The organism is Streptomyces sp. NBC_01190 (genome assembly GCF_045039895.1).
GTDB lineage: Bacteria > Actinomycetota > Actinomycetes > Streptomycetales > Streptomycetaceae > Actinacidiphila.
In genome coordinates this window covers 8071548-8129218 of the sequence record NZ_CP108580.1, presented here as the reverse complement: position 1 = coordinate 8129218, position 57671 = coordinate 8071548, and the positions used below count along the sequence as shown (strand labels likewise).

Genomic DNA, 57671 nt, shown 5'->3' with positions numbered 1-57671 from the left:
CCATGGGCACCGTTCCCGCACCAGGCGACCCGCGGATGTCCTACCACGCGGAGATGCTGCCGGTCATGACCCCGGGACTGCGCCGGGGCCTGCTCGACGCCCGGCGGATGCTACGCGCAGGCCGGTCCCGCACCATCGGCCGGCCCCTCACCGCCGTGATCGACGGCGACCGCGGCGCGGGCAAATCCACCTTGCTGGCACTGATCGGCCGCGGTCACCAGGGCATGATCGAGAAGATGTCCGGTCCCGACCCCGACCGGATCCCCGTGATCTACATCAACGTCCCCGCCAACCGTGACAACACCCTGCACTGGTCCCTGCCCTTCGCCGAATTCCTCGGCCTGGACCACACCCGCCCCACGGGCCGGGGCCGGGAGGACTACCGCAGCACCGACATGACCATCGCCATCACTCATGTGATGCGGCACAGCAGCACGCGGCTGGTCCTCATCGACGGTGTCGAACGCATCCGGGAGACCGAACTGCGCACCGCCTTCGACTACTTCCAGGCACTGCAGGACCAGACACAGGCCACGTTCATCTACTGCGGCACCGGCGCCTGCGACATCGTCCAGGACGCCCGCAACGACTCCCGGCGCGCCGCCCTGCCCCTCAACGCCGCAGGCAGGCGACCGGGCTACGACAGCGAACTGCCCGTCCTGTGGGTCAACCGCATCCCCTACAGCCCAAAGGACCCCGCCGAATGGGAAAGCGTCGTCAGCGCCTTCGACGACGACCTGCGCCTGTTCAAGCACACCAAAGGCAGCCTGGTCACCCTCAGCGAGTACCTCCACCAGCGCACCGGCGGCTACATCGACAGCCTCAACCACCTCATCTGCCAAGCAGCCCAGGAAGCCATCGACAACGCCACCGAAACCATCACCCGCGACCTCCTCGACGACATCAACATCGGCCGCGACAACGCGCCGCCCCAATAGCCGGACTGGCCGCCTCATCCGGCGCGGTCTCCCCGACAACTACGGAGATGCATGAAGCACACCACTCTCAAGATCGACGCGGCGACCCGAGGCCGCCTCAAATCACCGGCCCAGGCACGCGGGCTGTCCGTGCATGCGTACCTCGCCAGCCTTGTGGACGCAGCGGAACACGCTGAACTGCTGGACACCGCTGCGACGACCTTCCGGTGCACCATCAGCGAGCCTGGCGTCGCCCAGGCATTCGATCGGGACTTCGGCGACCGGTAGCCACCACCCCTCCCGGACGGCGCGCCCCGGAACCTGCTGAGCGGCACCGCTTGTTCCCACGCCGTCGGGAAGAAGACTCCGAGGCAGGAACACGGTGTCCAACGGCCGTACTGGGGCAGCCCGCAGGACGACTTCAGTCCGTGAGGTCGATCAGCACAGCGCCGGCCGCGCGATCGTCGGGCGGCTCCGTGACATCGTTGCGGATCATGGCCAGCACCCGTTCGGGCAGGCGAACCTGATCGGGAGCGGGGACTTCACAGGTCACGGCGCCGGGGGCTGAAGGGGCGGCTTCCGGCGGGACCACCAACTCGGCGCAGGCAGGTTGCCGTTGACGACAATCACCGCCACCAGGGAGGGGGCTTCGGGGTTGTCCAGGCCATGGAGCGCTGGGGTGAGGGTGAACAGGTAGTTCTCGGGTGTGCCAATGGGGGATTTTTTGGGGCTAATGTCCAGGATGCACAAAATGGACAGCCGGGCGCCGTCGCCTGCTGCGTACTGCGTGGGTTGGCCCATGTACTTGGGCGCCCGCTCCTGCGTGACCTCGGTGGTGCGTTCCACTTTCAGTTCGGCGGTGATGGCGTCGTGACGGACGTCGAGGAAGCCCAGGGCCAGGGGGATCCGCGTTCCAAGCGGCCACCGAGCTCAGGTTCGGCCTGCAGAGCGGCGTAGAGGTCGTCGTGGAACTTGCGCTCGGTGATCCTGGCGCCGCGTTTGTACTGCTTGTTCCAGGTCATGGTCAGCCCAGTGCGGCAGATCGCGGTGAACAGGCGGCAGAAGGCCTGAAGGTGTTGTTCGTCGTAGCGGGCCGCGTGCAGCTTCTCGTACAGGGCCAGCAACCGTTCGTCGAAGACGGGGAAGCTGGTCAGGTAGTCGCGGGAAGCATCGAAGGGGCGCAGTCGGATCTCCCGGTGTCCCGCGACGTCCAGGATCTGGCTGGCCGGTTTGCCGTCTCGGGTTCCGCGCCAGCGCAGGGCGAGGCGGAAGGGCGGCGCAGGCATGCCTGCGGGCAGGGAGAACCGCAGGATCAGCGTGCCGGTGCCGGACAGTGTGGTGTCCTGTTGGGGGTCCGGCGGTCGCGGCCAGGAGTAGACGGGGGCTTCGACCTCGCCAGCGGTGAACTGGCTGAGGAGTTCGGCATCCAGTCGGTCCGCCCACTGCGGCCACGGTCCTGCCTGGACCTGCAGGCCCAGTTCGTAGACGGTCGCGGTCCGCAGAACCTGCGGGCCTGTGATCATCTGCCCGTCGACTGAGGCCAGGACGACCGCCGCCACCCGCAGACCGCTGGCATCACCGGCACCGCCGCGGTGGCGTGCCACGATCCGGTCTGTATGAGGCTCGGCAAGGTAGATCAGATGACGGACGACGCCTGCATCGAAGTCCTCAGCACGCGCCAGATCGGGCATGTCGGCCAGGCAGCGCCCCGCATCCACCACGGGGCGCTGTCTCAGTACGGTCAGCGCCGCATCGAGCACCGGCCGGGGCGAACTCGGCCCGGCGCCGGGCCAGATGCCGCAGTGGGGTCAGCACAGCAGTGACGTCACACGTCCCGGCAAGACTCAGGGCCACATCGACAACTTCACCGCTGAACATCTCCGGCGACCGCTGCGCCAACGCGTTCAGACGCTCCAGCGCCGCGCCGTACATTGTTTCGTCGCGATCCCGCCCCGGCTCGCCGTCCAACACGGCGATGTCATCGAGCGCACCGACCATCGCCGGGTCGGACGACGCGACGAGCCCGCGGCGATGCTCTGTGCGCTGCGCCCAGGCCTCACGCTGCGCTCGAGTCTGCGCCTGCCGCTCCTCGGCAGCACGCGCAGCCTCCGCGTCACGCTCCTCAACGAGCGTAGCCAGATTCGGGACCTCCCCCGTGGGCCGACGGTACTCGCATCCGATGCAATGGTCCCGGTAGAAATCTGTCGCGATCGACTCGAGGCCCGACGATGCATTCCCGTGGGCGACCAGACAGCCCACCTGCCGCATGTTGACCGGCAAGCCGGTCTGCGCCTCGACCAGGCCCCGCCCCCCGCACTGAGTGAAGGTCATGTTCAGGCAGTGGTGACGCGCCAACTCGATGGTGTCGCGGTTGCGGAGTCCGGACGCCACCGCGTCCTGGAAGAGTCGCTCAGTAGAACTGGACACCGCCTTATCATCCCAGAACAGTCTGACACTCCGCCCAAACCGCTCAAACCCAGCTCGACAGCCGTGACCGCCGCAGTCGTGGAGAGCACCGGTGACTTCATGGTGGGAGGCCGCACGCTCAGCGTGCGGCCTCCCACCTGGCCGGGCGCACCCCAAATGCGCGTCGGCCCGGGTTCCGTGCACAGCGTTGTCCGAGGTGCCGGGTCCTGTCCCACGATGGCGCACGCCGGGTGAGGGAAGCAACTCCCAGCCCGGACAAGAGCAGGACAACGGCGCTTGACTGCTGCTGCCCTTGCTCTGACAGACATCTGAGCAGGGAATACGTCTACGGGCCAAGGCTCGGACAAGGGTGGGACAATTCCCGGAACTTCGCCTTCCGGTTGGAGCAGACGGGCTTCGTTCCGGCAGTATCCGGAGGTGTGCAGCGGCGGGCTGGCCCCAAACCTCCCGCCCGTGATGGGCACGCATGTCCGAGGTCGTCCAAGGGAGTTCACGCATGAGTAAACCTGTGTTGTGCGTCGGGAACGGTACACCGGCACCGCGTCCGCGGTCTGGTGCTGTGGCGGTCGTCGCCGTGCTGATTGTGGTGCTGGGCATGATGGGCTCGGCTTCGGCTTGGCAGGGAGCGGTTGACTCGGTCCTGGCCGAGACGGCGGCTGCTTTGGCGGTGGCCGCAGTGATGCCGCCGGCACACGACCGCACCTGAGAGTCGGCCCGGGCCATGACGGGGCGACGTGAACAGCAACTTGTGGTCCGGGTCCCGGAGATGGTGGAGGTGGCGCGGTGGCTACGGCGATCGCGCCGCCTGTCCAGGCTCACCTACCGGCAGCTTGCCCAGGCCACAGGCCGCAGCAGGGGCTCGCTCCAGCGGGCGGCCAGCGGCTCGCGCTCGTCCTGGCCGGTGGTGGAGGCGTTCGCCCGCGCCTGCGGAGCGGACGTGGGCGAGGCCAGGCACCTGTGGCTGCAAGCCAAGGCGGCTCTGGAGGGGGCCGACCAGGACCCCGAGGTGGTCACCGTCCACCAGGTCGACACCTTCGAGGACTTGCGCAGCGCTATGACACGCCTGCGGGCCGTGGCGGGCGGGCCGACCCTGCGGGAGTTGGAAGCCCGGGCAGCGGGGAAGCTGGCACGTACCACCTTGTCCAGTGCCCTTCGCGGGGATTCGCCCCCACGCCGGGCACTGGTGGTGACGTTCGCCGAGGTCGTGGGCGTGGGAGCCGATCAGGCCGCTGCATGGGGTGCGGCCTGGGACCGGGCCGACGCTCTCTCCCGCAGCGCACGCGAGATCACGGCCCCGGCGCAGTCATTTTCAGTGACACCGGCTCCCGCCCTGCTGTTGGCACTGGCTGGCGCTTCGCTGCCCCCATGGCGCGCCGTGGCCGAACTCGTGGACGTCACCTTGAGCCACGGCGGCAACGCAACGGGCGAGGCCGCCCGCGTCACCGTCGACTTCCAGCACGATCCGGTCCGCGGACAGGACACCGTCACCATCTCCGGCCCCGCGCTGGGCGGGGGACACACAACGCTCCGCGATCTCCTGACGCTCTGGACGGACGAGCGCAAGGGCGTGCCCGGCCGAAACCTGCTCGTGTCCTGCGCGCGACTGGGCTCCCGTTTCACACTGCGCACCGCTGCGGCATCCGATGCGGCGTGGACCGTCGTCACCTGCGACCTCACCGCCCTCGCCACTGGCTCCTCCTGGTCAGTTCCGCTCACCACGGAGTCCAAGGCAGCGGCCGGCGAATACGGCACCCGCATCACCGTCGGAGCCCTGCGGCCGCGTCCATGGGCCCCGGACAAGCAGCGCGAACTGTGGCACCGTCTTGGGGACTTCTACAGCCAGCTGCTGCGCGAGGGCCAGGTAAGCCTGACGGTGTCCCGCAAACAGGTGGTTCCCCGCAAGCCCTGCGTGTGGGGCGAGAACCGCTCCGTGGAGCGGCAGGGCAGCGAGATCAGTGCGATACAGAAGGTCGACACGGTGCTGGCCACGCTGTACCAGTGCCGGGACTGCCATGCCACCGGCCCCTTCGGCTCGCCTTGCTGCCTGCAGTGCCAAGGAACGCGGCTCGACCGGATCGTCCACCGGGTGCGGGGGTGGCTCGGCGTTCAGCGCTACCTGCACCGGACCGACTTCGGTATCGACTTCTACTCCCACGGCCGGAAGATCCTCAGCAGGGACAAGCGCCTGTTCTCCTGGCGGGACGACTCCGGCCAGGAGATAGCCGAGTACCCGGTGGATCCGCCGCTGAAAGGCCGGCTGGTCGGTGAGATCCACTGCGACCACGTTCCCGTCACCGCCAGCGGCACGGCCTTCCACTACGACGGGCCTGAGTGGCGTGCGGTCGTCGACGTCATTCGCGGCCAGGGACCGCTGTCTGCCATGCGGGCCAAGCGGTTGGGGTACGCGCCCAACACCAGCCCCCTGGCCATGCTCTATGCCGGCTTCCGCAGGAACGACCCCGGCCTGCGGAGCCTGATTCCCGGAGACGGCTTCAAGGCCCTGCACGAGGCTGCCGCAGCCTGGGCGGACCGCTTCCACCAGGGAGACCCGGCTTACCAAAGCGACGACAAGTGGTACGCCGCCGCCCGCATGCACGACACGCTGAGCCCTGCCGGCGTCCCCGCCGACGACCGCATCGATCTCGCGCGCCTGACACCCGAGGAGTTGGAGGATCTCGTCCACCGTCTCTACATGGACCATCACGGTCATGGCACCGACGCACCAAAGGTGCTGATCGGGCCCGGACGAGGAACCGTGGTCTTCCGTGACAGACCCCATGCGACAGAGCGCTGGGCCCTCCAGGCCCGCTGCTACCGGCACCGTATGGCCCTTGAGGCCGTCCAAGCCCTCGCAGGGCACATGCTCGATGTCCAGGCTGACCGCGGCATCCTGGTCACCACCAGTTGGTTCGGAGCAGACAGCCATGCCTTCGCCCAGCGCTCCGGACGGATCAGCCTCGTGGACGGCCGGGCCCTGAGAACGCTGCTGCGCGACCACCTCGGCATCCACACGCGTCTGGGGCTCAGCCATCTCCCGCCCGGCTGGGAGGTCGACGACATCACCTGACCCGTCTGCCCCCGGGGGGTCTCGCGCCCGCCCGGGGGTACAGGAAGGTCTGCCACAGTGCCGGTGCCCGCGTCCGTTTCAGCGGGCTGCGGGACGCATGTACATCGGCAGGACGGAACGCATCGAGGTCAGTGCGAGTCATGGCGGCGAAGTTGGTCGGGTAGGTGGCGACGGCGCCGTGCGGGACGAGGTCACGGGGTGGCGCGGGCAGGCGGTCGTCCTTCATCCCGAGGTAGGCCAGGGCGAAGCCGTCGATGCGCCCACTGGCGGCCCATTCGTGCAGGCGGGCCCGGGCGGAGTCCTGCGCCTTGCGGTGCACGGTATCGAAGGAGCGGCGCAGGCGGCCGAGCATGAAGTGCGGTGCCTTCACCGTCAGTTCGCCCATGCCCGCGTCGCACGAGATGATGAAGGGCACGTCGTAGACATGCTGGGTGTGCTGCGGTGACCGGCCGGGCTCGAGGACCGACAGGCCGAGATTGTCGTACACGCCGCCGTCGGTGAGCAGCACGGTGTGCCGCTGGTGGTGCCCGTTGCGGTGCTGGAAGGTGAAGGTGCGCTCGAGCGCCGGCAGGAGGGCCGGGGTGGGCGGCCGAGGCGGCGACGGCAGTTGCGATGTGGATGGGTTCGGCGATGGTGCCGTAGCGCGAGCAGCCGCTGCGGACGCTGCCGAAGCGGACCGCGTTGGTGGTGGCCAGGTCGGTGGCGGTGAGGACGACGTCGAGGCCGGGGTGGGTGACGTCGTCCATGGTCCGGGCGCCGAAGACTTGGTGGGCCAGGACGGTAGCCAGAGCGTCGGTGCGGTTGACGGGGCGGGCGACGCTGATGGCGCCTCTGTCGGAGAACAGCCCGCGGGCGGCCGCGCGAGTGGCTGCGGTGAGGTTGCGCAGCACCGCGGAGGGCGTGAACGCCTGGCGCGCGATGGCCCGTTGCAGGCCGGAGCGCAGCAGGTCGGTGGTGCGGGCGTCAAAGTCGGCGAAGTCCGCGGGGCCGTAGGCCCACAGGGCGGCCAGGAGAGCGCCGCCGGTGGCCTTTCCGCGAAAAGGGCACACGCCAGACGCCCCTTGCCGACCCCGCGTGTGGTGTGGATCTCCCCTGGCCGTCACCGTCCTACGGTGATCACACTGCCCCGTCCGGCCGTGTCCGATGGATCGCGGTCCCCGCGACGATGGTGCCGCCGCGGGGATCCGTACGGACGCTGATCGCCCCGGGCGGGGTAGTCAGCGCCAGCCTATGACGAGGTGGTGGGGCAGGACCTCGCAGACCAGCCACACCACTACGCCGCCGTACACCGCGTAGAAGATCGCCCCCAGGCGGGTGCCGGGATCGGGCAGCCACCACGCGTCACGCGGTTTGCCCAGGGCGCTGTCGTCCGTAGTCTTGGCAGAGCTGTTCGGCTCTTCTTCGTCGTTCAGCTTCATCCTCCAGGGATCTGCTGCGGGCCCGGGGCGCTGCTTGACCGGCGGGTCGCCCCGGCGCCTGCACGTGGGAGCGGGCCACAGGCCCGCCCTGGCCCGGAGGAGTTCCGGGCCTTGGATCCATGGTGCGTTCGCCCCAAGTCCCCGTGCGGTACCCTCAGATACGGATTGATCCGTATGAGCTGAGTCATAGATCAATGAAGCGAGATAGATGAATCAGCCGCCATGAGGATCAATCCGTAGCGTTCTTTCGGGGGGCTGATGTGAAGCTCGTGCCCAAGCGGGATGCCTCGGTGGCCACCCGTCTGACGAACCTGCAGGTCATGCGGGAGGGCGAGTTCCGCGCCGTGACGCGTTCCGCCCAGGCGGTCTGGTCGCAGGGACTGCAGCCGGCACCTGTGAGGATCAGACGGCCGTACGTCGCCCGGGCGACCCGGATGGACGTGGAGGACGAGCGCACTCCCCTGCCGCTGCAGGACCGGCCACCCGCAGCAAGAATGCTCACGCCCAAGGGCGTCGCCCTGAAGCTCCACCTGGTCCTGCTCTTCGCAGCGCAGTGCGCAGCCAAGGCCGGCAAACCGTGGAACAGCCCCTTCCCCGTGGAACCCGCTTCGTCCGGACGGCCCGAACAGTCATGGATGGGGCTGGTCGGCACCGTGGCGCGGTACAACGGGGCAGGGATCCAGGGAGCGTCGGCCAAGACCAACAAGCGACGTCAGATCACCGAGGCACTGAACAAGTTGGAAGGGCTCAACCTGGTCCGGCCGCTGAAGGGGAAAGGGCGCTCGCGTCAGGGCTTCGTGATCCTGTCCGAACTCGGCCAGAGCGACGAGGCCGTCGACGTGGCGTACACCGTGCCGGCCGCGAACGAGGCGGTCTTCGAGATCCCGGTCGAGTTCTTCACACAAGGGTGGGTGCACGTACTCACCAACAGCGAGATAGCCGCGCTGCTGATGTGGTTCGACCGGACCAAAGTGGCCGGTCAGTCGGTCAACAACCTCAACATCACTCACGTGGCCAGCAAAGAGCGGCAAGGTATCTACGGGCTGGGCAGGGAGACCTACGAGACCCACCAGCAACTGGACGCTTTCGAGCTGCTCGATGTCATCCGCCCCGATCGGCGGCACCTCGACGGGAAGTGGCAAAACTACAGCGCCGATGAGAGCTCCGCACTGTGCCACCGGGTTGCTTTCGTAGACAACGGATTCGACCGGCCCGCCGACGAAGTGGTCCTGGAGGTCCTGGAGCGCCGCTACGCCACCGGCGACTGGTGGCGCCGCCCCAACGCCGCGCGGGGGCTGACCCCGTGATGCACCCCCTCGCCGACACCGGTGAGAGCATCGGCTTGTGCTGGCCTTCACGCTGGATACCAACTGCCTGATAGCACTGGAAGAAGACCGCCTGGACACCGCACCCGGGGTGCGGGCGCTACTGGCCCGCCACCACGCGGGCGAGCTCGTCGTCCGGATCGTCGCGACCACTGCCGCCGAACGGCAACTCGACGGCACCTACCTGCCGAATTTCGGGGCCTTCCTCAGCCGCCTGGCAGCAGTCGGCCTGGACCACCTGCCCATCCTGAAACCGCCAGCAGCCTTCGACCTCACCTACTCCGACTGGTGCGTGTTTGCCGGGGATGACGACGAAGAAGAGGGCCGCCGTATCCACCAAGCGCTGTTCGTATCCCCTTACGATTACGGGGAAGCAGTGCCTTCCGACCTTCAAGGCGAAGACCGCTCCAGAGCCGAACACAAGTGGCGCAACCGCCGCCTGGACGGCCTCGGCCTACAGACGCATATCCACGCCCGAGCCGACGTATTCGTGACCTCAGACAAGGCGTTCTTCAAAGACCGCACGCGCCAGGCGTTGTCCGCCCTCGGAGCCGGGACGATCCTCACCCCCGCCCAAGCTGGTCGCTACCAAGATCAGAACAGGTAGACCTAAACGCCCAAAACGCAAGAAGACCCCCATTCGCGGCGCACCAAGCCCCCCGACCCAGCCCTATAGACTCACCAACTCCCCCAAGAAGCGCCGACTTAGAGGTCCCCTCATCAAGATTGAGGCGGATTCTCAGCATCTGGGGCACCACAGGTCAGAGGACAGTGACCCACCAGATCTCCGACGAGCCGACCCACGCATCGCTGTTCACCGTGCCTACTCGAAATCACTCCCAGGATTCTCAGGATCTGGGGCATGCCAGGTCAGAGACTAGATTGATCATTCATCTGCCCCATTCTGAGTGAGCCGACATACCCGGGACCACACCAACTTCGACTGCGGCATGCACTACCTCGACTTCGACGCCGTGCGAGGCCTGCAGGTCTACCGCTGGCGCATCAACGAGGTCCTGCACGCCAGCGACCTGCACGTCACCCTGGGCGAAACCGGGCGGCTGGAGCAGTCGGCCCCCGCCGGCGTCGAGGCGCTGGCCCGCGCCGTCCAAACCGTACCCGCTGTCCACGCGGCCGACACCGACGAACTGCACCACGCGCTGCAGCAGTTCCGCGGCCGACACGCCACCGTCCTGGAACGGCGCCACGCGGTAATAGCCCTGGCCGGAATCCTGGAGCGCCGCCGCAGCCTGCTCAAGACCGAACTGCTCAGCAAAGACGAAGGCGCCCTGTTCACCATCGCCAACGGCTTCGCCATCCGCCACCAGAAAGCCGACCAGCGCCGCGACTACGACGCCGGCCTCTACCTCGAATGGATCTTCTACTGGTACCTCGCCACCATCCACCTCACCAACCGTCTCACCGCCCGGCAGCCAGCCGGACCCGCTGCCGGAGCAAGCAGCCGGCAGCCACCCCGAATACCGCCGCCCGACGCCGCACCGGCGCAGAACTGACCAGCCGCCGCAACGCCCGTTGCGCCCCGCCTCATCGGTCAGGCAACGGGCAGCACGTATGAGCCCCGGCAGAGCTGCGCCGGGCAGACCACGCCCACACGCAGGAGACACGCGACGAAAGCCGGCAAGGAGAGCGGACAAATGCCGCCACCAGGTGTGCTGCGGATCGCTCCGGTGACCTGCGAGACGACCTGGTCGTACCTGGGCCGGCTCGCCGGGCGCTACGGCATGGAACCCTCCGCGCTGCTGCCCTGGTGGGTTTGGACCGGGTCCCGGCCGCGGGACGAGGCCGGTCCGCGCGACGACGCCGAAGTGCTGCTGAGCCCGGCGGGCCGGCAGCTACTCGCCCAGCTGGGCGGAGTCGGCGAGCACGATCTGGCCCGGGCACTGACCGCGTTCAACGACGAGCCGCAATCAGGCACTCCGGACCAGACCGCCGGTTCCGGCAGACCGGCAGGCCGGTGGAAGGTCGCCTCGGCCGGCGAGCACGGGCCGGTGGCGTACGGATGTCGGCTGTGCACGGCGGCCCGCACCGGCAGGGAAGCCGTGGTGGTGCGGTACGTCGCACCGTGGCAGCGGGCCTGTGCCCGCCACCAGCGGTGGATGCTCACCGCCGGGGACGGCCACCGCCACCACCACCTCGACCTGCGGGCTGCCCCGGAGATTGCCGCGGCGCAGCGGGCCTGGCCGAAGGTCGCCCGGACCGCAGCCGCGGCCGGGGCCGATCCGGGCCGGGTGTTCGCCATGGCCCACGCGGTGCTGTGTGCGTGGTGGGAGCAGGCCCTGCAGTGGGAGCGGGAGCGGATCTGGCCGGCCCGCCTTCATGCGGTCGCCGGCGGGGACGCAGGGCCGCGGTTTTGGTGGTGGCGGATCATCGCCCGCGACACGGTCGTCTTCCCCGAGACAGTGGCGCTCGCGCACGTGCTGCTCGATCCCGGCATGCAGGAGCGGATCTGGGAGGACCACGGGGCGGGCGGGCCGGTGCGCCCGTTCCGGCCGGACGGGGCGTTCTTCCGCGAACTCGCAAGCCGGCTGGGGCGGCCCTGGGTTGCCGACACTGGCCAGGCCCCGCAGCGGGGGCTGGTGCTGGGCGGGCCGCTGCACGCCGGGCCGCTGCTGGACTGCATGGGTGCATTCACCCGCATCCGCCGCGGGCAGCAGGATCCCCGCGGGTACGGCCTGGACCCGTGGTGGCTGCGCGCCGACCACCGCCCCGCCTCAACCCGGGTCCAACTGCGCGCCCTGGCCGAACAGGCGGCAGCCGAACGCGGCCACGGCGGCACTGGCGGTGCCGGGACGGCCGCGGCTACCGCGCCCATGATCCGGCGGCTGTTCCGCGACCGGCACGGCCGCGCCGCCGCCGCATACACCGCCGCGCCCCCACCGCCGGGGTGAGTGCGGACGCGCCCGGGCGCCTCGGGGTGAGCGGTGTACGCCAGGGCAGGGGTCTGCACTGACACCGGCAGCCGCCCTACGCGATCATCGGCAGCCTTGGCGAACCGGTCGGTGTGCGGCGGAAGTTGGCCGGATTCGGCGGTCCGCGCGCACGGGCACGCTTGACTGGAGCACATGATCGACACGCACCACCCGCCGGCCTCTGGCAGCTCCGCCTTACCCGCACTGCTACAGCAAAAAGTGGGAGCTCAGGGCGGTGTGCAGGCCGCAGTGGAGGCCAGTCTTCGGGCCACGGGTCCGGCAGACGGAGGATGCGACCAGCCGCCACCGGCAGCAGGCCGCGAGCCGGCTCGCACACCCGGTCACCCCGCTGGGATGTCAGACGAGATACCGGAAGATGAAGAGGCGGCCGCGGAGTTATCGGTCGGGATCGACGACCGGCTGGAGGCCCGGTTCATCGACCATGCGGGAAACGAGCAGCGGACGTTGTGGCCGGACGCCGCGCGCGGTGTCTGCCTGGAGGACTGCGGCCCGGTGCGCCGGTTTCCGGTGCGGCACGGCAAGCGGATGGCGCCGGGGTGGTGGTGGTCGGCGACCGACGGCCGGCTGGTGCACTACGCGTCCGGAGTGATGCGGACCCAGGTAATGCTGCTGGACCATGATCCTCGCATGGTGGCCATTGCGTGCCGCCCGGTGGAACTCACCTGGCGTGAGCCTGACGGGGGCCGGGTGCGGCACGCACCGCATCTGATGGCCCGTCTCACGGACGGCAGGGGTCTACTGGCGGACTGCGCCGGGCACGGGGACATCTCGCCGCGCCTGGCCGCCCGGGCGGCGGTGATGGAGGCCGCGGCCGCGGCAGTGGGCTGGCAGTACCAGGTCCTGCGGCCCCCGGATCCGGTTCTGGCGGCCAATCTGCGCTGGCTGGCCGGGTACCGGCACCCCCACTACAGGGGCGGAGAATTGGCCAGGCGCGCGGCCGAGGCCTTCCGGCGGCCGCTACCGCTGATCGAGGGGGTGCGTGAACTCGGCGATCCGGTCCAGGTCTTCCCGGTGGTCTTCCACGCGCTGTGGCACGGGGAGTTGTCGGCTCCCCTGGAAGAGCCCCTGCACGAGCGGGTGACCGTGACGGCAGGCAGCCCCGGCCGGGAGCAGGGATGAGCGCCGTGGTGCTGGAGCCCGGAACACACGTGCGGTTCGCGAAGCGGACGTGGACGGTCGTCATGCTGGAAGGGCCGTGCGTAAAGCTGATCGACGCGGACAACTCCGTGGCCACGGTCCTGGCGAACTTCCTCTTCGCCGACCCCGACTTCGAAGTGGTGGGCGCCCCGCAGCGCAGTGTGCCGCCGTTCGGGCTCCTGGAGGAACTCCCGGAACAGGTGCGGGCGCGGGCGTATGCCTGGGAGCGGCATGTGCGTGAGGTCGAGACCGGGTGCCCCGTCCCGGGACAGGACCAGGTGCCGCGCCCCGAGTTCGATCCCGCGCGGCGCAGCATGGCGGAGCGGGAGGAGGCCAAGGCCGCCGAACTGACGGCGGCCGGGCAGCCGGCCAGTGCGGTGACGGTGCGGCGGATGCGGGCCCGCTACCGGGAGGACGGACTGTGGGGGCTGGTGGACGGCCGGGCCGCCCGCCCGCGCTCACCGGTGGGGCGGGCCGACGAGCGGGTGGTCGCCGCGATCGAGCAGGCGCTCCAGGCGCAGAAGGAGCGGTCGACCGGGACGCTGAGCCGGCTGCGGCGCACCGTCGGCTGGATCCTGGAGGACGCCCACGGGGTGGGGGCGGTGCAGGTGCCTCCGGCCTCGACGTTCAACCGGCTGGTGCACGCCCTCGCGGACCGTCAGGGGCTGCTGGGCACAGCGGCGCAGCGGCGAATGCATTCCTCACGGCCGGCTCCGCCGTTCACCCCGACAGTGGCGCTGCGGCCCGGTGAGCTGGTGATGCTGGACAGCACCCCGTTGGACGTGATGGTGGTCCTGGCCGACGGGGTCACGGGTAAGGCCGAGCTGACGATTGGCCTGGACGTGGCGACGCGCAGTATCTGCGCGACGGTGCTGCGGCCAATGGGCACCGGGTCGGTGGACGCGGCGATCCTGCTGGCGCAGATGGCGACACCCATGCGGATGCGCCCTGGATGGGAAGCCGCGCTGGCGATGTCGCGCTCGGTCATCCCCTACCAACGCCTGGTGTCATTGGACGCGCGGCTGGAGGGGGCGGCAGCCCGTCCGGTGATCATGCCGGAGACGGTGGTCGTCGACCAGGGTTCGGTGTTCATCTCCGCCTCGTTCACTGCGGCGTGCGACAGCCTGGGGTGTCGGTGCAGCCGGCGCCGCCGGCCAACGGCCCGGCCAAAGGGAATGTCGAGAGGATGTTCCGCACCATCGGCGCCCGGTTCTCGCAGTACGTGGCCGGCTACACCGGCTCGAACGTCACCGAGCGCGGCAAGGCCGTCGAGGACGAGGCGTGCTGGACCCTTCCCCAGTTGCAGGACCTGCTGGACGAGTGGCTGGTCACCGACTGGCAGCACCGCCAACACGCGTCACTGCGCCATCCGCTGGCGCCCAAGCTCCCGGTGTCACCGAACGAGATGTGGGCCGCGCTGGTCGGCGTGACCGGCTATGTCCCGGTGCTGCTGAGCGCGGAGAACTACATCGAGCTCATGCCGGTCAAGCGGCTGGGCATCAACGACTACGGCATCCGCTTCGACTACCGCACCTACGACCACAAGGTCCTCAACCCGCACCGCGGGTTCAAGTCGACAGCCTGGGACGGGATGTGGGAGATCCACCACAACCCCTACGACCCCCATCAGATCTGGGTACGGCTGCCCGACGGCTGGCAGGAGATCCCGTGGATCCACAAGGAGCGGGTCAGCCTGCCCTTCACCGACTTCACCTGGCGGCACATCCGCGCAACCGTCGAGCGCCGCAGCGACCGCGACGAGCACGAGCAGCAGCTCGCCCAGGCCCTGGACCGCCTCCTACGGCGGGCCGGCAACGGGGAAGGCACCCGCCGCGATCGGACCGTCGCAGCACGCGCCGGCGCCGCAGCATCGCTGGCCGGGCCCACTCCGCACCAGCCCGATCCACCCGGCCTACTCACGGCCCCGACCCTGTCCTACAGCCTGGTCGGCACCTTCACCCCACCTGGCCTCGACGAGCCCGACGGCGAGGAGGTGCCTGCGGGCGAGGAGTTCGAGGACGGTTGGGACGAGGACGACGACCCTTTCGGCTCACCGGATGATGCCGGCGGCGCTCCCGCCGGGCACGAACCACCACCCGGGCCGGCCGCGATCCCCCGCCCGTCCCGGATCTACGACGCCCGCCAGGAGGCAGCCCAGTGGTAACAGCAGTCGCCGAAGCCGGTCCCGTCCCGGACCAGGAGCAGCAGATGGCGGCGTATGCGCCGCCGACCACGCGGGAGGGCTGGCAGCAGTTCGTCGGCACTCCCCCGCTGCAGCCCCCGCACACCGGGGACGAAGACTGGTCGCTTGAGGAACGTCTGGACTACCACTCCCGGTTCGTCGTCCTGACCACCCCGGCGATGCAGCGCATCTCGCTGTCGGTGCGGCGGCTGATGCTCCTCAACCGCCGCCAGCAGGGCACCGCCCGCCGCGGGCTGATCGTGTCCGGGCCGCCCACCACCGGCAAGACCACCACCCTGCTGGAAATGGGCCGCACCTTCGAGCTCGCCGAACAGCGCCGCCACCCCGGCCGCACCGACCGGCTGCCCGTGGTGTTCCTGGCCGTGCCTCCCGCCTCCACCCCCAAGATGCTGGTATCGGAGTTCGCCCGGTTCCTCGGCATCCCCATCGCGGTCCGGATGAACCAGGCGCAGATCACCGACGCCGTCTGCCACCTGCTGTGCCAGCTGGGCACCGCGCTGGTCCTCGTCGACGACGTCCACCTGCTCGACACCCGCACCCGCGCCGGCGCGGAGACCTCCGACCAGATGAAGCACCTCGGCGAGAGGATTCCCGCAACTTTTGTCTACGCCGGCGTCGACGTCGAAGCCTCCCCCCTACTCAACGGGCCGCGCGGCGCCCAGCTCGCCGGCCGCTTCACCCTGGTCCGCAACACCGCCCTGTCCCGCGGCACCACCGAACAGCGCGCGACCTGGCTGGACCTGGTCACCGCCATGGAAAACGCCCTGCGCCTGCGCCACCACACCCACGGCACCCTGGCCCGGCACGCCGACTACCTCCACCAGCGCACCGGCGGAGTCATGGGAAGCCTGTCCCACCTCATCCGTGAAGCCGCCCTCACCGCTCTCCTCGACGACAGCGAGAAGATCACCAAACGACTCCTGGCCGGCATCCAGCTCGACATCCGCGCAGAACAGCAATCCCGCCCACCGCAGAAGCGCGCCGCGCGCCCCCGCGGCCTCGTGTCCTGAAGGCGGTGGAAGCGACAGTGAACAGGACCATGGCGACGCCGGGGAACCGTACGGCCAGGGATGAGGATGCGCGGCCGCCCGGTCAGGGACAGCCTGTCTCCTCGCCTCGCGGCCTGCCGTTGGGTGCGGTGCGGGTAGCGCCGTTGAACGGCGAGACGACGCTGTCGTTCATGACCCGGGTCGCGTCCCGCTACCGGCTCACGGCCAAAGAGCTCATCGGCGCGCTGGTGGACGTGGGGCGCCGCCCGAATCTGTTTACGGTGCGGCCGGACGGCGAAGTGGTCTTCAACGCCGAGGCCCGGGCGGTGGTCGCCGCGTTCTGCCGCATGCCCGAAGACCACCTGCGCCGCGCCCTGCCCGCCTGGGACGGAGACGTCTCTTCCGGCAGGCTCGGGAGCGGGCCGGCGGCCTGGGTCCGCACCGCTGGCACGATCGCGCCGACCGGCCCCGGATGCCGGGCCTGCACCGCGACCGCCACGCAAGGCTGGGAAAAAGCACGCCGCTACCTCCTGGCGCACAGGCGGGTCTGCACCACACACCAGTGCTGGATGCTGGAGACTCCCGTCGTTGACGGGGCGACAGCGGTGCCCGGACAGCTGGACCTGCGGAATGTGCCGCAGGTCGTGTCGTCCCAGCGCCGTCATCGACGGCTGGTTAGGCGCTACCCGCACGCTGCCGACGCGTTCGCCACGGCGCAAGCGGTCCTGGCCTCATGGTGGAACCAGCCGTGGCCGGACGAGACCACCTGGTCCGGGCGGCTGCGGCAGATGGCCCGCGGCAACGCTGCCGCGTGGCGTGATGCGGCGCGGGACGCGGTGACCTATCCCGAAGCCGTCACCCTGACCGCGTTCCTGGCCGACCCTGGCATGCAGGAGCAGCTGCTCGCCGACGCCGGACGGCACCAGCCGCACACCCTGGCCGATGTCCCCGGCTTCCTCGACGAGCTGGCCCGGCGCCTTGAGCGGCCGTGGATCGCCAATCGCCTCAGTGCCCTCACGACAGGACCGCTGAACGCCTGGGTGCGCGCCTGCGTACGCACCAAGGCCGGGCACAAGCCGAAAACACGCAGCATGTGGCACATCGCCCCGCCCCACCGACCCACACCGATCTCCCGGCTCCTGGCCGACAGCCGGCACGGGAACGAGCCGCCCCTGAACCCACAGCCGCTGTCGCTATCGGCGCCGGATACCCAGGCCGCCGCCGAGGGCTTCGCACGCGGCCTGCGCCACGCCCGTACCTACGCTGCCGAGCACGGCCACCTGTGCATTCCCTACCGGCACGAAAAGGACGGGTTCCTCCTTGGCCTGTGGTTGTCCAATCAGCGCGCCGCAGGCCCCCAGCTCTCCCCCGAGCGTAGCCAGGCCCTGTCCGATCTCGACCCGTGGTGGAATCCTCCGTGGAGCACGCTGTGGCAGCGCATCTACCTGCGCGCACAACGGCTGCTGGACTCGGGAACCGACATCAGCCCCGAGCAGGGCTTCCCCGGCACCAGCGAGAATCTCGGCACCTGGCTGTACCAGCAGTGCCAGATCTACGACAGCCTCCACCCCCAGCAGCGCAGACTGCTGGCTCAGATCGGCATCAGCACCGAAACCGCCCGCCACGCACTGCCGCGGCGCCGCAACCTCGCCGAGGCCCGTGACAAGGGCCTGAGCAGCGCACGCGCCTACTGGAAGCAGCACGGGCACCTGTGCGCCAGCGCTGCCGATAAGCACGCCGGCTTCCCGATCGGCAAACGGCTGACCAACCTCCGCGTACGCGCCCGACGCGGCACTCTCGATCCCGCTATCGCACAACAGCTGGACGCGATGGATCCATGGTGGGCACCACCCTGGCCCTCCGACTGGCAGCGAGCCTGCTACACGGTGCGCGATCTTGTCCGCTCCGGCCACCCCCTCGATCCCGAAAACGCCTTCACTTCCTTCGACGACGAGCTCGGCCAATGGCTGTACACCCAATGTGTGTCCCACTCCCGACTGGCACTGGAACAGCGCCGACAACTCGCGGCCGTCGGACTGACCGAGCAGACCGCCGCAACCGCCCGCCCCCACCCCGCCGCTCCCAGACCGTCCCCGGAGACCGGGCTCCACTACGCCCGCTCCTACGCGGCTCTGCACGGCGACCTGAACGCATCTCCCTCCGACCGGCACGAAGGCTTCCCCATCGGAGGCTGGCTGGCCCGCCAGCGGCACCAGGCCGACCTCCACCGCGACCGCTTCGGCACTCCCTGGCCGCACGAGGAACGCCTCGCCCGCATCGACCCCTACTGGAACCCGCCCTGGGGCATGACCTGGCAACGCCGCTACCAGGCCGCCCGCGCACAGCTCACCCCCGGCCACGACCTCGCCCCCGGACGGGGCTTCCCCGGCACACCGGACTGGACCGGGCAGTGGCTGTACGAACAAAGCACCCACTACGACGAACTCCACCCCCGCCAGCAGCAACTGCTCACCGGCCTCGGCCTCACCGCCGACGGCGCCCGGGCCGCCCGACCCCGCCGCACCGCCCAGGCAGCGGCCTTCGACACAGCACTGGCCCACGCCACCGCCTACGCGGACCAACACGGACACCTCGCGGTCACCGGCGACGCCAGGCACGACGGCTACCGGCTGGGCCAATGGCTCGCCCACCAACGCAAACGCGCCGCCCGCGGACAACTACCCGATGACCGCGCGCAAGCCCTCGCCGCCCTCGACCCCTGGTGGAACCCACCCTGGACCATGCGCTGGCAACAGGCCCTGCACACCGCCCGCACCCACACGGCCGGCCGGTCACTGGGCACCACCGCCGACCTCGACGACCTGCCCACAGCCACCTCGAAATGGCTGTTCACCCAGTGCTCCAGCTACGACAGCCTCCACCCCGGACAGCACCAACTCCTGACCGGTACCGGCCTCACCGCCGAACACGCCCGAGCCCTGGCCCCGCCACCGAAACCATCCCAGCCCCTGCGCCCGGCCCGGCCCCGCCTGAAAAACCCGCCCTCGTCCCTCGCCGCCGGCCTGCCCTACACCCGCGCCTTCGCCGCCCAGCACGGAAACCTCACCTCAGCCGGCTACCGCACCGAACACGAAGGCTTCCCCCTCGGCTGGTGGCTGTACCAACAACGCCGCGCCGCCGCCGACCACCGCAAACGCACCGGGAAACCCTGGCTCCACGACGCGCAGCTCACCGAACTCGACCCCTGGTGGGACTCACCCTGGCGGGCCAACTGGAACCACAGCTACCACCAAGCCCACACCCACCACACCACCGGACACCCTCTGCCCAACCAGACAACCCGATGGATCCGCACCCAGCAACGCACCTGGAACCAACTCCACCCCCACCAGCAACACCTCCTCACCGCCCTCGGCATCCACGGACCCACACCACTGCAGGGCTACAACAGCCGCCCAGCGGAACCGGCCGGCCAGTGAGAAAACCCTGATGACCTGCAATCAGAAAATGGGGGTCACGCACTTCCCGGTGACGGAAGAATCCTCATGTGACTGACGACGCACAGCTTGACGCCGGCACCCGAAAGCTGCTCCAAGCGGTATACGCCCTGTTGAAACAGCGAGGCGACTGGCCCACTTTCACCGCGGTGGACCTGTGGGTCGACAGGCATCTGGGTATCGAGGACGCCCAGGCCGCGCTTCTCGCTGTTCCCGACGTGTACCTGTTCCGTCCATGGCAGGCGCACGGTTTCTCCAGCAACGACCCGGTCAGGCTGACCCTCCGCGGCGTCACCGCATGCGATGGCGGACCGGAGGATCTGCAGCTCCTTGAGCGGTTCGTGGCCTGGACAGTGGATCTCGAAATCGGCGATACCAGCCCGGCGGAGACCCCTCTCACCGCCAGCAGCAAGGCCTTCGCCGATTACGAGGGCCTGCCCATCGACAATCCCGACGACATCGACGGATCCCCTGGGACAGGCACGTCCACGGCCTCTGCCGGGGCAGCGGTCCCGGCCTCCCCGGCATCTTCGGACGCCGGCGAGAAAGCGATTCCAGCGGAGGTCGAAGCCGCACAGGGACAGGTAGCGCGCCTCAGGGTCCTTGTCGATCTACTCCCCGGCTTCTGGTCGAGCAGCGGCTGGGCTTCTCAGAATCCCTGGCTGTGGAACCTGACCCTAGATCGGCCGCGCCTGCGGCCGTACAGGCACGTGCACGGTGTGGACGGACTCCTTGAGTACACCGAGAAGTTCGAGCGCGAGCGCACAGCAACGGCATCCGCACGGATGCACAGGCTCACCGACGCTCCCATGCCCTCGGCGCCTGACGACGTGACCGCAGGACTCGCTGAAGAACAGACAGCACCGGTCCAGGACCACAGCCTGGACGTGCTGCTCAGTCTGCTGCGCGAAGAGATCGTGGACTCCTGCCAGGCACCGCTGCGCGCTGACTTGTACGACGAGGCCGTCTTCGCCGCTTTCCGACGCCTGGAGGACGAGGTCCGGCAACGGTCGGGCAACTCGGCAATCGGGGACGTGCTGATCAAGGCCGCCTTCAAGGAGAAGACGGACCCGATCCGGATCTCCGACCGTGACGGCGACATGGACCGCATGGTCGAGTTGTTCGCGGGCGCGATCGGGCTCTTCAAGGGAGACCGTTCCCACAAGGACCGGCCGAGTGTGCCCTGCGTTTCGCGTCGGGAGTGTCTTCGGATCCTCGCCCACGCCAGTTCTCTGCTGGATCTGCTCGACCGGGATCTCAACCGTGCGCCGGCGGTGCGGGGATACCGCTACGGCCAGGGAGACCTGACGCTGTGGGTCGAGCGGGCCGGACCCCACGTCCAGGTTTGGCTGGACGAGAGGGTGCCGCTGGCCACGCGCAGCTTCCAGCCGGGCACTCTGGTCGTCGACGTCTCCGCCGTCTCCCCCGGCGAGCACCGTGTCCACCTTGTCGATGGGACACGTCACGGGCCGGCGCACTCTGTATGGCTGGTCCGCGATCCACGGCGCTCGACCTGGTACCGCATTACGGAAGTAGGCGTCCCGCTCTACGCAGACGACCTCGGGCAGCAACTGCTCGACGTCTCCGGGGTCCGGGTGGAAGTCCTGGAAGGGGGAATCGCCAGTGAGCGCGTTGCGGCCACCCGCGAGAACTACCAGGTAGGCCATTACGTCGAGTGGCGCGCATCGCACTCCAGAGGGCCGGCCAGACCCGCTTGGGCGCGCGACCGCGACGGTGGTCCGCTCCGTCCCCTGCTGGGCAGTGCCTCCCAGCTGCTGGTCGGCCAGCCAAGCGCTGCAGTGCACGAGGAACGTCTGATGCGGATCAGCATTGAGCCAGGAGTGCTGCGTCTGCGCCGTGATGACGCCGTCCCCTTGCGCGTTCTGGGCCACTACACCGACGGCACGGCAACATGGACCAGAACGCTGAACAGCCCAAAAGTGGAGAGCACGGACGAGAAAACCGCGTTCTTCAAGAACAATGTCGTCCGGGCCAAGCACCCAGGCATCACCACACTGCGCTGCCAGCACGACGGATGCTACGCACAGGCCCGCGTCGACGTCGCCGCCCACCCCCGCTGGACCGCCACCGAACTACTCACGGGTCTCCCACCCGTCAGCGGTATCGCCTGCACCCCCAAAGGCCTCGTTGTCAGCACGCGCGGCCGCCACATCTGGCGCGTGGACACGAGCGACGGCGCGTACCGGATGGTCACGGTGGTACCCCCGGTCTCCGCACACGACCAGGGGACAGACACCATCACCGCACGAGACGACGGAGAACTCGCCGTCCGCCTCCTCGGGGACCGCCGCATCCTGGTGCTGCACCACAGCGACGACTACCAGAGCAGCGAGATCATAGATCCAGAGGCAGAAGGCGTACCCATGGCCTTCACATGGGCCAGCGAAGCACTGCTCATCGCCATGCACGACGGCGCACTGCACCGAGTCGACATGGACGGCACAGCAACAGAAATCACCCGCGTCCAGGGAACGCCCATCGGGATTGCCACCAACGCAGATTCCGTTCACGTCCTCTGCGCACAGTCACCAGGGCCCGCCACAGGAGACGACTACAACAGGGTATGGAGAATCCCGCTCACCGACACCAGCGCAACCACAGACCTCCTCCACGACCACAAGCTCGCCGGAATCAACGGCATCACCATCAGCGGATCATCCATCTTGCTCAGCGACTTCAACGGCGGACGGCTGTTCAGCCTGCGCAACAACAGAGTCCGCGAAGTCGCCGCCGGCCTCACCAACCCCGGCCAGCTCGCCACTACCGCCACCGGCGAAACCTACCTCGCCGACTTCGGAGCCGGAGCCATCCACCGGCTCCTGCCCTAACCACAGCAGACCCCGCCGACCGTGACAGCCACCCCCACGAGCAGACGAGTCCACCCTTTCAGCCACCCGATGATCATGAACGTCCATCCAATAAACCTGACCAGAACACAAAACACGCAGATCAGATGCCACTGCACCCACGCGTCGACACCGGGGCCTTGGCCCACCCCCCAGCAAAGACAACCCAACCAACTACATGATCAGCCCAGCCCACAGCCCCGTAGAACGACCGTGATCATTGGGCGCGTACAGCCGGGCAGGTAGGCGCCGGACAGGTCTGCGCCTACCAGGTTTGCGTCTGCCAGGCCAACTTGGGGCAGGTCTGCGCCGGACAGGTCTGCGCCGGACAGGTCTGCGCCAGACAGACCAGCGCCGCTTTGCCCCGCCATACCGTTGCCGCTCCTGGTCTTGAATTCAACGGGTCGGACGGGGACGCCCTGGACTTGGGCGCCACGGAGTTCGGTGACGTGCAGGTCCAGTCGTGTGGCCGGGTTGAGTGGGGCGGTGAGGATGCGCAGGGCAGCATCGACATCGTTGGCAGGATGGTCTGATGGCGTCTTGCCTTTTCCGCGTCGGGGGGCGTGGTCGCGGATGTAGGCGGAGATGACCTGGACGACGGTGGGAGCGTCGCGGGGGGAGTCTTGGGCGATGCGCTGCAGCGCGTACAGGCCGCCGATCCTCACCTCTTCGGCGTCGTCGCCGAGGTTGGTGACAGCGGCGTTGTAGCGGTCGGTGACCTGCCCGTCGCGGGTCAGGTGCTGCTCGCCGCTGGCCTGCCGGACGGTCACCAGCGCGGCTCCTGCCGCTGCCAGGGTGGAGATGCTTACCAGGAGTGCCACCGAGCGCTCCAGTCGCGTCCACCAATGCCCGGGGCTCGGGCTCGCCGGGGTCGGGGCGGTGGCGCCAGCGGGGGCGGGTGGTGTACTCGTCGTGGTCGCCGCGGGAGGTGGCGGGTTCGGCGGCGTCCGGCGGCGGCTGAGCCGGGCCGCGATACGTCGTAATCGTGTGATGCGCGCCCTGGGGGCGGGAGTCGGGCTGCTCATGGCGGCACTCCAGCAGATCCCCGCGGCCGGAAAGCCCTTGTCGCCTGAGCCGTGACGATCCTGAGATGCATCCGCGGCAGCGGGCGGTCCACAGTCCACACTGGGATACCTCCACGACCACCCGATCGGGAACCCCGGTTCGAACCCCACCCCTCATGGCCGGAACGACAACAGCGACTCAACCGTCAACACCCCAGCCCACATCCCACCCGCTGAACCAACTACCCACCCCTCCAATCTCAGCCATTCGGTGATGCTCTCGTGCGGCGGTGCGGTGCGGTCGGGGAAGATTCCGACGACATCGGTGCGGCGGCGGATCTACCTGTTCAGCCGTTCTTGGGGGTTGTTGGACCAGATCCGCCGCCAGATCTCCCGGGGGGCGCGGTGGCCGAACTCCTCACCGACCGCGTACGGATTCAGGACACCTTCCACGCTGACATCAGCGGTGGGCGGTGCCCTGATCCGGGCACTCCGCGAGCAGGGTGCCCGGACGCGCCGGGGTGTTGCTCAGCCCAACCAGCTCGAGAGCCCTCGGGTGATCGCCCCCACACCCTCCTGGACACCGTCGGTGATCATGCCGATGCCCTTGGCCGTTCCCTCCGCTCCCTCCGCCACTCCCGAGATCAGCTTGCCATTGCCGAAGGTCACCAGGCCGAGCGTGGCCGACTCGCAGGTCTTCGCGAACGCGTCGCCGTGCCAGTGGTTGGCTATCCCGCTGAGCGCGACGGCACCCAGATCGGCGATCATCGAGGCTGTGGCCAGATAGCCGGCGAACACCTCAAGTTCGGCCGTGATCCCCCACCCCGGCGGACCGACAATCAGCAGGAGACTGCCGGTGACGGCAAAAACACTGGCCGCCATACCGGTGGCGACACTTACTCCCTCCAGCCTCTCGGCGTATTCCTCCGCGGTCGACCCGTCGCCCTCGCCGTCGCTGACATCGTCGTTGCCGGGCACATCGACGGGGCTCGTTTGGTTGTCGAGTGCGTCTCTTGCCGCCTGGGCGGCCTTCCTCGCGGCGGTCTCCACCTCCTCCCGGCGCTTTTGGGCGGCGATGATGTGCGCCTGGCTCGCAGCGGCGGCAGCGGCGGCGGCGTCCTGACCCGCCTGGATGGACGAGGCACGAGCCGAGGCGGCCGATGCCTGCGCCGACGCCGCGCAGGACACGGCGCTGCGGGCCGCCGCGGAGGCCTTGTTCGCCGAGTAGTTCGCCGTGCGGGCCGCGGTGAGGGCGGCGGCGGAGGCGGCCTTCGCCCGGTCGGCCGAAGTCTGGGCGTCCTGGGCCGACTGCTCGGCGGAGTCGGCCAATTGGTCGGCCAGATGTGCGGACGCGGCCGCCTTCTCGGCGGCTTCTTCGGCCTGGTTCGTGTAGCCGTCGGCATCCGCGGCCGCGTTCCGGGCGATCGCCGCGGCCCGCTGTGCGAGGGCGGCCTCCTGCTGCGCCTTGTGGGCGATCTTCGCCGCCGCGGCGATGACGGCCTGCATGGCGGCGATGTGGGCGGCCGAGTCGTAGTCGAGTTGGGCGCACCGGTGCAGCACCGTGGACAGGAAGTGCCGGCGTATCCAGGCTGGGCCCTCCATGGCCGCCTGGGCGTAGGCCTTCGTGTACGGGCCTCCCGTGGTGAGCAGGGTGGCCGTGGCAATCGCGTCGTCCTGCATCTGGGCGTTGCCGAAGTGCTCGTCGAAGAAGTCGAACAGGGCCTCGGCCGTGCCGCTGTCCAGGGCGTTGTCGGCGGCCTGCCGCACCCTGTCGCCAGGGGACGCGGCCAGGACCCGGGCGATCGCCAGGCTGTTGTCCTGGGCAGCGGCGTCGATGATCCCCGTGGCGAGGAACGCTGCTGCCGCGCCCGTCTCGGTGCTCTCGAGCGCGGCGGCGGCGGCGTCACTGATCGTCGCGGTTGCGGCCTGTGCCACCGCCAGAACGGCCTCCCGGTCGTCCTGTTCCTCGGCGAGCTGTCGACCGGCGTCGAGCCAGGCGTGGACGTCCTCGTCCACGCCGCTCAACGCGAACCGCGCGGCACCTCGCGACCATGAGCCGCCGGAGCTCAGGACGGCGACGGCCGCCTTGCGTCCGAGGGAGGTGGCCTGGCCCGGATCACCGGAGCTCAGCGCGGCCTCGGCCTGGGCGACGAGATCGCGGGTGGTCTGGGCGGTCCGCTGCTGCTGAGTCCGCCGCTCGCGGAGTTCCGCGCTCCGCTGCGCTTCGGTCTCGGCGAGCCGACGGCATTCGTCCATCGCCTGGGTCTGTTCGCGCTCGAGCGCGTCCCATTCGGCCCCGGTTGCCGCCTCCGCGACGGTGAGGGCCTGGTCGATGGCGTCGGTGGCGGTGGTCGCGGCCTCGGTCGCCGCGTTGGCATAGGTCGTGGACCTGTTGGCGTAGTCCAGGGCCTGACCGGCGAACTGGGCGGCCCAGTCGGCGGCGTCCGCCGCCGCGTCGGCGTGGTCGGCGGCACTGTTCGCCGCGTCCCGTGCGGTGCGGGCGGCGGACGCCGCGGCGCCGGCGAGTGACTGGGACTTGTCGGCGGCGTCGGCGGCGATGGTGGCGTTGGTGCCGGCGATCTGGGCCTGCCGCTGCGCCTCGGCGGCCTCGGACTGCGCGACCCCGGCGGCCGCGGAGGCTGCCTGGGCAGAGGCGGCCGCGGAGGCCGCCGCCCGGCTCGCGGCAGTCGCCGCGGCCCTCCCCGCTCCGGCCGCCTGGTCCGCGGTGCTCGCGGCTTTCGCCGCGGCGGCCGCCGTGGTGCGTGCGTTGGCGGCCGCGTTGCGGGCCTTCGTGGCGGCGGATTTGGCGGCAGCGGCCTGGGCCGCGTCCTTGGAAGCGGCGACCGCGCAGTTGTAGGCGCTCGCCGCCGCCGATCCGGCGACAGCCGCCGCGTGACTCGCGGCCAACGCGACCTGGGATGCCCGGCGTGAGGCGGTGATGGCGGCGTGGGAGGCGCGGATGGCCACCCGGGAGGCGTCGGCCGCACCCTGTGCGGCCTGCGCGGCCTTGCGGGCCGCGGAGCCGGCCTTGGCGACATCGCGCTGTGCGGCAGCGACCTCGGACGCGGCGGTTTCGGCGGCGCCCTTGGCCTGGTCTGCCGCCTCCGTCGCACGGGCCGAGGCCTCCACCGCCAACTTCGACTGGGCGTCAGCGACGCGGCCCTCCTGCTCGGCCGTGGTGACCAGTTCGGCGATGGTCGCGGCCTCCTGGTCCCGGGCCCTGGCGATGTACTGTCCCGTCTCCAGGAACCAGGAGATGTCCTCGGCGGTTCCGTCCAGGGCTCGGGACGCGTACGCGCGGACCTCAGGTCCGGCCCCTGCCGAGAGGGTGGCCGTCTCCAGGGACATGTCCTGAAGACGAGCGGAGTACTGCCCGCTGAGGAGGAAGCCCTCCAAGGCGTCCTGGGTGCCGGCGTCGAGAGCCGCGCTTCCCGTGGCGGCGACGCGCTTGCCGCCGGCGCCGATCAGGGACGACGTCGTGAGGGACAGGTCCTCCAGATAGGCGGCCTGGTAGCCGTTGTCGAGGTATGCGGCGACAGCCTCGTCGTCGCCTTCGAGTGCCGCGGCGGCGGCGATCCCCATGTGCTTGCCGGCCGCCGGCATGGCCGTGAGGATCGTGGCACGGTCGTCAGCCGCCGATGCCTCGGTCAAGCCGCTGTCAAGGAAGTCCTTGACCTCCGCGTCCGAGCCCGCGAGGGCGGTCCCGGCAGCCGCGCGGACGGCGGCGCCACCCAGCATCCATGCCTTCACGGCGCGGCCGCGGTCGGTGTCGGGCAAGGAGAGAATGCCCGGATCCGTGGCCGCGTCGCCCCCGTTCGTCGGCGCGTCGTCGGCGTGCGCGGCGGCGGGATCGAGGGGCGGGCTGGAAGTCAGGACGCCGTCCGTGGTGGCGGCCACGGCATTGAGCAGACGACGTCCGCTCCCATCCGTACTGTTCACGTGTTCCTCCGAATCGTTCGGCGGCCCGGAACTGGCGGGCTGCCGGGTGGGCGGTGCGTTCAGGACGGCGGTGCGTTCAGGCGGGCGGAGCGTTCAGGCGGGCGGAGCGGAAGCCGACGGCGACGCGGTGCTGGCGCGGCCGCACGATGTCCGGCCCGGACGGGTGGGCATCCGGCGTGCCGTGCCGTGTTGTGTCGTGCGCGCAGCGCCTCCGTTGGCTGACAACACGCCTTCGGAACCCGGGGGTTGTGAGCGGCATCGGGACGACGCTTCCCGGGCGATCGGGCGATCGGGCGATCGGGACGGGATCCCGCGGTGTGCGAACCGTGCTCCAGGCAGCACTACCTGGTAACGGTGATCTCGGTGAGAACCCACTCGCGCCCCTGGTCGTCGGCGCTCTCGCCGACGGAGGTCCACAGACCCTTGTCGATGTCCCACGTGCGCTCTTCGCCGTCGGTGGTCAGGGACACCTGGGTGTCGTAGTCGTTTCCCCTGACCGAGTAGACCGAGGGCATCTCCACGCTCAGCCATCCGCCGTCGCCGAGGACACGGAAGCAGACGGTGTTCGTCACGTCCGGAAGGGCCTTGACCTCCACGAGTTCGCCTCCGCTGGCACAGTCGGCCAGGACGATGTGTCCGTCCCCGCGCTTGAGGGTGATGCCTTGATCAGCGAGGATCTCGTCGGCACCGGGATAGCCGAAGTCCTCGACCGCGTAGCCGGGGGCAGCGTCGGCGACGGTCACCCCGGCGTCGGCCGAGTGGTGGGGTGCGGCGGTCACGCCGCCGGACAGCGTGAACCACGCGAGGGCGGCGCCGACCGCAGGCCCCAGCGTGCGGGCCATGAATCGTTTCCCGCGGGGTTTCGCCGCGATTGTGGTGCGTGCCATCATCACTTTCCCCGATTTCCTGTGTGACGTGTGGGTGACGTGCTTGCGTTCGATGGTGGCGAGCAAGGGCGGACGAGAGGCGGCGGAGCCGGATCCGCCCGAGCGCGGCCCGGTTTCGGAGGGAGTCGGCGCCGTGGTGCGGAGCACCCCCAACAGGTGGCGCGCTCCCTGCAACTGCCCGGGCATGAAGCCCCATCACGGGAGCCGCGCAACGGCAACAGCGGTCTCGGTCAGCTGATGGACTTGATGGTGTCCCAGCCGCCGTTGCCGACCTGTGTGCTCGGGCCGTCGACCGGGCCGTGGATCGAGGTGTCGCCCGCGTAGAACTTCAGGGTGGCGTCACCCGCCGTGGCCCACATGTCGGCGACGCCGTCGAGGTTGGCGTCGGCGGCACCGGCGATCAAGGGCCGGCTGGTGGTGGTGTACCCGTGCCCGTACTCGGTCCGGTCGCCGAAAGTTCCGTTCGCCTGTCCAAGATAGATATAAAGGACCCCGTCACGGGTGTCCCTGGCGAGCAGGTCGACCCGCCCGTCCTCGTCGGCGTCGCCGGGTGCCGTCAGGGTCATAACGTCCCAGCCCGAGCCGCCGATCAAAGCGGGCGCGGCGACCGACGGGGTGGGTCCGCTGGTGCCCGCGTAGAGATACAGCTTGTCGTTGTACGAGATGACGAGGTCGGGTTGTCCGTCCCGAGTGACATCGCCGATCCCCACGACCTTGGCGGTGGTGGGCAGACCGCTGCCGATCTTGATCGGCGCGGCGACTCTGCCGTCGCCGAGGTTGGGGTAGACGCGCAACTCGCTGCCGACGCGGGCGACAACGTCCTCCATGCCGTCCCCGGTCCAGTCACCGCGGTGTGTCACGGAGCTGCCCGTCCATCCACCGGTACCGATGATCGTCGGCGATCCGGCGACCGCACCGGTTCCCGTGCCGGGGTACAGACGCAGTTTGCCGAGGTTGTCGACCGCGAGGAGGTCGGGCTTGTTGTCGCCGTTCATGTCGCCCGGGACGGCGAACGAGGTGCTGGAGATCCAGGCATCAAGGTCGTCCACACGGGTGGCGATCGCTGCCGTGCGGGTCTCCGTGGCCGGCATGCCGAGGCATCCGCCCTGCCACGACCTGCTGGTGACGGCAACGAGCTCCTGGGCGCCGACCGCTCCGCGCAGGACGGGGCCACCCGCGTCCCCCTGGCAGACGACCCCGTCGCCGGCGGCGGTGAGCGCGACGTTCGGGGTACTGTCGCGGGTCGCGGTGAAGGGAGCCGTGTGGAGCTGGTCGGGGACCCACGTCGTCTTCGTGCGGCCGAACCCCGCCGCTTGGACACTTTCGCCGGTCACCAGTGGGGTGGATGCCAGGGTGACCGGCTTCACGCCTGCCACACCGGTGGCCAACTTCACCATGACCAGGTCCCGGCCGGGATAGGGAACAACCCGCACCACGGTCCGAGTTGCTCCGACCGAAGTCTGGGTCAGGTCGGTACGGCCGATGACGACCGTGGTCGGGGTCTCGGGCGGTCCGCTCGGCACGCTGCCCGTCGAGTCGGTGAAACAGCTCGCGGCGGACAAGACCCACTGGGGAGCGACGAGAGTGCCGGTGCAGGCGCGCTCGGAGTCACCAATGACGATCTTGGCTGTGTAGCTGTACGAGGCCGTGGCCTTGGGTCCTTCCAGAGCCTGTGAGGGCGAGCCGACGAGGACGCCGGCCACCGCGACGGCGACGGCGACGCCGCCCACCCAGGCGTTGCGCGGGTACGCATGTGGCATGAGGTTCTCTCCAGGAGAGGGGTCGGGTGCTCGCCCGGACCGTCCGGCGAGCGCCACCGACAGTGCCGCCGGCGGACGATCGAAGCCCTGCCGACGCCGTCGGGACCCGGACAACGTTTCGTCCTGACGGCCTGTCACGACGTGTCGGTGCGGTGGTAACGACCCTCATTCCAGCGCGGGTCGGGGTTGTTCCGCTGCCCTGTCGTGCCCGGCGGAACAACCATCGGAGGGCCTACGGTCGGGGTGGTCGCGGGCCGCGGGTGGCCGAAGTGGTGCGCTTGTTGTTCCTCCGGCCGGCTGCGTAATTTCGAGTGCCCGCCGCCTGAATACAGGTGGCAGAGGGGGGCGCGGTGATGGGACGTCCGGAGAGTCCGCTGGACGCGGGTGCGGGTCCGGTGCAGGAGTTCGCGGCGGGCCTGCGGGAGTTGCGGGCGCGGGCCGGCAGCCCGACGTATCGGGAGATGGCCCGGATGACAGGGTGTGGGACGAGCACGCTGTCGCAGGCGGCGGGCGGCGAGCGGATGGCGTCGCTGTCCACGGTGCTGGCCTTTGTCCAGGCGTGCGCCGGAAATGCCGCGGAGTGGGAGCGGCGTTACCGGAACGCGGTCGAGCAGGACGGCGCCGTGCGGCGGGGCAGGGAGGCCGGTACGGAGTCGCCGTACCGGGGGCTGGCGCGGTTCGAACCCGCTCACCGGGAGCTGTTCTTCGGCCGGGACGACCTCGTCGGGCAGGCGGTGGATCTGGTGGGGCGGCATCGGTTCAGCGCGCTGGTCGGGGCCTCGGGCAGCGGTAAGTCCTCACTGCTGCGGGCCGGGCTGATCCCGGCTCTGCGGGAACACGGCGAAGGGGCGCCACATCTGGCGGGTGTGCGCATCGTCACCCCTGGTGCGCGGCCCGCGGACGCTCACGCCGCGCGGCTGTCGGCCACCTCCCGGAGGGGGGACATCCTGGTGGTGGTCGACCAGTTCGAGGAGGTGTTCACCCTGTGCCGCGACAGCGACGAACGCGAGCGCTTCCTCGGCATGCTGCTCAATGCGCTCGACGCCGGCAGCGGGTTGCGCGTGGTCATCGGGGTGCGGGCGGACTTCTACGGCCACTGTGCCCAGCACCCGGGTCTGGCGGCGGCACTGCGTGATGCCGGGCTGCTGGTCGGGCCGATGAACGCGGCCGAGCTGCGCGAGGCGGTCGTCAAACCTGCCGCGGCGGCCGGACTGATAGTGGAAAGGGACCTGACCGCGCGCATCATCGCCGAAGTCGGACGCGAGCCGGGCAGCTTGCCGCTGATGTCCCACGCGCTGCTGGAGACCTGGCGCCGGCGCCACGGCCGGGCCCTGACCGAGGCGATGTACGAGGCCGCGGGCGGGCTCCACGGCGCGATCGCGGCGACCGCGGAGGCGTTCTACGCGAGCCTGTCGCCGTCCCAGACGGCAGCGGCCCGCCGGATCCTGCTGCGGCTGATCAACCCGGGTGAGGGAGCCCAGGACACCCGCCGGTCCGCGGATCGCGCCGAACTGGATTCCTGTGACGGCTCCGACACCGCGACGGTGGTCGAGGCCCTGGCCACGGCACGTCTGCTGACCCTGGACGGGGACACCGTCGATCTCGCCCACGAAGCCCTGATCTCCGGCTGGCCGCGGTACCGCTTATGGATCGAGGAGGACCGTGAACACCTGAAGATCCACCGCCGTCTGACCGAAGCCGCCCGCACCTGGGAGGAACACCGCCGCGACCCCGGTGCCCTCTACCGCGGCACCCGCCTGTCCGCCGCGTGCGACGCCTTTGCCGGTGCGGACCGTGAAGGCCTCACCGGCCTGGAATCGGCCTTCCTCGACACCAGCCGCGCCGCCCGCGACCACGAGATCCACGTGGCGGCCCGCGCGGCGCGGCGACTGCGTGCCCTCATCGCCGCCTTGTCGGTGATGTTGGTGCTCGCGGTCACCGCGGGCCTGATCGCCGCAGCACAGAGCCGAGCGAGCGAGCGATCACGTCGCAGAGCCGTCGCAGCACAACAAGTCGCCTTGTCAAGGCAGTTGGCGGCCGCATCAAGCTCGCTGATCGGGAAGAACGACGACGCGGTCATGCTGCTGGCCGCCCAGGCGTACAGGACCAGCCCCACCGAGGAGGCCCGGACCGCTCTGACCGCAGCCGACGCGCTCCCCATGCGCCGCACGTTCGCCGGAAGCGTCAGCCCGGTGACCTCCATGGCCTTCAGCCACGACGGGCGTACCCTCATATGGGGCAAGGACGACCGTACGCTGCTGCGAGCGGACACGACCGACGACCGTTCACCGAGCCTCCTGGCCGCACCTCCCGACGCGGTCACGTCGATGGCGCTCGGCCCGGACGAGCGCACTCTGGTCACCACGGACGAGAGCCGTGTGGTCCACGAACTGGACCTGGCCACTGGCGAATCCCTGGCCCCCGCCCGTTTTGACTCCAGGATCACGAGTCAGTGGCTCGCCCCGGACGGGCGAACCATCGTCGAGACCCGGCCGCGGGGCCCGGCCGCCTCGCCGGGCCGGATCCCCACCGTGACCGTCCGCGACATCGTCAGCGGAAAGGCCCACACAACGGACCTCACCGGCGCCGGGCAGCCCTCCGGCACCGGCGATGTGACGGTTTTAGGCCTCAGCCCCGACCACCGTGTCCTGGCCACCATGGAGAACCCCGAGGTGATCACCCTGCGCGACGCAGCCAGCGGCCACCTCCGTCTCCGTCTGGATTCCCGGGGTTTCGCGTTCACTCCCTCCACGCCGGTCGTCTTCAGCCCGGACGGACGCCTTCTCGCCGCGAGCGGCGATGATGGGAACGTCCGGCTGTGGAACACCGTCACCGGCGACGTCTCCCGTGTTCTCGACGCCACCTCCGCCCTCACCGCTGCTGCCACCAGCACGGACAACGCCGACAGAGTGGGCGACCCGACCCAGGTCACCGCTCTGGCGTTCAGCCCGGACGGCAATACTCTGGCCGGCGGTGTCGGCGACGGCACCATCTGGCTATGGGACACCCTCACGAACTACAGCGGGATCGCCCTCACCGGCTACAGCAGCTCCGTGACCGAGTTGGCCTTCACCCCCGACAGCAGGACCCTGGCCTCGGGAGCCGCCGACGGCACGGTACGGCTGTGGGCCTCCGGCGGCGAGACCCCCCAGAGCAGCTTCGCTCCGGTCACCGCCCGGTACGGCAGCACCACGGCGCTCGTGTTCAGCCAGAACGGCCGCACCCTGGCCGTCGGCGCCGGCGACGGCGGCCTGGTCCTGCGGGATGTCGCCACCGGTCAGTGGCGGACCGTCCTGCGGGAAGACCCCGACAGGATGCCGGCGATCAAAGCGGCGTTCGGAGCCAGCAGATACCTCCTGGCCTTCGGCGATCTCCACGGGACGGTCCGCCTGCAGGACTCCACGGGGCTCCCTCGTGTCATAGCGGCCGACCAGGACGTATGGGACCTCAGCGCGGATGGCCGCACACTCCTCACCAGCGACCTCACCACGCTGCGGCTGTGGGACACGGCCACCGGACACTTACGCGCCGCGCTGCGATTCACCACGCGCAGCGATTTCGCCGACGACGCGGCGCTGAGCCCCGACGGACGGACCCTGGCCGTCCACACTCTCAGCGGGAAAATCCGGATCATCCAAGCCGCAGGCAACCACCTTCGGACCGTGTCCGTCTTCACCGTGCCCGTCGCGCGGGCCTACGGCGTCATGGAACTCAGCCCCGACGGCCGCACTCTGGCCACGATCGCGGACGACCACCGTGTCCTGTTGTGGGACACCTCCACCGGCCGGCTCCGAACCGTACTGCCCGGCGCCGGAGCCACCACCGTGGTGTTCAGCCCCGACAGCCGAACCGTGGCCGTCGGTCAGGAGAACGGGGCCCGGATATGGGAGACGAACACCGGCAAAGCCCGACAGACTATTCACTACGCTGGACTGACCCCTGCCCCCCAGGCCCTGGCGTTCAGCCCCGACGGGCGCACACTCGCACTCCTGGACCCGACCGGCAGAACCGTCGCCTGGAAAATCATCCCGCCCGACCTCACCTCGTTACCGAACCGCTTGTGCGCTGCCGTCGGACGCAACCTCACCCGCGAAGCACACGACATCTACATTCCCGGGACACCAGCACAGCCCGTATGCCCTGTACCGGGGCGCACGCACCGCCAGTGAACGGTATTCCGTCCGCGGTGCCGCCCGGCACACCCTTCGCCGGTCCCGCCCCGGAAACCGGCCCTAACCTCGATCTTTCGTGATGGTCTGTCGGCGAAGTCGGTGGGCCGTTTCGCGTTCTGTGCCTGATGGTCGGCAGCCTGAGCGCCCGGCTGTCGCGTCGGGTGGGCGCCGGGTTCCATGGAGTGACCCCCGGATTTCCGACACCTGGACGCTGGATGTTTGGTCATCCAGGGGAAGTGATTCAAGGTGGCAAAGCGGAAGAACTACCCCGAAGAGTTCAAGCGGGACGCGGTGGACCTGGTGCGTTCCTCGAAGGATCGGACCCTCACCGACATCGCGCGCAGTTTGGGTGTCCATCTGGAAACCCTGCGCAACTGGGTCCGCGACGACAAGGCCCGGGGCCGGCCCGCGGACCACAGGGGTGACGCCGGCATGTCCCCTGACGGGAAGGACGAGCTCAAGCGCCTGCGGTGGGAGAACGCCCGGCTGGAGGAGGACAACGAGATCCTCCGGAAAGCTGCCTTAGATTCAACCGGTCGGAGCAACAGTGCTGGTGAGGGCGGTATACGTGGCGAGACTGGGTCGGCCGGGGATGTCGGACGGGATGAAGGCGGACTTGTGGCGGCGGTGGAGGGCCGGGGAGTCGATCAGTGTCATCTCCAGGCAGATCGGCAAGCCGCCCGGCTCGGTGTTCACTGTCCTGAAGCACCACGGTGGGATCGCTCCCGGATCCTGCAAGGCGCGCGCTGGAAGCCTGACCGTGGGTGAGCGGGACGAGATCTCGCGCGGACTGTGCGCCGGCGAGTCCTACCGGGCCATCGCCGGCCTCCTGGGGCGCGCGGTGTCGACGATCAGCCGTGAAGTGAACAAGAACGGCGGACGCGACGTCTATCGGGCGATCGCTGCGCAGGAACGGGCGCTTGACCGCGCACGGCGCCCGAAGCAGTGTCTCCTCGCTCGCAGACCTGTGCTGAAGCAGGCGGTGCTGACCCTGCTGAGGGAGGAGTGGTCGCCGGAACAGATCACCGGGCACCTGCGTCTCCATCACAGTGACGACCCGGGGATGCGGATCAGCCACGAGACGATTTATCGGTCGGTCTGCACCACCCGGTGGAAGGTGGTTCCCCGCGAGTTGTGCAAGCGCCTTCGCACCGGGCGCCCGATCCGGAAGAACAAGCGCCACACGGTGAAGGGACAGTGGCGCTCACAGATAACCGGTACCCGACCGATCGACGAACGGCCCGAGACCGCGGAGGACCGGAGTGAGTTCGGCACTTGGAAGGCGATCTGGTGATCGGCTCGAACAACAGCCAGGTCGCTACCCTGGTCGACCGGAAGTCACGGTTCCTCACGGTCGTGAAACTTGCCAGCCGTCACACCACCGTGGTCGTTCCCGCTCTCACCGAGACCTACGCACGCATGGACCCGCGACTGCGCGGCACGCTGACCTGGGACCGCAGCATGGAACTGGCAGCTCACCAGCGGTTCACCGCCGACACCGGTGTCGACGTGTTCTTCGCAGCCCCACGGAGCCCCTGACAACGTGGCACCAACGAGAACACCAACAAGCTGCTCCGGCAGTACCTGCCCAAAGGCACCAACCTGTCGACCTTCAGCCAGGACGACCTTGACGCCATCGCGACCAAGCTCAACAACCGTCCGCGCAAGTGCCTGGGATTCCGCACACCGGCGAGTGTTGCCTTGACCGGTTGAATCTAAGCTTCGCGATCTGACCCATCGAGCGGTCACCGCGCTGGCAAAGCTCCACGATCTCGGCCTTGAACTCCGGCGTGAACGAGCGGCGAGGGCGAGGCTTCTTCTTCCCCATGCTCTCCATGATGGACATCCTCCCGGGGCAGAACCCCTGATCTCGAATGTCCGTCAAAGCGGATCAAGCGCACACCCAAGACCAGCAAGAAACTTAAACCCGAGATTTCCGGCGCAGAACACTAGGTGAAGATCGCCAGCGGCCGGACGTCGAGTGTCTCGCTCTCCGGGTGCCAGGCGCCGACCTTGCCCAGGCACAGCGCCGGGAAGGCGTCGACCGGCTCGCGCAGGCCGGCGGTGCGGCAGGACACCCGGACGCGGGCGGTGGCCTGGGGGCCGTAGGGCGTGGTGAAGACGGTGAGGCCCGAGGTGGGGATGGGGGCGGGATGCGGGCCGGCCTCGCGGACGAAGTCCGCGGTGAGCAGCACGAACCACTCGCCGGTGCCGCTGAGCCGGGTGGGCCGGCCGCGGTCGTGCTGGGCGCGGACCTTGTCCAGGGCCGCGTTGCGCCGTACGGTCCCGCGCCGCAGGTTCGCGTGCACGATCGCTTCGGCGCGCTCCAGACCGTCCACGAGCAGGCCGATCACGGTGATCGGCTCGTCGGCCGCCTCGATGTACTTGGTGACGACCTCACGGCTGCTGTCGAAGGTCGCCTCGGGTGAGACGAGCGGCAGCGTCGCCAGGATCCGCCCGGTCAGACCGGTCCTGGTGCGCTGCTCGACCTCCTTGCGCAGCGCCACCTCGTACCGGTTCATCTGGAACTGGTCCATGATCGTCCGGTCGTCGAGATAGAGGCAGGTGCGGCCGTTCACCAGCATTTCGGAGGGCCGGGTGCGGCGGCGGTGCCCGGCGATCCGCAGCCCGAGCAGCCAGAGGGCGCCCAGCGCGGTCGCCAGCCACACCGTCATCCAGGGCCAGTTGACGGCCCACCACAGGCGGTCGCTCAGGACAGGCACGGGTCACACCTCGCGGGATCAGTCGGGCACGGCCGGGCACGGTTTGACGGCGGCGATCATGTCCTCCAGCACGTCCCAGGGCGGCATCTTCGCCTCCGTCAGGTCGTTGACGGGCGTGTTGGGAGGGGGGATGTGCCGGCTGTCGAGATACCGGTCCAGCGCCTGGGAGTTGTCGTCGGGCAGGATCTGGTACCCCAGTTCGGTCGCCCGGCGGCGCAGCTCGGGGTCCTTCCCCAGCAGCGTTCCGAGCCGGTCGGCCTTGCGGTCCAGTGCGATGAAGTGGGGTTGCGACCGGCTTGGGGACTTCGGATAGAGCAGGACGCGTTCGGTGTCGACCTCGCCGCGCGCGGCCTGGTAGCCGGCCTGGTAGGCGAGGTACTGGTGCTCGTAGAGCACGGCGATCGGGTCGGTGCTGGGCCCGTGCGCGCTGGTGTAGGAGCTGTACAGGTCGTCGCTCGGGCTCTGCTGGAGCAGCAGCCCTTTGATACGCCGTGCCACGTCCGGGACCTCGTCCTCGGTCGGCGGGCGGTTGTCGTTGGCGGCGAAGGCGACCAGACTCAGGTAGCTGTCCGCCGAGTTGGAGTCGCAGATGTCGGAGGTCTGCGCCACCACGGCGTTGCCGTTGGGCAGTCCGTGGCGGGCGACGCCGAGATCGTCCCAACTCGGGCTGTCCGCCGTCCGCTTGAGGAACTTCGTCATGTCGAGGGTGTAGTAGAGCGGCGGCTGCCCGTCGGCGGCGGGCTGGGGGACGGCGATCCCCTGGTCGACCAGCGTTTCGGCGTACTCGCGGAAACTGGCGAGCACCAGCGGGCTCTCGAAGGGCTGGGAGCTGTTCTCGTACAGGCCCTGGCGGTGCCGGAGGTCCCAGATCAGATCCGAGGCGGGCTTGCCCGAGGGGAAGACGAAGTCGAGGCCTTCGAGGCTGCCGGTCGCCACCTGGCGTGAGCCGGCCAAGGACACCTCCACCCGCAGTCCGTGCTTGCGCAGGATCCTGACGACCTGCGGGTCCTCGAAGAAGTCGCCGATCGAGGCGAGGCGTCCGTGCAGGGTGGTGACCTGCTGGAACGGCAGCAACAGCTTCCCGCTCACCGCGATCACCGTGCCGGACGCGACTAAGGCGAGTAAGGCCGTGATGGTGCCGGCCCGCCGCAGCAGCGATCTGAGCCAGTGGCGCGGGCGAACGGCCTTCAAAATGGGCTCGCTCGTCCCCCTCCGGACCGGACCGCCGCACGCCGTTTCCGGGTCGCTCACGCGTCCCCTCCCCCCTGGGCCTCGCACGTCGAACGGACAGACTGCCGCAGCCGGATGGAGCGGGAGTGTACGGGGTGGAGAGGTTCGGTGAATCCGCCCGCGGGTCGCGACCACGCGGGCCGCGCGGGCCGCCGGCCCCCCACGGCAGGCGGGACTTTGCGGTCCGCGAGCGGCCCCGGAACACTGGTCCGAAGCCGTCCGGCGGGGGGCCGGGCAGACCCCTGGTCCAGCCTCCCCGTACAGAACCCTGGACCTTAGATTCAACCGGTCAAGGCAACACTCGCCGGTGTGCGGAATCCCAGGCACTTGCGCGGACGGTTGTTGAGCTTGGTCGCGATGGCGTCAAGGTCGTCCTGGCTGAAGGTCGACAGGTTGGTGCCTTTGGGCAGGTACTGCCGGAGCAGCTTGTTGGTGTTCTCGTTGGTGCCACGTTGTCAGGGGCTCCGTGGGGCTGCGAAGAACACGTCGACACCGGTGTCGGCGGTGAACCGCTGGTGAGCTGCCAGTTCCATGCTGCGGTCCCAGGTCAGCGTGCCGCGCAGTCGCGGGTCCATGCGTGCGTAGGTCTCGGTGAGAGCGGGAACGACCACGGTGGTGTGACGGCTGGCAAGTTTCACGACCGTGAGGAACCGTGACTTCCGGTCGACCTGAAGCTTCCCCGTTGACCTGGACACCTGGAGACTGGGACGTTTGGTCCCAGATCACGGGGGAACTTCACGTAGAACTCGACCCGAAAGCGGGACAGGACCTCCAACGCACCGCCGGTGGCACCGGGGAGAGGCAGACTCATACGCAGCGGCCGTTCTCTCGGACTTCGTGACTCGACATCTCGAAGCGTGGAGAACGGCCGCCCTTTCTGTCCCGGGAAGAACCACAGACCAGCAGGTCGAGTGACGCCCGAGGTTAAAGAACAAGCTAATAAGGCGGAGAACGTCCGCCGCTACTTCAAGCCGTCACCCGAGGCGATCGCCGAGATGGCTGGCCTGCTCGCGCCGGGCGACGCCCGGGGCTGACCGGCTGCCCGCCGAGCGCGGAGAATCCGCGTGATCCACATACCGCCCCACCGCACCACAGGGCCGGGCGCCGTCGGCACGTCCGGCCCCCGGTCAGCCAGGCCGTTCGGCCGCTGGCCGGACCCCGACCCCGACGTCCAGGACCACCCCACTGGCCGAGACCAAGGAGACGAACCTGAGCCACGGCGAAGCACCGCCGCCCCGTATCGGCTGGACTGACCAGGCGGGCAGCCGGCCGGGGAGCTTGGGAGCGTTTCATATCCGCTGCGTGGTGCGCGGTGTCCTCATGCCGTCGGCTCGGGGGCTGTCGCAGGGGTGGGGTGTGTGTGGTCGGGAGCCGTCCAGGAGGCGAGGAGGCGCAGTGCTTCGTCCGAGGGGGTTCCGGGTTCGGCGGTGAGCACCATGAGCCGCTGCCCGCTGTTGTCGGGACTGGTCCAGGTGTCGCAGTCCAGGGTGAGGTTCCCGACGATTCGGTGGCGGTAGTGCTTGGTGCCGTAGGTCGCGCTGTTGACCCGGCGTTCGGCCCACCACGTGCGGAATTCGGGGTCCAGGACAGCCAGCTCGCCGACCAGCCGGGCCAGTTCGGGACGGTCCGGTTCCGAGGCGGCTTCCATGCGCAGAGCGGCGACGGCGTCGCGGGCGTCGTGCTCCCAGTGGACGTGCAGGGCGCGGATCACGGGGTCGGTGAACACGAGCCTGACGTAGTTGCGCTGCCGTGCCGGGATCGCACCGAAGTCCGTGTACAGCGCGGAGGCTGCTCGGTTCCAGGCGAGCACGTCCATGTACCGGCCGAGCACGAGGGCCGGAGAGTGCCGCTTAGCTGGTCAAGGAGGCGCCGCATCGCCGGGCGCGGGCTCTGCCGGGTGTGTCGGCGCCGCGGTCGCGCGTCCGTTTTGCCTGCGATCTCGTACAGATACGCCTGCTGGTCCTCATCGAGCCGCAGCGCGGCGGCGACGGTGGCGAGGACGGAGGCGGACGCGGGCGTGCGGCCCTGCTCAAGGCGGGTGTAGTAGTCCACGCTGATGGCCGCCAGCTGCGCAACCTCTTCGCGGCGCAGCCCCGCCACCTTCCGCCGCTGGCCGGTCTCGGGCAGGCCGACCGCGCGGGGTGCCAGTTCGGCCCTGCGTGCCTTGAGGAAGGCGCCCACCTCGCTGGTGTCACGTACCGGGGTCACGTTTACCACTGAAGTTCCCCCCTGATCGTGGACAGCGTGTGTTTACGCTGCGGGGGTGAAGTCGTGTCGCAGTTTGGCTCGGGTTTCGAGTGGGGTGAGGTAGCCGAACTCGGGGTGTTTCCGGAGTCTGGTGCGGTTGTATTCGACTTCGATGAAGCGGAAGACGTCGGCCCGGGCTGCCCGGCGGCTGTCCCAGACGGTGGTGCCGATCTCCGCTTTTAGCAGGCCGAAGAAGCTCTCAGCTGCGGCATTATCGTAGCATATGCCGGTTCTGCCCATGCTCTGCTGGAGGTCCAATTCCCTTATTGCACGGCGGAATTCGCTGCTCGTGTACTCGCTGCCGCGGTCGGTGTGCATGATGCAGCCGGGCTGGAGATCGCCGCGGCCGGCAGCCATCCGCAGGGCGTCGACGACGAGTTCGGCGCGGTGGTGGTCGGCCATCGCGTAGCCGATGACTTCGCGGGTGGCCAGGTCGATGACGGTGGCCAGGTACCACCAGCCCTCGATCGTCGGCAGGTATGTGATGTCCCCGACGAGTTTCGTTCCGGTCCGGGCGGCGGTGAAGTCCCGGCCGACCAGGTCCGGGGCAGGGGCGGCCCCGCCGTCCTGAACCGTCAGGTGGCGGCGCTTGCGGCGGGTGATGCCGCGGATGCCGCGCTCGCGCATGATCCGCTCGACCTTCTTGCGGTTCACCGCACGGCCGACCCGCTTCAGCGCGGCGTGCACTCGCGGGACACCATAGGCGCCCCGCGAGCCGGCGTGGATCCCGCGGATCTCCCCGGCGAGCTCCTCCTCCGCCTCCTGCCGGATCCGTGCGGCAGGCCGGGCGGCCAGCCACGCGTAGTAGGTGGAGCGGTTGATGCCCATGACTCGGCACAGCAGCGCGACGCTGTAACCGCCGGGGTTGGCCTCGGCGGCCTTCTCCGCGTCGACGAAACGGCAGGCTTCACCTACTTCATCGACTCCGTGGCGAAGAAGGCCGCGGCTTTTTTCAAGATCTCGATGGTCTGCTGCTGCTCGCGGTTCTGCCGCCGCAACCGGGCGAGCTCGTCCTTCTCCGCGCTGGTCAGCGCACCCGCCGGCCCCTGGCCACGGTCAGTGCTGTCCTGCTTGACCCAGCCCCGCAGCCCCTCGGGGCTCACGCCCAGCTCCCGGGCGATCTCGGTGACGTTCCGATGCGGCGAGGACCGCACGAGAGCGACCGCATCCCGCTTGAACTCAGCCGTGTACCGCTTGCTCATGTTGCTCTTGCCACTCACGCTCTGGACTGCTTCCTCCGGGACCAACCGTCCCAGTATCAGGCTGTCCACCTCAGTGGGGGAACTTCATCCATGCCCTCGTGGTAGTTCTGGTAGAGCTGCCCGGACCGGCCGTGGAAGATCTTGCGGGCGAGCGCGTGGCGGCCCTCCTGGAGGTTGGCCTGGGCCTTGATCTGCCGCAGGTAGCCGGGTTCGTCGGCCAGCCGCAGGATGTGGAGGGTCTTGGCGATGCGCCCGTAGTGCGCGATCGCGTCGCCCAGCGGGGTGGGCCGCCCCTCGCGCGACAGCATGCGGATGACGTCGTAGGCGCGGACGGCACCGGTGTGGATAGAGGCGATGATCCGCAGGATGTCCTCCCAGTGCCGCTCCACCCGCGCCAGGTCCAGAGCAATGCTCAAGACCTGTGGATCGACCTTGAGAAGGGTGCCTCGCGGAACGCGGAGGGCGTACCTTCCCGAGTGATCGACTTCTGGTCATCGAGTAGGCCCGCGTTGGCGCGCGGGTTGGGAAGGTACGCCCGTGCTCAGCGTAGTCAACAACGACGGAACTACCGAGGGCGGCTCCCTCATGGACGGCATCGTCCGCGAGGGCGCCAGGAGGATGCTCGCCGCGGCCCTGGAGGCCGAAGTCAACCAATGCATAGCGGAGTTGACCGACCAGCGCGACGAGAAGGGGCGCCGGCTGGTGGTCCACAACGGCCACCACACCGAGCGCACAGTGACCACGGCCGCCGGGCCGGTCCCGGTCAAGGCACCGCGCGTGAACGACAAGCGCGTCGACACCGAGACGGGCGAGCGCAAGCGGTTCTCGTCGCAGATCCTGGCTCCCTGGTGCCGGAAGTCGCCGAAGATCAGCGAGGTGCTGCCCCTGCTCTACCTGCACGGACTGTCCTCCGGTGACTTCGTGCCAGCGATGGAGCAGTTCCTCGGCAGCTCGGCCGGGCTCTCCCCGGCCACCGTGACGCGTCTGACGAAGCAGTGGCAGGACGATCACGCCGCCTTCCAGGCCCGCGACCTGTCGGAGTCCGATTACGTCTACGTGTGGGCGGACGGTGTGCATCCCAAGGTCCGCCTCGGCCAGGCCCGCTCCTGCGTCCTGGTCCTCATGGGCGTGCGCACGGACGGCCGCAAGGAACTCATCGCGCTCGCCGAGGGCCTGCGCGAGTCCACCGAGTCCTGGGCCGACCTGCTGCGTGACTGCCGGCGGCGCGGCATGCGGGACCCCGAGCTCGTCGTCGGTGACGGTGCGATGGGTCTGTGGCGCGCTCTCGCGGAGGTGTTCCCGCAGGCCAGACACCAGAGGTGCTGGGTTCACAAGGTTCGCAATGTCATGAACGCGCTGCCGAAGTCCGCACAGCCCGGCGCCAAGAAGGCCCTGCAGGAGGTCTACAACGCCGAGGGCCGCGACCACGCCGAGAAGGCCGTCAAGGAGTTCGAGCGGACCTACGGTGCGAAGTGGCCGAAGGCGGTGAAGAAGGTCATCGACGAGACCGATGAACTCCTGGCGTTCTACGGCTTCCCTGCCGAACATTGGGTGCACCTCAGAACGACAAATCCAATCGAATCCACCTTCAGCACCGTCAAGTTGAGGACCCGGGTCACCCGTGGCGCCGGCAGCCCGGCCGCAGCCCTGGCGATGGTGTTCAAGCTCGCCGAGTCCGCCCAGGCCCGCTGGCGCGCGATCACCGCACCTCACCTCGTAGCCCTTGTCCGCAACGGCGCCACGTTCAAGAACGGCCACCTCGTCGAACGTCCCGAGGTGAGCGCAGCGTGACCGCGCGCGGGAACCGTCCACTGCTCTTCCTGGACGTCGACGGGCCGCTCCTGCCGTTCGGCGACGGCCCACAGCGCGAGCCATCGGGCACCGCATCGGACTCACACCTGGCGCGGCTCGATCCGCAGGTCGGGCCGCGGCTCACGGCGCTGCCGTGCGACCTGGTCTGGGCCACAACCTGGGAAGAGGAGGCGAACACCGAGCTGGCACCACGGCTCGGCCTGCCGCACCTGCCGGTCGTGAACTGGCCGGAACCCTGCGCCTCCCACGAACGCGAAGACCAATGGTTCGGACTCCACTGGAAAACCCGAACCCTCGTGGAGTGGGCGGACAAACGGCCATTCGCCTGGGTCGACGACGAGATCACCGACGCCGATCGCGACTGGGTATCCACCCACCACCCCGCGCCGGCCCTCCTCCATCACGTCGCGTCGTCCCGCGGCCTCACCGACCAGGACTTCGGGATCCTTGATCAATGGCTGCGGCTGGCTTGAGGTTCACCCGCGAAGATCCACAGGATTTGACTATTACTCGTTTTACATCGGGCCACCAGCGTGTTCACCGGGTCCTTGAACAGCGGAAATGGATCGTTCGCCGGGCATCCTCACCGTGATCGGGGACCTTGGAAACCAAGATCCCCGACAGCGTCAGGCACTCAGCGTTCCACTGACACGACCACCCGCGGGGCAGCGCTACCCGGAACGGTGCCGGCCCCGTTCCCTGGTCGGCCCGGCCGTCGCAGCTCTCCACGCGGAAGACGGTCAGCCCGCCCCGATGAGGAACCGCTGATCGGCCGCGCCGGTGCATCGCTCTTCGATCGCCTCGGCTCCCACGACGGTGTCATCGCCGGCGATGCCGATGCACGTGTCGCTGCCGGCCGGACGAAGCAGGAAACCACCGGCACTGTCAGCGGCAGAGGTCTCCACACGGAACAACGTGCCTTGGGCGCAGTTGTTCCGGGGTTCGAGCATGCCCTTGACCGGGCCGGTGCTCAGTACCGTCAGGCATCCCTTCCCCTCTACCGGATGGTGCCATTGGATGCGATACAGGCCCTCGCCGACCGGTTCGAGATAAGTGCGCGGCACGGTGGCCCGGGCGCAGGGGAGCTGGACAGCGACCGCGCTGGTGTAGGCGCCGGCGCGGTCGCGGCCATCGGTCAGGCAGAGGTCGGGCGTGTGGGCAGGGCGGATGGTGACCCAGCCATCAGCAGGCGCCCAGGCTGCGGTGGCCGCAGCAGCCGGTGCGCCCGCGTCATCCGAATCGTCGCGGACCAACCCCCAGACGGCCAAGGCGAACAACGGGGTGACGAGACCGCATGCGAGCACAACCGTCCGGCCCCTGGTACGCCGCGGCCGCGCCCCCGCGGACTCTCCGGCCGGCGATACCTCAGCCCCGGCCTCGGAGCCGGGCGCCTCGGCGGACACAGCGCTGATGTCCGCGACGATCCGGTCCCTGGCGTCCAGCCAGCTGCCGACCCGGGGGCCGTCTCCGCAGGCGCGGACGAACGCCGCCAGCACGTCGGGCCGCGGCGGCGTTGTCCGCCGCAGGATGTCGGCCAGCGTGCTGCGCGCCAACACGTCACCGCTTCGGGCGGCCCGCTCCTCCAGTTCCCGATACGTCAGCCCCGAGAGCTCCTTGAGCTGCTGCATCAGCTCGACAAAGCCGGCAGCGTCTCGGGCCTCGTACGGCGACAGCTCTCCCAAGTCCCCCACGAACATCATCGTGCCGTGGCCACGGCTCAGGGGGAAGGGCGGGTTCGGTTATTTCCCGCTGTCCGGGTCTCGATCCGGACAAGGCCCTGACCAGCCCGGACAACCCGCGCCTGTCCGGGACAGCGGGCTGCCGTAGCGCCGGGCCGCGCCGCGCCGACAAGCTCGGTCCTGTCAACGGCGCCACGCCGCACCGCAGCGGCTCGCCCGGACACGGCGCATTCCCACGCTCCGAAAGGATCTCCAGTGCTCCCATCACCGCCCGAACGGCCACGCTCTCTCGCACTGGCGCTGGCAGGCAGTGTTCTGTCCCTCACCGCCATCGTCGCCACGGCAGGACCGGCCAGCGCCGCCACCACAACGAGTTGGAACGCCACCGGAACCCAGGCTGACGTCGTCGGCTCGTGGGCGCACGGTACCGCGACCTTGACCCCGAGCACCGAGAGCTACGCCGTGACCATGACGGTCACCGACAGCCAGCCCGACCATGCCAGCGGCCGTGCGTACTTCCGGTGGCGGTACGCGTGGGGAGAGGTGAGCGGCGCGGGTGTGATCACCGCCTCCGGATACCAGAACTCGACCTCCAAGACCTGGCAGGAGCCCAGGGGGAACCTGGACAGCTATCAGCCCTTCGAGGTCAAGGAATGCCGTGTGGACAACGGCATCGAGGTCGAATGCGGCGGGTGGGACGTTCCCTATCCCTTCAACTGAGAAACCTCGCGGTCGAGCCCTTGATAGTCGCGCGTCAGCAACCCCCGACACAGGAGAAGACAGATGATCACAAGAGTCGCATCGGCCGTCGCCGGCATATCGGCTGTCACTGCCATTGTGGCGATACCGCCCACAGCTCAGGCCGAACCCATCGGCAGCCGGGCCTCCGCGGCAACCTCTTGCTACGCGGTCGCCGACGTACCGTGGTACCGAAGCCCGAGCGTGTACGCCACCGGCCACATCTATTGCGACCCGTGGGCCGACGCTGAGATCGTCGTGAAGATCACCGCGAATGGGGCCACAAAGGGGACGACATCGGCGGCCTACGCCGCCCCCGACATATCCGATACCGCGGTCGCACAGAACTGGAGCGGCAATCAGACGTGGTGCACGGTGGTGTCCGGCACCTACTACGTCAATGGGGGCGCCTATGACGTCCACGACAAGTCGTGCGAGACCGCCGGCTTCTGAGTCCTCGATCCATGGCAGGGTCCGTCATCCCCGCGTGCGCCGGAGCAATGCTCAGAACCTGTGGATCGGTTCGGGAGGGTACGCGGAGGGCGTACCTTCCCGAATGATCCTTAAGGTCTCCGAGTAGGCCCGCGTTGCAGCGCGGGTCGGGAAGGCACGCCCAGTGCTCAGCGTAGTCACCGATGACGGCTCCACCCAGTCCGGCTCCTTGATCGACGAGATCGTGCGCGAGGGCGCCCGCCGGATACTGGCCGCCGCCCTGGAGGCGGAAGTCAACCAGTACATAGCCGAGTTGGCGGCCGAGACCGACGAGCAAGGATGTCGCCTGGTGGTCCGCAACGGCCGCCACCGGCCCCGGACCGTGGCCACTGCGGCCGGGGCCATCGAGGTCTCCGCGCCCCGGGTGAACGACCGCCGCGTCGACGAGTCCACGGGAGAGCGCAAGCGGTTCTCCTCCAAGATCCTTCCGCCGTGGTGCCGCAAGTCGCCCAAGGTCAGCGAGGTGCTGCCGCTGCTTTACCTGCACGGACTGTCGTCCGGGGACTTCGTGCCCGCACTGGAGCAGTTCCTCGGCTCGGCCGCCGGACTCTCGCCGGCCACCGTCACCCGGCTGACGAAGCAGTGGGGCGAGGACCACACCGCCTTCCAGGCCCGTGACCTGTCCGACCGCGACTTCGTCTACGTGTGGGCCGACGGGGTCCACCCCAAGGTGCGCCTCGGTCAGGCGCACTCGTGCGTCCTGGTCCTGCTCGGGGTGCGCGTCGACGGCACGAAGGAGCTGATCGCGCTTGCGGAGGGGCTGCGCGAGTCGACTGAGTCGTGGGCCGACTTGCTGCGGGACTGCCGCCGTCGCGGCATGCGCGATCCGGAACTGGTCGTCGGCGACGGCGCGATGGGCCTGTGGAAGGCCCTGGCCGAGGTCTTCCCCACGGCCCGCCATCAGCGCTGCTGGGTTCACAAAGCCCGCAATGTCACCAATGCCCTGCCGAAGTCCGCGCAGCCGGGCGCGACGAAGGCAATGCAGGAGATCTACAACGCCGAGGACCGCACGCACGCCGAGAAGGCGATCAAGGAGTTCGAGAAGACCTACGGCACCAAGTGGCCCAAGGCCGTCGCGAAGATCACCGACGACCGGGAGGAACTGCTGGCGTTCTACGACTTCCCGGCCGAGCACTGGATCCACCTGCGCACCACGAACCCGATCGAGTCCACGTTCTCCACCGTCAAGCTCAGGACCAAGGCCACCCGCGGTGCCGGCAGCCCCGCCGCCGCGCTGGCGATGGTGTTCAAGTTGGTCGAGTCCGCCCAGGACCGCTGGCGCGCGATCACCGGCGCCCACCTGGTCGCCGTGGTCCGTGCCGGCGGCAGCTTCGAGAACGGCGTCCTGGTCGAGCGCAGCGAGGCGGCGGCATGACCGAGCCCCTCATTCCCGGCAGCCACGTGGCCGAGGTGGAACTGCAGATCGACCAGGTCACCGTCGTGAACCCGGACGAGGCCACCGCCACCGTGCGCTGCATCCTGGGGCCGGCTCGTCGCGGCGCCCGCTTCGACCGCATCCGCGGCTCGGCAGGAGCCATCGACCTGGAGCTGACGCAGATCCTGGCCCACTTCGGACGTTCCGTCGACGAACTCGACCCCGTCCACACCGCGCTGGTGACCCTCCGGGGCACAGGAGTCGAACTCCTGACCTCAGCCACTCCGCGCTCCGGCTGGCAGGCGATCCAGGGGATCAACCCGCCGCCATGACCAAGCCCATCCACAGGTATTGACTATTGCTCACGGCATGTTCATGCCCACAGGTCGTCCTCTCCAGATAGCTCAGTCAGTAGAAATCGGCGCCATGCGCCCTGAGTCTGCTGTCCTGTGCCGATACGCGCGCGCCATGTGGACACTGATGCAGCAGCCGCTGGCAGCCGTTGGCGAGTTGGAAGCGGGCCGTCCTCAACGGAGGCGACTCCAACGGGCAGGACAGATGCCCGCTGCTCCCGTGGCAATCGTCACCCTGCGACGCAAGACAGAAAAGGGCGGGAACAACGAGGAGACCCAGGAGGTCGAATAGTCTCACCGCTGGGTTGTCCGGGGACACTGGCGACGTCAATGGCACCCACGCCTACAAGCCCACCGCCCCATCTGGATCAACGAGCACGTCAAAGGACCAGACGACAAGCCGCTGCTGGTGCGCGAGAAAGTCATCACCTGGCGTCGGTAGAAGCAACTGCCTCGTGAGCTCCCGCACCACGTCGAAGGTGGGTAGGACGCTGCGGAGCCGGGTGACGGGCCGGTGTCTGACGCTGATGTGAGTCGAGAACTCCACCGCCCAGCTGACCGAGCACCGCAGCGCGGCGGCGACGTCGGCCGCCTGGAGCTCGGCAGTGGTTGTAGCGGTCGGCGTTGTCGGCGGCGGACGCCGCCGACGCGGCGTCGCGCGCCCACTGGCGGGCGTCCTAGGGGTAGACGTCCAGCACCGCACGGCCATGCCGTCGACGGCGAGAAGCAACCCTCACATCAGATGCCGCCCTGCTCGTTGGCGCGGGTGGGCATGAGGGCCTCCGTGGTGGTGGGGTGTCGCGACGCTGAAGCCCGGGGTGCTCAGGGAGCGCCGCCTCTATGGGCATGACGAAGGCCCGGCGTGCAAAGCGGGGCTGGGGCCCAGCGGAGGTTCATCCTCCATGGAGGGGAAGTTTATCCTCCGCTGCGAAGCTGGTCCTGTCCGCACCATTCGGTTGAATCCCGGGGAGATTTTCGTGAGCAAGTCCATCACGTTTGCCGCTGCAGCCGTCGCCGCGGTCGGCATGGTGTTCGCCGGAACGGCCCCGGCTTCGGCGGCAGGGGCACCCGCGAAAGTGGTCATGCCGGCCGCCTACAACAACGCCTGCGGGGCGGGGTACTCGGTGATCGACACACTGACGCCTACCGGCGGTCACGTCTACCTGACGCTCAACGCGTCGAACGGCTACAACTGCGTGGCGACCGTCCGGAACACTTCGGGTGCGCCGATCTTCATGGACGCGTGGATCCAGCGGTCCGATGGGTCGGGCCACGACGAAAATGACGGTAATTTCAAGACCTACGCCGGGCCGGTCTACGTGTACGCGCCCCACACGTGCATCGACTGGGGCGGTGTGATCGGTACCTCCGCCGTCCTCCAGGGTCACTTGCACTGCGATTAGCCTGTTCTTTTTCTTCTGGCCTCGAACGGCGTCTCGAACTGAGCCGCTCACCTGGGAGTTCGCCGAACGTGGGGGCGGCCTTCGTCTGATCCCGTGCTCCGACCAAGGTGCACGTGACCACGACGAAGGCCGTGAGGGTGAGTCTGCTGCCTGATGCTGTCCGGAGGGAAGCGTTCGCGGAAGCGTCACGCTTCCGGGGCGAGTTCTACGAGTGTCTGACCGCCCGGCGCGACGAGTTGTTCGAACTGGCGGACGCGGTGCTGTGTGCGGATGGTGCGGTGAAGTCCCCGGTAGACCTGACGCTGCTGCCCGAGCATCGTCGCGGGCACGGAGCGATGTACGGCGGCCTGAACCACGGCCGGATCGACATCGATCGGCTGCGGACGGTGCTGGCCGGGCTGTCGCTGCCGCGGTTCGATGGAGGGCGGCTGGTCCTGGCGGTCGACGTGTCGCCGTGGCTCCGCTCGGACGCGCCGTGCTCAGCGGAGCGCCTGTTCTGCCACGTCTACGGCCGGGCGAAGACGGCCTCCCAGTTCATCCCTGGCTGGCCCTACTCCTTCGTGGCCGTGCTGGAACCGGGTTCCACGTCCTGGACCGCGATCCTGGACGCGGTCCGGCTCGGCCCGGCGGACGACGCGACGGCGATCACTGCCACGCAGCTCCGGGGTGTGGTCGAGCGGCTCATCGCCACGGGCCAGTGGCAGGCCGGGGATCCGGACATTGTGATCGTCAGCGATGCCGGCTACGACGTCACCCGCCTGGCCTGGGTCCTGCGCGACCTGCCGGTCGAGCTGGTCGGCCGGGTCCGCTCCGACCGCGTGATGCGCCTGCCGAAGCCGACGCGGATGCCCGGCGTCAGCGGCCGGCCGCCCAAGCACGGTCCGGAGTTCCGGTTCACCAAGCCGTAGACCTGGCCCGAGCCCGCGATCACCACGGTCACCGACACCGTGAACTACGGCAAGGCCGAGACCCAGGCGTGGGACCGGGTCCACCCCCGGCTCACACACCGCTCCTCATGGCTCGACCACGACGGCGAACTTCCGCTGATCGAAGGCACGTTGATCCGGCTGAAGGTCGAGCACCTGTCGAAGGAACGGGACGCTCCACCACTGTGGTTATGGTCCTCCAAGACCGGTGCCACCCCGGCCGACGTGGACCGCTTCTGGCAGGCATTCCTCCGCCGCTTCGGCCTGGAGCACACCTTCCGCTTCGCAAAGCAGACCCTCGGCTGGACCACCCCGAAACTCCGCATCCCCGAGGCCGCGGACCGCTGGACCTGGATCCTCATCGTCGCTCACACCCAGCTCCGGCTCGCCCGGCCCCTCGCCGCGGACCTCCGCCGGCCCTGGGAGAAACCCACCACCTCCGACCGGCTCACCCCGGCCCGGGTCCGCCGGGGGTTCAGGAACATCCGCGCACACCTCGCCTGCCCGACCCGTGTTCCCAAACCCCGAGGAGCCGGCCCCGGAAAGATCTTGGTAGATAAAGAACAAGCTGAGAACCAAGAGCACCTATCTGCAGGCCCGCAGACCTCGCACACCCGGCGGCACTCAACGGCCGCCGGGCACCCAGCCCTGCCCGCATCCCATCTGACCAGGCCATATTTACGCGTCAGGAGAGAGAAAAACCTCTTCATCCCCCGGACGCGTCGGGGCGGTATTGCCCCTCGTCGATCAGATCCCGCACTCGCGCCTTCTTCCTCTCTGCCATTCCCACCCTGCGTAATTGGCTGTCCTGCACTGCGCGTGAGAGACCGCCAGGCTCCTCACGCTCGATAGGTTCGTCCGCGCTGCCGTGCGGGTACAGCACAGCGGCAGCCGCTGCCCAGTCGCTTGCCACAGCCACCGGCTCCCAGGAATAGCCATCCCAACGAGAAATCAGACGTGGCGCTTGCGGGAACACGTGCGAACTCCGCCGAGGACCAGAATTGAGCGCACTCAAGCGCATTCGCCCCTTTTTTCCTCGGCGTTCCCTCTCGCGCCTACTCACCCAGTGCTCAAAAGACTCCTCATCCATCCCAGCAGCATGACGCAACTACCAAGTAGAGAGCTACCCGCAGCGGCCCTCGCGACGCTACCTGCGCTTTTTTCATCCAGGTTGAAGTGGCTGGTTCGGAAACAGCCTCTGAGCTTGACTCTGTCGGTGATCTTGGAGTTTCGCAGTGCGGCCGCATGATCAACGGGCATGTTCGGGTCGTTCCGATGACCGATGCAGTTGCCGAGGTGTGCGTTGTCGCTCCGTCCCCGTTCCGGTGAACAGGTCCCGTCTTTGACCGTGCGGATCGCGCGGGCGAGCAACCCGGGCGGTACGACGGCGATGTGGGTGCGAGACCGGCTGGACAGGTTGTGGTGTGACGAGGACTTCACCGACTGGTATCCGCGCGACGGGCGTCCGGGCCTCTCGCCCGCCCAGCTGGCCACTGTCTGTGTGCTGCAGTTTCTGCTCGGCTTATCAGACCGGCAGGCGGCCGAGGCGGTCCGCTGCCGCATCGACTTCAAGTACGCGATGGCCCTGGAGCTGGACGATCCCGGCTTTCACCACAGCGTGCTGGCCGACTTCCGCGGCCGTCTCACCGAGGGCGACCGTGCTGACCGCCTTCTCGATCTCGCACTGGTCCGGCTCAAGGAGGCGGGGCTGGTGCGCGAGCGCATCACGCAGCGGACCGACTCCACCCACGTCCTGGCCGCAGTGCGCGACCTGACCCGCCTGGAGCTGATTACCGAGGCGGTCCGCGCCGCGCTGGAAGAAGTCGCCGGCACTGCTCCGCAGCTCCTGGACGGCCTGGTCGATGAGGAATGGGGGCGCCGCTATGGCCGTCCGGTCCGCCTGGGCAAGAACCCCACCAAGCCCAAGACCAGAATCCTCGCGACCGGCGACGACGCCGTCCGACTCCTGGAACACCTCTACCAGCACGGGGCCGACCGCACGTCCGGTCCCCGGGTGCAGGCTCTGCGCCAGATCATGGTGCAGAACTACCATCGCGACGCCGCAGGCCGCCTACTCTGGCGCACCGGCGAGGACGACGGGCCCGGGCTGCCGCCCTCGTCCCGGGCGATCGTCTCTCCCTACGACACCTCAGCCCGCTACGCACGCCATGGACACATCATCAGCTGGAAGGGGTTCTCCGCCCACCTGACCGAGACCTGTGCCGCCGACAGCCCCAACGTGATCACGGACGTGGCCACCACCGCGGCCACCACGCATGACAGCCAGGTCCTACCCGGCATCCACACCCGCCTGCGGCGTCGCGGCCTGCTGCCCGCCGAGCACCTGGTCGACAGCGGCTACACCTCCCTGGTCCACCTGGAGCAGGCCGCCCGAGAGCACCGGGTCACGGTCACCGGGCCACTGCCGGGCAACCCCACCCGCCAGCACCGCAGGAACGAAGGCTTCGGCCGCGACGACTTCCACATCGACTACGACCGCCGACAGGTCACCTGCCCCCAGGGCCAGGTCAGCAGCAGTTGGCACGGCCCCTGCCCGACCTCCTCACCCACCGCGGCCCCGCTGATCGTGGCGAAGTTCACCAAGAGCCAGTGCCGCCCCTGCCCGGCCCGCGCCCAGTGCACCGCCTCCCGAGAGAGCGTCCGCAACGTCGGCTTCCCGCCACGAGAGCTCCGCGACCTGCAACTCCGCGTCCGAACCGAGCAACAGACGCCCGAGTGGAAGGCACGCTACGCGGCTCGCTCCGGAGTGGAAGGCACGGTCAACGAATTCGCGCACGGACACGGCATGCGCCGCTGCCGCTACCGAGGCCAGCCAAAAGCCCACCTGCAACACGTACTCACGGCCATCGCCGTCAACATCGAGCGCCTCAGCAGCCGGCCAGCAACCGAGGCAACCTCCTCACCGAGACCACCGACCGCCTTCCAGACCTTCCTGGACCAGCAGGGGATCCCCCGCTCAAAGTCCTGGCGCACCCTCGGCACCTGACCTCAACCATCCAAGATCACCGACAGAGTCAAGCCGAGTTGTGTCCGGTGGAGTTGTCGCGGGATCGGCTGGCGGCGGCGGTGGTGGCCCGGTGTCGTAACGACCACATCGAGCCGCCGGCCCCGGGGCAGATCGGACGGTTGGTGGGCAAGGCGGTTGTTCTGGACGCACGTGAATCCCTGCGGCCACCGCACGCCACAGGTCAACCGGATGCCGGCCGCAGATTGTTCACGAGCAGGCCGAGGGCGAACTCGAAGCGGTCGTGTCCGGTGCCGGAGATCAGCTCGGCGGCATGGCGTCGAGTCTGCGGGAACTTCCCGGCAGGCAGTGCGGTCAAGCGGTCCAACAACTCCTCGTCGCTGAGCACCCATTCCTGATCCTGGTGCCGGCGACGTTGCCGGACCAGCGACTGTTCCAGCGCATAGGCGCTGACGTAGAGGGACAGCGCGTCGCGGGCCCATCCGGCCGTTCTCGGTTCGATGCCGCCCGCGAGCAGGATCGCCAGGATTCCTTCGCCGACCCGCAGCGTTTCCAGGTTGGTCGGCACCACGGCCAGCGCGGCGCGCGAGACTCCGGGGTATTTCAGGTACAGGTCGCGGATCTGTGTGTACACCCCGAGCAGTTGCTCGCGCCAGGCGGCCGGGTCCGGTTCGGGGAGCACGACCTCGGCGTAGAGTCTGCCGATCAGCAGGTCATCGATGTCGTCCTTGTTGACGATGTGCGCGTACAGCGACGACGGACCGGTGCCGAGCACGGCGGCGACCCGGCGGATGGTCAGCGCGTCATACCCCTCGGTGCCGACGACTTCCAGGGCGGCGTCGGTGATCCGTTCGACGGTGATCGGCTTCTTGCGTGGTGCCGACGCGGCGGCCTCCGCTGCGGGTTGGGCGTGGCGAGCTGCGCGGTGTTGGCTGGGATCGGCGGACATGCAAGCCACTATAGCTTGACACGATCTAAGTTCGTTAGGTAGAACTTAGATCGTTAGAACGAACTAAGTTCGTATCGATGTCCCGGAGGTGTGTGATGCGAGTTTCCGTTGTCGGAGCCGGTCTGGGAGGTCTGGCTCTCGCGCAGGGTCTGCGTGGTGCCGGGATCGAGGCCGATGTGTTCGAGCGCGACCCAGGGGTCGTCGCACGGTTCCAGGGCTACCGGCTCGTGCTGAACCGGATCGGTTTCCAGGCGGTGCGCGACTGCCTGCCGACGCGCTGGCACCCGCTGCTGGACGAGATCGTCATGGACGCCTCCGCCGAGCAGCTGATCCTGGACCCGCAGCTGAACGAGATCGGCAGGCTCGGCGCGGGCCGGACCGGCATCGTGGTCGACCGGCAGGTGCTGCGACACCTGTTGCTGACCGGCCTCACCGTGCACACCGATGCCGCTCTGACCCGCTACAACGTGCTGCCCGACGGCAATGTCCAAGCCCGGTTCGCCCGCCGCGACCCGGCCACCGCCGACCTGCTCGTCGGCGCGGACGGCGTCACCTCCGCGGTCCGCGGGGTGTTGTCGCCGCAGACCACCCCGACCGACACCGGCGTCCGGTTCGTCATCGGCCGCACCCCGGTGACCGACGAGTTCGCCAGCCTGTCCAAGGCATACGGCTCGAAGATCACGGGCGGCGGCGTCAGCCTGCTGCTCGGCGCGATGCGCTTCCGAACCCCGCCGAAGCAGGCCGCCGAGCAACTGGCCCCTGAAGTCACGCTGCCCGACATCGGCGACTACGTGCGCTGGGCCATGATCCTGCCGCCGAACAGCTCGCTGGAGGACCTGACCGCGCAGGACGCCGTGCTGTCCAGGATGGAGGGCTGGCACCCGGAGCTGCGCGCGCTGATCGAGCAGGCCGACCCGGACAACAGCACGCTGCTGTCCATCCGGGTGATCAAGCCCGGTGAGCGCTGGGCGTCCGGCCCGGTCACGCTGCTCGGCGACGCGATCCACGCCACCTCTCCGACCGGCGGCAACGGCGCGAACACCGCGCTGCGCGATGCCGACCTGTTGCGCCGCTGCCTGATCGAGGCCAACGAGGGCCGCCAGGATCTGCTCAGCGCGGTCGACGACTACGAGCGGCAGATGTTCGAGTACGGCGCCGAGGCCGTACGCAGCAGTCTCGAGAAGCTGCCCGCCTTCGCCCCCGAAGCGAAACTGTCCTGAGGCCGAAATTCACCTTGTGCGATCGACCGGACCCGTCCGGTCATGGACATACCAGTTCATACAGCGACCTGGTCTTCGGACTCTTCGCGGTCTGCGGCTACCGGTTCTCCCTCAGGACCGCGGACATCTCCGACGTGAGGCTGTGGCGCGTTCGGCCTGGCGGCCGACTACGAGCCGCTAGAGCCGGTCTCGCGCCAGTGCATCCAAGTGGACCGGGTGCGCGGGCACCGGGAGGACATGCTGCGGGTGGCCGGCTCCCTGTGAACCGGCACGGTCCGCGCCTTCGACCTGCTGCGGATGATGACGAGCGGCGACCGGATGACCGGCCCGGGCGACGCCTTCGCGCACTACGGCCGCATCTTCAAGACGCTCCACCGGGGTCCAGAGGGAGGCCAAAAGGGGCCACGGGATGGTCTTGGGCTCGTGGAGTCCGTTGCGCCGGGGCGTTGTCGGCGTTTCATAGGTGGTCCCCTATGAAACGGCCCACCATCCGGCGGTTCACCTGCGGCGATCATGTTTCATGAGGTGTTGCAAATGGGTGGACGTCTGAAACACCCTCATGAAACAGCTGGGGGCGTGAGCGACGACGACTTCAAACGCGTGGAATCGCAACCCTGCCCGATGTCCACCTGCGCCGCCCCCGCCGGCTCCCCGTGCCGCACCGGCAAGGGCAAGGTCGCCATCCAATACCACACCGCCCGCTTCCGCCTCATGCCCCAGCTCGCCGAGGTCCTCAGTGTCCCGACCCCGGCCGTTCGCAGGCCCGGCTCGGTGTGGACCGAGCTGCCCCGGCCCGCGAGCACCGGCACCACACCGGCCGGACACGTCCGCCTCGGGTACGCCCGAGCCTCGACCGCCCGGCAGTCCCTCGACGCACAGCTCGACTCCCTCGCCGAAGCAGGGGTGGCCCGGGTCTTCTCGGAGAAGATCTCCACCCGCGCCACCCGGCGCCCCGAGCTGGAGGCCGCAGTGAGGCTCGCCGGGGAGATCCGCTCCTCCGGCGTCGCCGTCACCCTCGTCGTCCACGAGCACAAGCGGCTCGGCCGCGGCATCGAACTGGCCATGCTCGCCGAGGAGCTGAAGGCTGGCGACGTCGGCCTGGAGTTCCTCACCGGGGAGCTGAAGGGATCGCACGACTCCTCCGGCATCGTGTTCACTGTGCTGGCCGCAATGTCCGGGATGGAGCGCGAGTACATCCGCGACCGCACCCTCGAAGGCCACGCGTCCGCCCGCAAGCGCGGCAAGACCATCGGCGGCCTCGGCGTCACCAACGACTCCATACTCTCCATGGCCCTCCACCTACGCGACCAGGAGATGAGCCTGCGCGACATCGCCAAGCGCCTCGTCGTCACCACCGGCGCGAAGAAGGGCCGGCACCCCTCACCCGCCACCGTCATGCGGATGCTGCGCGGACATGACCAGCTGACCACCAACCCCGGTCACTCTGAGCTACTTGTCCCTCTGCCGTAGCTACGCGAGCGCAGGGCCGGCTCCATGGCGACGTCGACGGCCGCCAGGTCGCTGACCTCCACGGCGGCCCGCAACGCAGCCCGGTCCGGCAGCAGCTCCGCGGACCGTTCGGTGAGCATCTCGTAGACCAGGCCGAGGACCCACCACGCCTCTCGCCCGTGGTACGCCTCCGGCCGCTCGTACCGCGTCGCCAGTTGCTCCGCCCGCGCCGCCGGCAGCGTCGCGGCGCGGCGCACCTCGGGCGGGACGTCCTTCGCGTCCTTCGGCTGCCACACCCAGCACACCGCCCGGGGCCGGGCTGCCTACCGGCTCAACCGGACTGGAGGACCTCGTTGCGCAGCGCGC

At 69.2% G+C, this 57671-nt stretch carries 45 protein-coding genes and 8 pseudogenes (2 of these 53 cut by a window edge); 30 read left to right on the top strand and 23 right to left on the bottom strand.

All coding sequences use genetic code 11. From position 1 onward, the window contains the following. Positions 1 to 938 carry the 3' portion of an AAA family ATPase gene (locus tag OG519_RS34120; protein WP_405577098.1) on the top strand. Its footprint begins 154 nt before the window's first position, so only the last 938 of its 1092 coding nucleotides appear in the window; its start codon lies off the left edge, out of view; the stop codon is at positions 936 to 938. Between the two features lie 51 nt (positions 939 to 989). Beyond that, complete coding sequence (locus OG519_RS34115) at positions 990 to 1205, top strand: antitoxin MazE7 (RefSeq protein ID WP_405577100.1); 216 nt, start codon at positions 990 to 992, stop codon at positions 1203 to 1205. Positions 1206 to 1338: 133 nt separating this feature from the next. Here the strand turns inward: OG519_RS34115 and OG519_RS34110 are convergent, their stop codons facing one another. The 4 genes from OG519_RS34110 to OG519_RS34095 are packed head-to-tail and all read right to left on the bottom strand — an operon-like array spanning position 1339 to position 3344. Next, positions 1339 to 1470 (bottom strand): hypothetical protein, encoded by a 132-nt coding sequence (locus OG519_RS34110; RefSeq protein ID WP_405577102.1) that lies wholly within the window; start codon positions 1468 to 1470, stop codon positions 1339 to 1341. Beyond that, entirely contained in the window at positions 1467 to 1763 is a 297-nt protein-coding gene (locus OG519_RS34105; RefSeq protein ID WP_405577104.1) for a hypothetical protein, read from the bottom strand. Before OG519_RS34105 ends, OG519_RS34110 begins: the two co-directional genes overlap by 4 nt. A gap of 2 nt (positions 1764 to 1765) precedes the next feature. Beyond that, entirely contained in the window at positions 1766 to 2677 is a 912-nt protein-coding gene (locus OG519_RS34100; protein WP_405577106.1) for a hypothetical protein, read from the bottom strand. Continuing rightward, positions 2586 to 3344, bottom strand: a complete 759-nt coding sequence (locus tag OG519_RS34095; protein ID WP_405577108.1) for a hypothetical protein — start codon at positions 3342 to 3344, stop codon at positions 2586 to 2588. Before OG519_RS34095 ends, OG519_RS34100 begins: the two co-directional genes overlap by 92 nt. 559 nt (positions 3345 to 3903) lie before the next feature. Between OG519_RS34095 and OG519_RS34090 the strand changes: the two genes are divergently transcribed. Further along, positions 3904 to 4050: a hypothetical protein gene (locus OG519_RS34090; protein ID WP_405577110.1), complete on the top strand. Its 147-nt coding sequence runs from the start codon at positions 3904 to 3906 to the stop codon at positions 4048 to 4050. 15 nt (positions 4051 to 4065) lie between these two features. After that, positions 4066 to 6411, top strand: a complete 2346-nt coding sequence (locus OG519_RS34085; protein WP_405577112.1) for a restriction endonuclease — start codon at positions 4066 to 4068, stop codon at positions 6409 to 6411. On the opposite strand, the gene OG519_RS34080 is transcribed toward OG519_RS34085, so the two are convergent. Further along, positions 6404 to 6919 carry a hypothetical protein gene (locus tag OG519_RS34080; protein WP_405577114.1) on the bottom strand — a complete coding sequence of 172 codons (516 nt, stop codon included), beginning with the start codon at positions 6917 to 6919 and terminating at the stop codon, positions 6404 to 6406. The two genes, OG519_RS34085 and OG519_RS34080, sit on opposite strands and share 8 nt — an antisense overlap. Positions 6920 to 7628: 709 nt before the next feature. Next, positions 7629 to 7829 carry a hypothetical protein gene (locus tag OG519_RS34075; RefSeq protein WP_405577116.1) on the bottom strand — a complete coding sequence of 67 codons (201 nt, stop codon included), beginning with the start codon at positions 7827 to 7829 and terminating at the stop codon, positions 7629 to 7631. A gap of 269 nt (positions 7830 to 8098) precedes the next feature. On the opposite strand from OG519_RS34075, the gene OG519_RS34070 reads away from it, so the two are divergent. The 9 genes from OG519_RS34070 (at position 8099) to OG519_RS34030 (ending at position 22741) form a co-directional block, all read left to right on the top strand. Further along, positions 8099 to 9136, top strand: coding sequence for a hypothetical protein (locus tag OG519_RS34070; protein WP_405577117.1), 1038 nt, complete (start codon positions 8099 to 8101; stop codon positions 9134 to 9136). A 37-nt stretch (positions 9137 to 9173) separates the two neighbouring features. After that, positions 9174 to 9761 (top strand): hypothetical protein, encoded by a 588-nt coding sequence (locus OG519_RS34065; RefSeq protein WP_405577119.1) that lies wholly within the window; start codon positions 9174 to 9176, stop codon positions 9759 to 9761. A 301-nt stretch (positions 9762 to 10062) separates the two neighbouring features. Next, positions 10063 to 10668, top strand: a complete 606-nt coding sequence (locus OG519_RS34060; protein WP_405577121.1) for a hypothetical protein — start codon at positions 10063 to 10065, stop codon at positions 10666 to 10668. Between the two features lie 141 nt (positions 10669 to 10809). Then, positions 10810 to 12063, top strand: coding sequence for a TniQ family protein (locus tag OG519_RS34055; protein WP_405577123.1), 1254 nt, complete (start codon positions 10810 to 10812; stop codon positions 12061 to 12063). A 375-nt stretch (positions 12064 to 12438) separates the two neighbouring features. Then, complete coding sequence (locus OG519_RS34050) at positions 12439 to 13224, top strand: TnsA-like heteromeric transposase endonuclease subunit (protein WP_405577125.1); 786 nt, start codon at positions 12439 to 12441, stop codon at positions 13222 to 13224. Beyond that, the gene (locus OG519_RS34045; RefSeq protein ID WP_405577127.1) at positions 13221 to 14672 is read left to right on the top strand and encodes a hypothetical protein; all 1452 of its coding nucleotides are present in this window, start codon (positions 13221 to 13223) and stop codon (positions 14670 to 14672) included. Before OG519_RS34050 ends, OG519_RS34045 begins: the two co-directional genes overlap by 4 nt. Positions 14673 to 15450: 778 nt before the next feature. After that, a complete protein-coding gene (locus tag OG519_RS34040) occupies positions 15451 to 16455 on the top strand; it encodes a TniB family NTP-binding protein (protein ID WP_405577129.1) in 1005 nt (334 codons plus the stop codon). Between the two features lie 170 nt (positions 16456 to 16625). Further along, entirely contained in the window at positions 16626 to 19874 is a 3249-nt protein-coding gene (locus OG519_RS34035; protein ID WP_405592344.1) for a helicase associated domain-containing protein, read from the top strand. Positions 19875 to 19942: 68 nt separating this feature from the next. Continuing rightward, the gene (locus tag OG519_RS34030; RefSeq protein ID WP_405592342.1) at positions 19943 to 22741 is read left to right on the top strand and encodes a TIGR02391 family protein; all 2799 of its coding nucleotides are present in this window, start codon (positions 19943 to 19945) and stop codon (positions 22739 to 22741) included. A gap of 200 nt (positions 22742 to 22941) precedes the next feature. Here the strand turns inward: OG519_RS34030 and OG519_RS34025 are convergent, their stop codons facing one another. The 5 genes and pseudogenes from OG519_RS34025 to OG519_RS34005 form a co-directional block, all read right to left on the bottom strand. Beyond that, complete coding sequence (locus OG519_RS34025; protein WP_405592340.1) at positions 22942 to 23529, bottom strand: pentapeptide repeat-containing protein; 588 nt, start codon at positions 23527 to 23529, stop codon at positions 22942 to 22944. A 453-nt stretch (positions 23530 to 23982) separates the two neighbouring features. Then, positions 23983 to 24162: pseudogene (locus OG519_RS34020) on the bottom strand (transposase); the annotation flags it as partial. 129 nt (positions 24163 to 24291) lie between these two features. Then, complete coding sequence (locus tag OG519_RS34015) at positions 24292 to 27660, bottom strand: ALF repeat-containing protein (RefSeq protein WP_405592338.1); 3369 nt, start codon at positions 27658 to 27660, stop codon at positions 24292 to 24294. A gap of 383 nt (positions 27661 to 28043) precedes the next feature. Further along, a complete protein-coding gene (locus OG519_RS34010) occupies positions 28044 to 28544 on the bottom strand; it encodes a hypothetical protein (protein WP_405592336.1) in 501 nt (166 codons plus the stop codon). A gap of 275 nt (positions 28545 to 28819) precedes the next feature. Beyond that, positions 28820 to 30349, bottom strand: a complete 1530-nt coding sequence (locus OG519_RS34005; RefSeq protein WP_405592334.1) for an FG-GAP-like repeat-containing protein — start codon at positions 30347 to 30349, stop codon at positions 28820 to 28822. Positions 30350 to 30702: 353 nt separating this feature from the next. Here OG519_RS34005 and OG519_RS34000 point away from each other — a divergent pair, with 353 nt between their 5' ends. From OG519_RS34000 to OG519_RS33985, 4 genes and pseudogenes are all read left to right on the top strand, one after another. After that, a complete protein-coding gene (locus tag OG519_RS34000; RefSeq protein WP_405592332.1) occupies positions 30703 to 34518 on the top strand; it encodes a hypothetical protein in 3816 nt (1271 codons plus the stop codon). A gap of 249 nt (positions 34519 to 34767) precedes the next feature. Then, positions 34768 to 35007 (top strand): annotated as a pseudogene (locus OG519_RS33995) (transposase); the annotation flags it as partial. 118 nt (positions 35008 to 35125) lie between these two features. Beyond that, positions 35126 to 35815 (top strand): IS30 family transposase, encoded by a 690-nt coding sequence (locus tag OG519_RS33990; RefSeq protein ID WP_405592330.1) that lies wholly within the window; start codon positions 35126 to 35128, stop codon positions 35813 to 35815. Continuing rightward, the gene (locus OG519_RS33985) at positions 35797 to 36060 is read left to right on the top strand and encodes a transposase (RefSeq protein WP_405592328.1); all 264 of its coding nucleotides are present in this window, start codon (positions 35797 to 35799) and stop codon (positions 36058 to 36060) included. The genes OG519_RS33990 and OG519_RS33985 overlap by 19 nt, the downstream gene beginning before the upstream one ends. A 410-nt stretch (positions 36061 to 36470) precedes the next feature. Here the strand turns inward: OG519_RS33985 and OG519_RS33980 are convergent, their stop codons facing one another. The 3 genes and pseudogenes from OG519_RS33980 to OG519_RS33970 all read right to left on the bottom strand — a co-directional run. After that, positions 36471 to 37244 carry a hypothetical protein gene (locus OG519_RS33980; RefSeq protein WP_405592326.1) on the bottom strand — a complete coding sequence of 258 codons (774 nt, stop codon included), beginning with the start codon at positions 37242 to 37244 and terminating at the stop codon, positions 36471 to 36473. An 18-nt stretch (positions 37245 to 37262) separates the two neighbouring features. Beyond that, positions 37263 to 38333 (bottom strand): hypothetical protein, encoded by a 1071-nt coding sequence (locus tag OG519_RS33975; RefSeq protein WP_405592324.1) that lies wholly within the window; start codon positions 38331 to 38333, stop codon positions 37263 to 37265. A 422-nt stretch (positions 38334 to 38755) separates the two neighbouring features. Next, positions 38756 to 39034 (bottom strand): annotated as a pseudogene (locus OG519_RS33970) (IS30 family transposase); the annotation flags it as partial. Between the two features lie 381 nt (positions 39035 to 39415). Between OG519_RS33970 and OG519_RS33965 the strand changes: the two are divergent. Further along, positions 39416 to 39508 (top strand): annotated as a pseudogene (locus tag OG519_RS33965) (site-specific integrase); the annotation flags it as partial. A gap of 284 nt (positions 39509 to 39792) precedes the next feature. Here the strand turns inward: OG519_RS33965 and OG519_RS33960 are convergent. From OG519_RS33960 to OG519_RS33945, 4 genes and pseudogenes are all read right to left on the bottom strand, one after another. Next, positions 39793 to 40682, bottom strand: a pseudogene (locus OG519_RS33960) (helix-turn-helix domain-containing protein). 42 nt (positions 40683 to 40724) lie between these two features. Then, positions 40725 to 41624 (bottom strand): annotated as a pseudogene (locus OG519_RS33955) (IS3 family transposase); the annotation flags it as partial. A gap of 8 nt (positions 41625 to 41632) precedes the next feature. Beyond that, positions 41633 to 41941 carry a transposase gene (locus OG519_RS33950; protein ID WP_405589836.1) on the bottom strand — a complete coding sequence of 103 codons (309 nt, stop codon included), beginning with the start codon at positions 41939 to 41941 and terminating at the stop codon, positions 41633 to 41635. A gap of 65 nt (positions 41942 to 42006) precedes the next feature. Then, positions 42007 to 42342: pseudogene (locus OG519_RS33945) on the bottom strand (Tn3 family transposase); the annotation flags it as partial. Positions 42343 to 42460: 118 nt separating this feature from the next. On the opposite strand from OG519_RS33945, the gene OG519_RS33940 reads away from it, so the two are divergent. Then, positions 42461 to 43714, top strand: a complete 1254-nt coding sequence (locus OG519_RS33940) for an IS256 family transposase (protein WP_405592322.1) — start codon at positions 42461 to 42463, stop codon at positions 43712 to 43714. Next, positions 43711 to 44208 (top strand): HAD domain-containing protein, encoded by a 498-nt coding sequence (locus OG519_RS33935; protein WP_327232586.1) that lies wholly within the window; start codon positions 43711 to 43713, stop codon positions 44206 to 44208. The genes OG519_RS33940 and OG519_RS33935 overlap by 4 nt, the downstream gene beginning before the upstream one ends. 267 nt (positions 44209 to 44475) lie before the next feature. Here OG519_RS33935 and OG519_RS33930 read toward each other — a convergent pair whose 3' ends face one another. Then, positions 44476 to 45432, bottom strand: coding sequence for an XRE family transcriptional regulator (locus OG519_RS33930; RefSeq protein WP_405593189.1), 957 nt, complete (start codon positions 45430 to 45432; stop codon positions 44476 to 44478). A gap of 237 nt (positions 45433 to 45669) precedes the next feature. Here OG519_RS33930 and OG519_RS33925 point away from each other — a divergent pair, with 237 nt between their 5' ends. From OG519_RS33925 to OG519_RS33900, 6 genes and pseudogenes are all read left to right on the top strand, one after another. Further along, a complete protein-coding gene (locus OG519_RS33925) occupies positions 45670 to 46134 on the top strand; it encodes a hypothetical protein (protein WP_405592320.1) in 465 nt (154 codons plus the stop codon). 63 nt (positions 46135 to 46197) lie between these two features. Continuing rightward, the gene (locus OG519_RS33920) at positions 46198 to 46605 is read left to right on the top strand and encodes a hypothetical protein (RefSeq protein ID WP_405592318.1); all 408 of its coding nucleotides are present in this window, start codon (positions 46198 to 46200) and stop codon (positions 46603 to 46605) included. 163 nt (positions 46606 to 46768) lie between these two features. Further along, positions 46769 to 48019, top strand: coding sequence for an IS256 family transposase (locus tag OG519_RS33915; protein ID WP_405592316.1), 1251 nt, complete (start codon positions 46769 to 46771; stop codon positions 48017 to 48019). Beyond that, positions 48016 to 48351: a hypothetical protein gene (locus tag OG519_RS33910; RefSeq protein WP_405592314.1), complete on the top strand. Its 336-nt coding sequence runs from the start codon at positions 48016 to 48018 to the stop codon at positions 48349 to 48351. The genes OG519_RS33915 and OG519_RS33910 overlap by 4 nt, the downstream gene beginning before the upstream one ends. Positions 48352 to 49349: 998 nt before the next feature. Then, complete coding sequence (locus OG519_RS33905; RefSeq protein WP_405592312.1) at positions 49350 to 49775, top strand: spore-associated protein A; 426 nt, start codon at positions 49350 to 49352, stop codon at positions 49773 to 49775. A 137-nt stretch (positions 49776 to 49912) separates the two neighbouring features. Next, positions 49913 to 51247: pseudogene (locus OG519_RS33900) on the top strand (NF041680 family putative transposase); the annotation flags it as partial. A 160-nt stretch (positions 51248 to 51407) separates the two neighbouring features. Here OG519_RS33900 and OG519_RS33895 read toward each other — a convergent pair. Then, the gene (locus tag OG519_RS33895; RefSeq protein WP_405592310.1) at positions 51408 to 51791 is read right to left on the bottom strand and encodes a DUF6087 family protein; all 384 of its coding nucleotides are present in this window, start codon (positions 51789 to 51791) and stop codon (positions 51408 to 51410) included. A 258-nt stretch (positions 51792 to 52049) separates the two neighbouring features. Here OG519_RS33895 and OG519_RS33890 point away from each other — a divergent pair, with 258 nt between their 5' ends. Further along, positions 52050 to 53708 carry an IS1182 family transposase gene (locus tag OG519_RS33890; RefSeq protein ID WP_405593187.1) on the top strand — a complete coding sequence of 553 codons (1659 nt, stop codon included), beginning with the start codon at positions 52050 to 52052 and terminating at the stop codon, positions 53706 to 53708. 202 nt (positions 53709 to 53910) lie between these two features. Here OG519_RS33890 and OG519_RS33885 read toward each other — a convergent pair whose 3' ends face one another. Beyond that, a complete protein-coding gene (locus OG519_RS33885; RefSeq protein WP_405592308.1) occupies positions 53911 to 54636 on the bottom strand; it encodes a TetR/AcrR family transcriptional regulator in 726 nt (241 codons plus the stop codon). A gap of 95 nt (positions 54637 to 54731) precedes the next feature. Between OG519_RS33885 and OG519_RS33880 the strand changes: the two genes are divergently transcribed. From OG519_RS33880 to OG519_RS33870, 3 genes are read left to right on the top strand one after another with little or no spacing between them, the layout of a single operon-like run. After that, on the top strand, positions 54732 to 55856 hold the full coding sequence (locus tag OG519_RS33880; RefSeq protein ID WP_405592306.1) for an FAD-dependent oxidoreductase: 1125 nt from the start codon (positions 54732 to 54734) through the stop codon (positions 55854 to 55856). Between the two features lie 14 nt (positions 55857 to 55870). Beyond that, positions 55871 to 56380, top strand: coding sequence for a Tn3 family transposase (locus OG519_RS33875; protein WP_405592304.1), 510 nt, complete (start codon positions 55871 to 55873; stop codon positions 56378 to 56380). A 52-nt stretch (positions 56381 to 56432) separates the two neighbouring features. Further along, complete coding sequence (locus tag OG519_RS33870) at positions 56433 to 57326, top strand: recombinase family protein (RefSeq protein WP_405592302.1); 894 nt, start codon at positions 56433 to 56435, stop codon at positions 57324 to 57326. Here the strand turns inward: OG519_RS33870 and OG519_RS33865 are convergent. Together OG519_RS33865 and OG519_RS33860 are read right to left on the bottom strand one after the other, a co-directional pair. Continuing rightward, the gene (locus OG519_RS33865) at positions 57296 to 57601 is read right to left on the bottom strand and encodes a hypothetical protein (protein WP_405592300.1); all 306 of its coding nucleotides are present in this window, start codon (positions 57599 to 57601) and stop codon (positions 57296 to 57298) included. The two genes, OG519_RS33870 and OG519_RS33865, sit on opposite strands and share 31 nt — an antisense overlap. Before the next feature lie 35 nt (positions 57602 to 57636). Beyond that, positions 57637 to 57671, bottom strand: the final stretch of a protein-coding gene (locus OG519_RS33860; protein ID WP_405592298.1) for a hypothetical protein. It continues 106 nt past the right edge of the window; only the last 35 of its 141 coding nucleotides appear in the window; its start codon lies off the right edge, out of view; the stop codon is at positions 57637 to 57639.

Excerpts from the sequence above, each read along its gene's own strand:
- OG519_RS33920 (WP_405592318.1), top strand. The coding sequence starts at position 46,198 with ATGATCACAAGAGTCGCATCGGCCGTCGCCGGCATATCGGCTGTCACT.
- OG519_RS33930 (WP_405593189.1), bottom strand. The coding sequence starts at position 45,432 with ATGTTCGTGGGGGACTTGGGAGAGCTGTCGCCGTACGAGGCCCGAGAC.
- OG519_RS34045 (WP_405577127.1), top strand. The coding sequence starts at position 13,221 with ATGAGCGCCGTGGTGCTGGAGCCCGGAACACACGTGCGGTTCGCGAAG.
- OG519_RS33910 (WP_405592314.1), top strand. The coding sequence starts at position 48,016 with ATGACCGAGCCCCTCATTCCCGGCAGCCACGTGGCCGAGGTGGAACTG.
- OG519_RS34000 (WP_405592332.1), top strand. The coding sequence starts at position 30,703 with ATGGGACGTCCGGAGAGTCCGCTGGACGCGGGTGCGGGTCCGGTGCAG.
- OG519_RS34075 (WP_405577116.1), bottom strand. The coding sequence starts at position 7,829 with ATGAAGCTGAACGACGAAGAAGAGCCGAACAGCTCTGCCAAGACTACG.
- OG519_RS33885 (WP_405592308.1), bottom strand. The coding sequence starts at position 54,636 with ATGTCCGCCGATCCCAGCCAACACCGCGCAGCTCGCCACGCCCAACCC.
- OG519_RS34010 (WP_405592336.1), bottom strand. The coding sequence starts at position 28,544 with ATGGCCCGCACGCTGGGGCCTGCGGTCGGCGCCGCCCTCGCGTGGTTC.
- OG519_RS34005 (WP_405592334.1), bottom strand. The coding sequence starts at position 30,349 with ATGCCACATGCGTACCCGCGCAACGCCTGGGTGGGCGGCGTCGCCGTC.
- OG519_RS34055 (WP_405577123.1), top strand. The coding sequence starts at position 10,810 with ATGCCGCCACCAGGTGTGCTGCGGATCGCTCCGGTGACCTGCGAGACG.
- OG519_RS34035 (WP_405592344.1), top strand. The coding sequence starts at position 16,626 with ATGACCCGGGTCGCGTCCCGCTACCGGCTCACGGCCAAAGAGCTCATC.
- OG519_RS34040 (WP_405577129.1), top strand. The coding sequence starts at position 15,451 with ATGGCGGCGTATGCGCCGCCGACCACGCGGGAGGGCTGGCAGCAGTTC.
- OG519_RS33895 (WP_405592310.1), bottom strand. The coding sequence starts at position 51,791 with ATGGATGAGGAGTCTTTTGAGCACTGGGTGAGTAGGCGCGAGAGGGAA.
- OG519_RS34050 (WP_405577125.1), top strand. The coding sequence starts at position 12,439 with ATGTCAGACGAGATACCGGAAGATGAAGAGGCGGCCGCGGAGTTATCG.
- OG519_RS33880 (WP_405592306.1), top strand. The coding sequence starts at position 54,732 with ATGCGAGTTTCCGTTGTCGGAGCCGGTCTGGGAGGTCTGGCTCTCGCG.
- OG519_RS34085 (WP_405577112.1), top strand. The coding sequence starts at position 4,066 with ATGACGGGGCGACGTGAACAGCAACTTGTGGTCCGGGTCCCGGAGATG.
- OG519_RS33990 (WP_405592330.1), top strand. The coding sequence starts at position 35,126 with ATGAAGGCGGACTTGTGGCGGCGGTGGAGGGCCGGGGAGTCGATCAGT.
- OG519_RS34115 (WP_405577100.1), top strand. The coding sequence starts at position 990 with ATGAAGCACACCACTCTCAAGATCGACGCGGCGACCCGAGGCCGCCTC.